We start from the raw sequence: 44119 nt of genomic DNA on the forward strand, positions 1-44119 counted from the left end.
TTCGCTCTGCAGGGTGACCTCGACGCCTTGCGGGATGTAGTTGGCCACCAGGGTCGGAATGCCGATGCCCAGGTTCACATAGAAGCCGTCCTGCAGCTCGCGGGCCGCGCGGGCGGCCATCTGGTCTCGGGTCCAGGCCATCAGACTTCCTCTCCGGCGCCGGCGCCCTCGACGGCCTTCGGCCGTGTCGTCACCCGCTCGATGCGCTTTTCGAAGGCCGCCCCCTCGAAGATGGCGTCCACATAGATGCCCGGCGTGTGGATATGGTCCTTGTCGAGGTCGCCAGGGGGCACGATACGCTCGACCTCGACCACCGTCTTGGCGCCGGCCGTGGCCATCATCGGGTTGAAGTTGCGAGCGGTCTTGCGGAAGACAAGATTGCCGGCGGTGTCGCCCACATCGGCCTTGATGATCGAGAGGTCGGCGGTAAGGCCGCGCTCCATCACATAGAGCTCGCCGTCGAACTCGCGGACTTCCTTGCCCTCGGCCACCAGGGTGCCGACGCCGGTCTTGGTGAAGAAGGCGGGAATGCCCGCCCCGCCGGCGCGGATGCGCTCGGCGAGCGTGCCCTGGGGATTGAATTCCAGTTCCAGTTCGCCAGAGAGATAGAGCTGCTCGAACAGCTTGTTCTCCCCCACATAGGAACTGATCATCTTCTTGATCTGCCGGTTCTCCAGCAGGACGCCGAGGCCGAAGCCATCGATCCCGCAGTTGTTGGAGATCACCGTCAGCTCCTTCACCCCATGGGCGCGGATCGCTGCGATCAGATTCTCAGGAATGCCGCAGAGGCCAAAACCTCCGGCCATGATGGTCATGCCGTCGAACAGCAGCCCGTCCAGGGCTTCGGCGGCGTCTTTGCGAACCTTGTTTGCCATGGCTCATACTACGCCGCAGCGCAGCAAATGGGAAAGTCCAGAAAACCGACGGCCCGCATGGGGCCGCCGGTCTCAGGTCAGGTCCTGATGCGTCGTTCGATCAGTTGGTCAGGGGACGCAGGATAATCTCCACCCGGCGGTTCTGAGCGCGGCCCTCAGGGGTCGCATTGGTCGCGCGGGGCTCGTTGATCCCACGGCCAGCCACAAAGAGGCGGTCGGGCATCACCCGGCCACGGCTGACCAGATAGTTGGCCACCGAGCCCGCACGGCGCTCCGACAGGGCCTGATTGTAGGCCGCGGCGCCGGTGGAGTCGGCGTGACCGATCACATCCACCAGGGTCTGGGGATAGGCGTTGATGGTGCGGGCGACGTCGTCCAGCACGGTGTAGAACCGCGGCTGAATATCGGACTGGTCAACGGCGAAGGTCACATCGCCGGGCATGTTGAGGATGATGTTGTCGCCCTGGCGGGTGACGTCCACGCCCGTGCCGGCCAGCTGCTGGCGAAGCTCGGCCTGCTGGCGGTCCATGTAGTTGCCCGCCGCGCCGCCGGCCAGGGCGCCGACGCCCGCGCCGATGAGGGCGTTCTTTCGGCCCTCAGAGCTCTTGTTGGTGTTGGTGAGATAGCCCAGGGCGGCGCCGCCGAGGGCCCCGGCCAGAACGCCGGTGCCGGTGTTGTTTCGGACCTGCTGGCCCGTATAGGGATCGGTGGTGGTGCAGGCGGTCAGGGCGAAGGCGCCGAGGAGCCCCACTGAGGCTGCGGTCAGGTGACGCATCTTGTGTCTCCGAGTGTTGTTATGGCTACAGCAACGCTAGGCCCTCTTACGAAGTTCCGATATGGCGGTTTTAAGTCCGTCGCGGCGATCTTAATCCACCCCAAAGGCCCAGAAGTGACATCTGACACCATCATTCCCGTCTCGTTTGGCGCCTATGAGGCTGACTTCGAGGCCTTCGCCCAAGCCCTGGGGGACTCTTTTACCCGCTATGGCTTCGCGGTGATCGCCGACCACCCGCTGCAACAGGCCCGGATCGACGGCGCCCTGTCGGCGACCAAGGCCTTTTTCGCCCTGCCCGAGGCGGCCAAGCGCGCCTATGTGGTCGGCCAGGGCGGCCAGCGCGGCTACACGCCCTTTGGGGTGGAGACCGCCAAGGGCGAGGCCCACCATGACCTAAAGGAATTCTGGCACATGGGCCGGGACCTGCCCTCGGGCCATCCCTATGCGTCCGTGATGCCGCCCAATGTCTGGCCTACGGAGATCCCGGCCTTCGCTGATGAGGTGCGCTGGCTCTACGGCGCGCTGGACGCCATGGGCCGCAAGATGCTGGAGGCCTTGGCGGTCTATCTGGGACTTGAGCGCCAGTTCTTCGCCCCCACCGTCGATCACGGCAATTCAGTGCTGCGGCTGCTGCACTATCCGCCGACCTCCGGCGACGGGCCGCACATCCGGGCGGCGGCGCACGAGGACATTAATGTCATCACCCTGCTGCTGGGCGCCGAAGAGGCGGGGCTTGAGGTGCTGCGACGTGACGGCAGCTGGCTGGCCATCAATCCGCCGGCCGGGTCGCTGGTCTGCAACATCGGCGACATGCTGCAGAGGCTGACCAATCACCGCCTGCCCTCCACCACCCATCGGGTGGTCAACCCGTCCCAGGCGCGCAGCGGCGTGGCGCGCTATTCAACGCCCTTCTTCCTGCACTTCAATCCAGACTATGAGATCGCGACCCTGCCCGGCTGCGTGGATGGCGCCCATCCTGATCGCTACCCCGAGCCGATCACCGCCGATGGCTATCTCCAGCAGCGCCTGCGGGAGATCAAACTGCTCTAGGTCGATCGACGGTTTTTTGCCGCGGCCACCAAAATTTAACCGCCCATGCGCGACTCTAGCCTGTCATCGGAGGGCAGACGCGTCAGCGCCATGGTCGATTTTCCCGCCGCCATTGAGGCCAGGGCCCATCAGATGGCGGTCCTCGGCGCTCTGGACCTGTCAGCTCTGAAGGCGCCCTTCGAGCGGATTGGCCGCCTGGCCCGCGCCCTGCTGGGCGGCGGGCTGGGCGATGTCATCCTGATCGACGGAGACCGGACCTGGCACGCCAGCGCCGATGAGGGCTTCACCCGGCAGATCGCCGCCCACCGGTCCTTCGCGGGGTTGGCGGCCCAGGCCGAGGGCGGGCTCTGGGTCCCTGACGCCCGGGCCGATCCACGCTTCGCCGACCATCCCTATGTGACGGGCGACCCCTTCGTCAGGTTCTTCGCCGGCGCGCCCATCCTGCTCCCGGACGGCTCAGCACTGGGCGCCGTCGTGGTGGCGGGCCCGGAGGTCTGTGAGTTCGACGAAAGCCTGGGGACCTGTCTGCGGGACCTGGCCGCCATGGCGGCTGGCGAATGTAGCCGGCACCAGGCGGTGAGCGACCTGGCCCAGGCTCACCTCCAGGCCCAGGCCGCCCAGACGATGATGGCCGCCTTTGTCGAGACCGCGCCTGTCGCCCTGTGCCTGACAGACGTCGATATGCGGATCATCCAGGCCAGCCCCCTGTGGCGCGCCGAGCGGGGACTGGATGAGCCTATTGGCCATATTCTTTACGATATAAACCCCCGCACAAAGCGCTGGCGCTCGGCCTATGAGCGTTGCCTGCAAGGCCATCCGGCGCAGTATGAACGGCTGTCGGTTCAGAACGAGGACGGCGAGGATCGCTGGTTGCGGGTGGAGATCACACCATGGCGCAACAGCGATGGCGCCGTGGCCGGCCTGTTGATCATGTCCGTCGACATCACAGATTCCGTGGCCGCGCTGGAAGAGGCTCAACGCTCCGAGGAACGCCTGAAGTTCGCCCTGGAGATCGGCGACCTGCAGATGTGGGAGATGGACTATCGCCGCGGCATCCTGACCGCGGCCGGGGCCAGGGGCCTCCACAAGGGCGCGACCTTCAAGGACGTCGAAGTGGGCATCTGGGACGCCGTGCATCACACGGACCGACCCCGGCTGATGGCGGCCTGGGACCGCCACGTTCGGCTCGACGAGCCCTTTCATGAAACCTACCGGCTTGTGCCGCCTGACGGTGGCCAGGCCCGCTGGACCAGTTCGGCGGCTCGAGCCTTCAAGGACGCCAAGGGCCGGGTCGAGCGCGTGGTCGGGGTCATGCGTGACATCGACCGCCAGAAGCACGATGAAATTGAGCTGGTGAAGGCCAAGGAGGCCGCTGAGGCCGCCAACCGGGCCAAGAGCGAGTTCCTGGCCAATATGAGCCACGAGATCCGCACGCCCCTGAATGGGGTCATGGGGGTGGCCGGCGCCCTGTCGCGGACCTCCCTTGCGCCCCGGCAGGCCGAGATGGTCGGGCTTATCGAGACCTCCGCCCAGACCCTCGAAGCCTTGCTGTCTGACATTCTGGACCTGGCGCGCATTGAGGCCGGTCGGCTTGAGCTTCGCCCTGAGCCCTTTGATCTCGCGGCCTCCGTGGCCGCCTGCGCGGCCCTCTTTCAGCCCAGCGCCGAGGCCAAGGGCCTGAGCTTCCAGGTGCGGGTCCACCCCGAGGCCGAGGGGACCTATCTGGGAGACGCTGCGCGGTTGCGTCAGGTTCTGTCCAACCTGCTGGGCAATGCGGTCAAGTTCACCACCCAGGGCGGGGTTCGCCTGGAGGTTATGGCCGAGCGGGGCCAATTGGGATCGCGCTTGGTGTTTCAGGTCGCCGACACCGGTATCGGCTTCGACGATGTGACCCGCCAGCGCCTGTTTGGCCGCTTCGAGCAGGCTGACGGCTCAATCACACGTCGCTTCGGCGGCACGGGCCTTGGCCTGGCCATCTCCCGCTCTCTGGCCGAAGCCATGGGCGGCCTGCTGTCGGCCGAATCCCGGAGCGGGGAAGGCTCGGTCTTCACCCTGGCGCTGGAGTTGCCCCGCGGCACGGGCGCGGTGGAGGTCTGGCATGACAAATCTGACCTGGCCGAAGGGCCCGCCCCGCTGGATGGGATGCGCGTGCTCCTGGCCGAGGATCACCCGACCAATCGCCGGGTGGTGGAACTGATCCTTGGGGCGGCCGGCGTCGCCTTGACCTGTGTCGAGGACGGGGCCCAGGCGGTGGAGGCCTGGGAAGCCGGCGCCTATGACCTGGTGCTCATGGACATGCAGATGCCGGTGATGGACGGCCTGACCGCCATCGGGGAGATCCGCCGGCGCGAGCAGACCGCCGGCCGGGGCCGCACGCCCATCTATACGCTGACGGCCAACGCCATGCCTGAGCATGGCCTGGCTTCGGAAAGCGCCGGCGCCGACGGCCACGTCACCAAGCCCGTCACAGCCCAACGCCTGCTTTCGACGGTCGAAGAGGTCTGGTCGGCGGCCGGCAAGGCAGAGGGCGTCGAGCCACAGACCCGGGCGATCTGATCGCCCCTGGCGGTCTGACCGGCCCTTGGCGCGCTTAAGCCGCCGTCACACTCACTTGGTCAGGCGGAGATTGTCGATCGAACCGGCGATGGCGTCGAAGGCCGCCCCTAGCTGGGCGACATTCTGGACGTCGAAGAACTTGTCCGGATCGGTGGCGCAGTTGCGCAACAGGTCGCTGGAGCCGGTAGTGACCTCCACCCGCACGGTGTAGAGGACGATTTCCTTGTCCTTGATGTTCTTGCAGAGCAGGGCGAGCCGCGCGTCCATGGTCTGATTGCGCAGGTTGTTCGAGCCCGACGTGATCCCGAGCAACCCCTGCCAGAGATAGCCCAGGCCGCTATAGGCCGAGCTGTTGTGGTTGCTGGCGCTGCTGAAGACGTTATCGCCGTCGGTCATCAGGATGATGATCTTGCGATGGTTCTTGGTCCCATAGGCCACCCCGTCGGCGAGGGGGGCGTGGGGCGACAGGGTGTGCCAGCCCCAGACCAGCCCCATGGGAATGTTGGTGTTTCCCACCGCCCTCATCGCGTCGATGGCGCTCTTGAGGCCGTTCATGTCCGTGGTGAGCGGCAGGATCGGTTCCAGGTCGCAGCCCTTGTTTGGGCCCTCGGCGCGGGGGGTGGCGTTGGAATACTTGGCCACGTTGCCCTGGCGGGCCCAGGCGTCGCCACTGGACTTGTCATCCAGGTAGTCGTTCGGATTCGACGCCTGCCACCAGGAGGTTCGATCCGGCTCGTCCGGGGCGAAATAGGGGACGAAATAACTATCGATATTGGCCGAATAGGGCGCGGTGTCCTGCACGTCGAAGGGCTGACGCCGGCTTTCCACGCACCCGCCCCAGACCTGATTGTCCTTCATCGACTTCAGCACGGCGAACCGATCGGTATTGGTGGTGCTGAAGATGTCTACCCCGGCGGCGTTGTGACCCCGCGCGCGACTGTCGAGCCAGTTGGGGATGTTCGGGCCGGTCCGGGTGCTCGTATTGTAATTCTTGACGCTGACATTCTCCGCCACCCGCACCGTGCTAGAGAACGGCACCAGGGAAATCTGGATCGGATCGGTGGCCGTGCTGCGCTGGCCCGCCGCATGCAGCTTGTCCACCAGGTCCTTGGCGGCGGTCTTCAGGGTTGTCATCTTGGTCCCGGACATGGAGCCGGTATTGTCCAGCACCAGGGCGACTTCCAGCCGGTCCATGGCGCGCAGCACCTCGGCGCCGGCCTTGACATTGCCATGCTGGAAGAAGCCCGTGGCCACAGCCATGGGCGTCATCTCGGCGGTCGCCACCACCTTGGGGCCATCAAGCACGAAGCTGGAGGTGATCAGGGCCGAGCCTGGAAAGGCGGTCAGATTGGCCTTTAGCGCCCGTTGGCCGACCTCATTGATTTCCTTCTGGGTCTGGGCCGAAGAGCGGGCGGCGAACAGGGCGGCCGCGTCGACGGCGTCCTGCAACTTCTGCTTCTGGTTGGCGCCGATATAGAGGTCGAACACGCCCAGCGTCAGGGGGGCGAGCAGCACCAGGGCCACGGCGAAAATGATCGCCGCCGCCCCGCTCTCATCGCGGGCGCCAGATTTCAGCCGGGCGATCATGCCCTTGAGGATAGAGGTTCGCACGTCTGCGCCCCGCTTCTGCAACAATGTTCAGGGGCTGATGATGCGGCCTCAGGGTAAACGAACCCCCCGCACAACAGGGTAAACAGGCCTCAACCCTTGGAGCCGGACCGATCGGGCGCCTCACCGTCGGCTTGCGCGTTCGAGGAAGGCCCGAAAATGTCAGGAGACCGCCATGGCGCAGCCCCCCGCACCCGAGACCCTGGCCCCTAAGGCCCTGGCCAAGATGGGCGCCGATCTGATTGTCGAGCAGGCGCTGGTCGACGGGCGTTGGATCTCCGGAACCGGCAAGCCCATCACCGTGGAGAACCCCGCAGAAGAGACCGTCCTTGGCCAGGCGCCGCGACTTTCGGGTGCGGAGGTGGACACAGCGATCACCGCGGCCGCCCGGGCCTTCCCGGACTGGGCCGCCCGCAAAGGCCAGGCCCGAGGCGACATCCTGTTCAGATGGGCCGCCCTGGTTGAAGCCCATGAAGAGAGCCTGGCCGCCCTGATTTCGTTGGAGAACGGCAAGCCCTGGAAGGAGGCCCTGGGCGAGGTGCGTTACGCCAACGCCTTCATCACCTGGTTCGCCGGACTGGCGGGGCGTCTGGACGGACGAACCATCGAAAGCCCGAGCAACGAGCATCTGATCCTCAGTTTTCGGGAGCCGGTGGGGCCGGTGGCGGCCATCACGCCCTGGAATTTCCCGGCCGCCATGGTCACCCGGAAAGCCGCCGCGGCCTTCTGCGCCGGCTGCACGGTCGTCTTGAAACCCGCTTCAGCCACCCCCTTCACGGCCCTGGCCCTGGCGAAACTCGCCCTGGAGGCCGGCGTGCCGGACGGGGTCTTTTCGGTGGTCACGGGCGCCAACAACGAGGTGGGCGCGCGGCTGACCGGCTCGCCGCTGATCCGCAAGCTGTCCTTTACCGGCTCAACAGAGGTCGGGCGGAAACTGGCGGCCGACTGCGCCCCGACGCTCAAACGGCTGTCGATGGAGCTGGGCGGCGCGGCCCCGCTGATCGTATTCGAGGACGCCGATCTGGACACCGCCGTCGACGGGGTGATGGCCGGAAAGTTCCGCGCCGCCGGCCAGACCTGCATCTGTCCCAACCGGCTCTATGTGCAGGCCCCCATTCTCGACGCCTTTCTGGAGCGGCTGACCGCCCGGGTCGCCGCCTTGAAGGTCGGCCATCCGCTGGAGGCCGGTGTCGAGATTGGCCCGCTGATTGACCCCAAGGCTTTGGATAAGGTCGAGGACCACATCGCGCGCACCCTGGATAGCGGCGGGCAGGTGCTGACCGGCGGCGGGCGACATGACCTGGGCGGGCGGTTCTTCCAGCCCACGGTTCTGGCGGGCGGGGATGATCGCCTGTTCGCCGCCGAGGAGACCTTTGGTCCCGTGGCGCCCGTCTTCAGCTTCAAGACCGAGGACGAGGCCCTGTCGCGGGCCAACGCCTCTGACTTCGGTCTGGCGGCCTACCTGTTCACCACCGACCAGGGCCGCGCCCTGCGGGTGGGCCGAGGCCTTGAGGCCGGCATCATCGGCGTCAATACGGGCCTTGTCTCCAACGCGGCCAACCCCTTTGGCGGGGTCAAGCAATCCGGCTATGGGCGCGAGGGCTCCGTCTATGGGGTGGACGACTACCTGCAGATCAAGTCCATGACCCTGGCCCTGGGCCAGGCTGCCCGGGATGATTGACGGCGACGCCAAGCTTGGGCTCCTCTAAACCGGGCCGGAAGGCTGGGGGAAGAGCTGATGACGCCGAGCGACGAGACGCCCAACGGAACCGCCCCCGAGCCCGCGGCGCCAGAGCCCGCTCCGTCTGGTCCGCAGGCGACGGAACATGAGCAGGCCAGGACGCCTTGGTGGCGGAGCCTGGGCGCGCGCCTGACCCATGGCCGGGCGCCGGTCTTTGTCACGGGGGCTCTGATCGTGGCGGCCTTTGGCGGCGGCTTCCTGACCGCCAAGGGCGTCGACATTCTGCGTATTCCCCGCGCGGCGATTTCCGGCGCCGAGATTATTCCGGGGGCGGGGACGCTGTTTGGGCGTCCAAGGGCGGCCGACGCGCCGCGCCGTGGCGCCCCCATGCCCGAGGGCTTCGCGGTCTGGCGCACCCGGGTCGACACCTCCACCGCCCAACCGCGGGCCTGCGTGGAGATGAGCCGCCCCCTTGACCCTCAGGCCGCCTATGCCGATTTCGTCCTGGTCTCGCCAGACCTGGGCGAGACCCCGGCCATCGCCGTAGAAGGGTCTGAGCTCTGCCTGGCGGGCCTCGGGTTCAATGACCGCCGCGTGACCCTGCTCAAGGGGCTCCCGGCCCGTGGGGGCGAGACCCTGGCGGCCAACGCCGACGTCGATTTCACCTTTGGCGAAAAGCCCCCCTTCGTCGGCTTCGCCGGCGACGGGGTGATCCTGCCCCGAGAAGATTCCGACGGCGTCGGCATCGAGACCGTCAATGTCACCCGCCTGGCGATCGAGGTCTGGCGCGTGGCGGACCGGAACCTGGTCCGCACCTCCGTCAGCGCGCCGGAACCCACCGCCGAGGGTGAATGGGCCTCCGACTGGGGTTCCGACAGTCCTGACCAGGAAGGCCAGAGAGTCTGGAGCGGCGAGGTCGCGGTGACCGGAGAGGCCGGCCGGCGCGCCACCACCGTCTTCCCCCTGGGCGCGGTGCTGCGGGAAATGAAGCCCGGCGGCTATGTGATCAAGGCCAGGGATGCGTCTGGCGGTCGCGGTCTGACAGCGGGGGAGGACTCAAATCCCCCGGCCCAGGCCCGGCGCTGGATCATCTTCACCGACATGGCGCTCAGCGCCTATGCCGGCGCCGAGGGCGCCGATGTGGTGGTGCGCTCGCTGAAGAGCGCCCGTCCGCAGTCGGGTATCCGGGTGGCCCTGGTGGCCGCCAATGGCGAGGATCTGGCTGAGGCCCGCACCGACGGCCAGGGCCGCGCCAGCTTCGCCGCCGCCCTGACCAACGGCGAAGGCGCGCTCAGGCCCAAGATGATCATGGCCTATGGGCCCCAGGGGGACCTGGCGCTCCTGGACCTCGATCGACCGCCGGCAGATCTGTCGCGCCTTGGCGTCGGCGGCCGGATTCAGGAGACCAGCGCCGTCAGCACCAGTGGGCGCGCCGCAGGGTCAGTCATCGACGGCTATCTCTACGCCGACCGGGGAGTCTATCGGCCGGGCGAGACCGTCCATCTGAACGCCTTGCTTCGCAATCGTGAAGCCCGCGCCGTCAAGGACCGTAAGGGCGCCATCGTGGTGCGCAGGCCCTCAGGCGTCGAGTTCCGCCGTTACGCCTTCGACGGCGCGCCCCTGGGTTCGGCCGCGGCCGACATTCCCCTGCCGCGCAGCGCGCCCCGCGGCCGCTGGCGCGCGACCCTGGAGATTGAAGGTCTGGAACGCCCGGCCGGCGAGGTCACCTTCGCCGTCGAGGACTTCGCGCCTCAGCGGCTGGCGGTTTCGGTTACGGGCCAGGAGGCCAGCCCCGTCGCCACCGGCCAAAGCCGCAACCTCGATATCAGCGCCCGCTTCCTCTATGGCGCGCCCGGCTCGGGCCTGCAGGCCGAGGGCGAGGCCCGCCTGCGCGTCGATCCCAATCCCTTCCCCACCTTTGAGAACTTCCAGTGGGGCGACCAGCGCGAGCCCTTCCAGGAGGAATTCGTCGATCTGGGCCGCACCGTGACGGACGGTGAAGGCCGCGCCGTCATCACCCTGCCGCCGCAGGCGGCCGACAGCGCCCAGCCCCTGGTTGCGGCCACCACGGTCAGCGTCTTTGAACCCGGCGGCCGGCCCGTGCGGGAATCCGTCGACCTGAAGATCCGGCCCCGCTCGGCCTATCTCGGGGTCAAGGTCAATCAGGCCGAGGGCGCCCGCGGCGCTGATCCGACAGTCAGCCTTGACCTGATCGCCGTCGATCCCACCGGACGTCGGATCGCAGCGCCGGGCGTCACCTGGCGGCTGGTGTCGGAGAACTGGGACTATGACTGGTTCCAGCAGGATGGCCGCTGGCAATGGCGCCGCACCAGCCGCGACGCCCTGGTGGACCAGGGGACGGTCAACCTGGCCGCCGGCGAACCCGCCCGCCTGAACCGGCGACTGGGCTGGGGGGACTACCGGATCGAGCTGAGCGGGCCCGATGGCGCGGCCAGCGTGATCCGCTTCACCTCGGGCTGGGGCGCGCCGGCGCAGGACGCCGAAGCGCCTGACATCGTTCGGGTCAGCGCCGGAGACCGGACCTACGCCCAGGGCGACACGGTCGAGATCACGCTCAAGCCGCCCTATGCGGGCGAGGTCCAGGTGGCGGTCGCCACCGACCGGGTGCTCGACTTCCGCACCCTGACCGTGGGCGAAAACGGCGCCACGGTGCGATTCCAGAGCGACGCCAGCTGGGGCGGCGGAGCCTATGTGATGGTCACCGTGGTCCAGCCCCGCGACCCCGTCCAATCCCCCAAGCCCAGGCGGGCGCTGGGTCTGGTCTATGTCCCCCTCGATCCCAAGGGACGACGGCTTGAGGTCGATCTTGGCGTGGCGGAGAAGGCCGGCGCCCGGGAGGCCCTGTCTGTGCCGATTACGGTGCGGGGCGCTGGCCTTGGCCAGCGCGTCCGCGTCACCCTGGCGGCCGTCGACGAAGGCATTTTGCGCCTGACGAAGTTCGAGAGCCCCGATCCGGCCAAATGGTACTTTGGCAAGCGCGCCCTCGGCGTCGACTATCGCGACGACTATGGCCGTCTGCTGGACCCCAACCTCGGGGCGCCGGCCAATGTCAGCTTTGGCGGTGACGAGATCGGCGGCGAGGGTCTGACCGTCACGCCGATCAAGACCGTGGCGCTTTGGTCAGGGGTCGTTGAGACCGGGCGAGACGGCAAGGCGACCATCCAGTTGCCGGCCCCGGACTTCAACGGCGAGCTGCGGCTGATGGCCGTGGCCTGGACCGATGACGCCGTGGGCTCCGCATCCAGACCCCTGGTGGTCCGCGAGCCTGTGGTGGCCGAACTGGCCCTGCCTCGCTTCCTGGCGCCCGGCGACAAGGCCTTCGCCACCCTGGAGCTTCACAACATCGAGGGGCGAGCCGGAGAGTATATCGCCCAGCTGACCGGCGAGGGCGGTCTTCTCGCCCCCTTCCGCAAGGCCTATGACCTGGCCATTGGCCGACGCCTGGCGGAGCGTGTTCCCCTGGACGCCCCGCGCACGGCGGGGATTGGCAAGGTGAGCCTGACGCTCACCGGTCCAGGCTTCTCCAGCACCAGGGACTACCCGCTGCAGACCCGCCTGGGATGGGGACGGGTGACGCGGACCACCGTGGCCCTGCAACAGCCCGGCGCCGCGTTCACGCCCACGCCTGAACTCCTGGCCGGTCTGGCGGCGGGGGATGCGACCCTGCAGGTCAGCTACTCGCCGTTCCGGGGCTTCGACCCCGGGCCGATCGCGGTGTCCCTGTTGCGCTATCCGTACGGCTGCACCGAGCAGCTGGTCTCGGCCGCCTATCCTCTGCTTTACGCCGCCAATGTCTCCCAGGACCCCAAGGCGCGACGCTCCAGCGCTGGCCTCAATCAGGCCGTCAGCCGATTGCTGGACCGCCAGACCCTTGATGGCGCGTTCGGCATGTGGCGGGTCGGCGACGGGGAGGCTGACGCCTGGCTCGGCGCCTACGCCACCGACTTCCTGATCGAGGCGCAGAAGGCCGGGGCCCCCGTGCCGGCCTCGGCTCTGGAGCGGGCGCTCAGCGCCATGCGGCACATTTCCCGGCCTGAGGGTTGGGCCAATATCTCCTACAGGCTGGAATATCCCACCTGGTGGGCGGGTTCGCCCCAGGCGTCAGAGACCGCCACGGCGACCATGCGTCGGCGGGCCTCGGCCTACGCCCTCTATGTCCTGGCCAAGGGCGGCCGTGGCGACCTCGGCCGGCTGCGGTGGTGGCACGATGTGCAGATGAAGACCGAAGCCTCCCCCCTGGCCAAGGCCCATGTCGGGGCAGGCCTCGCCCTGATGGGCGACAAGGCCCGGGCCCGCTCGGCCTTCCGTCAGGCGGCGCGGTCCCTGAACTATCGCGAGGAGAGCGACTGGTACCAGAGCCCGCTGCGCGACCTCGCTGCGGTGATCGCCCTGGCCTATGAGGCCGGCGAAACCGACATCGCCCGGGAGCTTCAGGGCCGACTGGAAAACGCGGTCGAGGACCCTGAGGCGCTCAACACCCAGGAGCAGGCCCGGCTGTTGCAGGCGGCCAACGCCATGATGGCGGCGGCTGGTCCCCTGAAGATCGAGGGCACGGGCGCCATACCCCTGACCGCGGTCGCAGGCGGGCCCCGCTGGGCGGTGGGCAAGCTGGCGGAGTCCCGCTTCGTCAACGCGGGCGAAGGCGCGGTCTGGCGTACGGTGACCGTGACGGGCGCGCCCGTCTCGGCCCCCTCGGCGACCAGCAACGGCCTGACGCTGCAGAAGCGCCTGCTGAGCTTCACCGGTGGGCCTGTGGACCCCGCAAGCCTGACCCAGGGCGACCGGGTGATCGTGATCGTCTCAGGTCGCGCCCAGCAGGCCCGGTCCATGGCCCTGGTGGTCGATGATCCCCTGCCGGCCGGTTTCGAGATCGAGACGGTGCTCGGGCCGGATGACGCCCAGAGCGGCCCCTTCCGCTTCCTCGGCGAGCTTTCCGCCGCCGACGTGCAGGAAGCCCGCGATGACCGCTATGTGGCGGCCATGGATCTGCCGGGTCGCCAGGACTTCGCCTTCGCCTATGTGGCCCGTGCGGTGACACCTGGAGACTTCCTGCTTCCGGGCGCCGAGGCCCGGGACATGTACCGTCCGGCGGTCAACGCCCGCACGAGCGTCGGCCGCACGGTGATCGCGCCTGGCCAGTGAGGGTGTGGACGTCTCTCAGGGCCCGGGCCCTGCGTGCGGCGGCCTCGCCACAAGTTGTGCGGCGCCTGACCCTCGGCCTGATCGGCGCCCTGGCCCTGCAGGCCGCCGCTGTGGCCCTGGACGCGGTTTTGCCGCCCGACCTGTCCCGGGGCGTGGAGGCCTCGCCCGTGGCGCTGGATCGCCGCGGCGCCTGGCTGCGCGCCCTGCCGGTGGAGGATGGCCGGTGGCGTATCCGGGCCGATCTGGCGCGCACCGATGAGAGCTTCGTCGACCGTCTGATCGCCGTCGAGGACGCGCGGTTCTGGCGTCACCCCGGTGTTGACCCGCTGGCGGTCGTCCGCGCCGCCGGGTCGGCCGCAGTCACCGGTGAAGTGAGCTCCGGCGCCTCGACGCTCACCATGCAGACCGCGCGCCTGCTCACCCCAAGGCCCCGGACCTTGCCGGCCAAGCTGGTGGAGATGATCCGCGCCGTGCAGATTGAGGCGCGGCTGTCGAAGCGTGAGATCCTCGCCCTCTATCTGACCCTCGCCCCCTATGGCGGCAATCTGGAGGGGGTGCGGGCGGCCAGCCTCTCCTATTACGGGCACGAACCCTCGACCCTGACCCCAGGCGAGCAGGCCCTGCTGATCGCCTTGCCGCAATCGCCCGAGGCGCGGCGCCCCGACCGACGGCCCGAGGCCTCCCGCCGGGCCCGAAACCTGGTGCTCGACAAGATGGTCCGCGCGGGCGTCCTGAGCCTGACGGAGGCCGCCGAAGCCGCCGAGGAGCCCATGCCTGGGCGCGCACCCTTTCCAGCCTTGGCGTGGCACGCCGCCGGCGAGCTGGCGCGCGGCGCGCGCGCCGACGAAGCCTCGGTGATCTCCACCCTTGATGCGGGGCTTCAGTCCCGGCTTGAGCCCCTGGTCGCCCGCGCCGCCCGGGCGCAGGGAGCGGAGGCGACTGCGGCGGTGATGGTGGTCGAGCTGGACGGGCGGGCGGTGCGCGCCTCGGTAGGATCTGCGGGCCTGGAACGCGCGGGCGGGTGGATCGACATGACCCGGGCCCTGCGGTCCCCTGGCTCGGCCCTGAAGCCGTTCATCTACGCCATGGCGTTCGAGCAGGGTCTGGCGGCGCCGGACACCCGGATGGCGGATGCGCCGCGGCGCTACGCCGACTACCAGCCGGAGAATTTCGACCGGGTCTTCCACGATCAGGTCACCGCCCGGGAGGCCCTGATCCACTCGCTGAACGTCCCCGCCGTCGACACCCTGGCCCGCCTGGGGCCGGCGGCGTTCGAGGGCCGGCTGGAGGCCGCGGGCGTGCGGCTGTGGCGGCCGAGGGCGGAGACCCGTGACGCGGGCCTGGCGATCGCCCTGGGCGGCGTGGGCATCTCCCTGCGGGACCTGGCGGTGCTCTATGGCGCCTTGGGTGAGGCCGGTCTGGCCCGTCCCCTGGCCTGGACAGAGGCTGAGGCCCAGGCGCGCCGAGATGATCGGGGGGTGCGGCTGGTGAGCGAGACCGCCGCCGCCGAGGTGCTGGCCATCCTGCGCGAGACGCCGCCGCCGGCCGGTGTGACGCCCGCCGCGCTCAGCCGAGGCCGGCCGCTGATGGCCTACAAGACCGGAACCTCCTACGGCTTCCGGGACGCCGTGGCGGCCGGCATTGTCGGCGGCCATGTGATCGTGGTGTGGAGTGGGCGCGCCGACGGGGGGGCGCGGGCGGGTCTCACCGGTCGGGACTCCGCCCTCCCCCTGCTGTTCGAGGTCGCCGACCTGTTGCACGCGCCCCCGGCCGCCCCTGCGCCCCTGGCCCCCCGCAACGCGCCCGCGGCTCTCGACGACCAGACACGGACGACAGCCGGACCGCGACTGATCTTTCCCCCGGACGGGGCGGTGGTGCAGGTGGACGCCTATGGGCCCAGGTCCCGCGGCCTGGTCCTGGCCGCCAGCGGGGAAGACCTGGCCTGGTATGTGGCCGGCCGGCCGCTCAGCCCCGACCCCTTGAGCGGTCAGGTGCTCTGGCGACCAGAAGGGCCGGGCTTCTACGATCTCAACGTGGTGGATGGCCAGGGTCGCGCCGCCCGGGCCCAGGTCCGCATCAGGGGCGGCTAGTAGAGCCGGGCCACATCGTCGGGCCCGCTGCAGGTGACATTCATGTCGTTCACCAGGCCGTTGGACAGGGAATAGACCCAGCCATGCACGCTGATCGGCTGGCCCCGCAGCCAGGCCTCGCGGATGAAGACATCGGAGGCGACATTGCGCACCTGACGGATGACGTTCAGCTCACAAAGCCGGTCATGACGGGCGTGTTCGTCATCCATGGCTTCAAGCTCGGCGCGATTGGCGGCGTAGACCTCTCGGATCGGGTGCAGCCAATGATCCACCAGGCCCCGCCGCTGGCCATCAATGGCCGCCACCACGCCGCCACAGCCATAGTGACCAACGACCATGATGTGCTTCACCCGCAGGACGTCGACGGCGAACTGCAGCACCGACAGATAGTTGGCGTCCTGGGGCGGGGCGAGGTTGGCCACGTTGCGGTGGACGAACAGCTCGCCGGGATCCAGCCCGACGATTTCGTTGGCTGGGACACGGCTGTCAGCGCAGCCGATCCAAAGATATTCAGGGCTCTGCTGCCCCACCAGACGCTGGAAAAAGCCGGGATCGACGGCGAGCTTGCCTTCGGCCCAGGCGCGGTTGTTGTCCTTCAGCTGGTCCAGCATGGTCGTCCCCTCGCCCCTACGCTACACAGGCCCGACCTCAGGCCGGCGCGGGCGCGTCGGGCTGGCGGTCAGGATGGGCCGCGGCGAAGGCCGGGTGCGCCCGGGCCCGCTCGGCCGCCGCCCTTATGGCGCGATAGGGCGAAAGGTCCACCCCGTAGCGCTCCGCCGAATAGACCTGTGGAACCAGGCAGCAGTCAGCGAGACCCGGTGCTGCTCCATAGGCGAAACCCTGGCCATGACCCGCGATCAGGGACTCCAGAGCCTCGAAGCCTTCCGTCATCCAGCGGGCCACCCAGGTCTGGCGATCGGCCTCGCTGACGCCGAATGCGGCCAGCTGCTGCTGAATCCGCAGGTTGTTGAGCGGGTGGATGTCGCAGGCGATGATCCCGGCCATCGCCCGGACCACCTGGCGACCCGAGGGGTCGGCCGGCAGCAAAGGCGGCTGCGGATGGGTTTCCTCCAACCATTCCATCAGCGCCAGGCTCTGGGTCATGGCGGTGTCGCCATCGACCAGCATCGGGGTCAGACCCTGGGGATTGCGCTCCAGATAGTCGGGCGCCCGCTGCTCGCCCCCCGGCAGGCTGACGGGGGCGTAGTCATAGGCCAGGCCCTTGAGCGCCAGGGCGATCCGGACCCGGTAGGGGGCGGTGGCCCGCCAGTAGCTGTACAACGTGAGCGCCATGGTCAGATCACCTTGAAGCTGAGCTCGCCGACTCCTTCGACAGCGCCGGCCACATGGTCGCCGCGGGCGATCGGGCCAACGCCTTCCGGCGTGCCGGTAAAAATCAGGTCGCCGGGGGCGAGGGTCCACAGCCGTGAGGCCTGGGCGATGATCTCGGCCACGTTCCAGATCATGTCGGAGACCACCGCATCCTGGCGTGGTTGGCTATTCACGGTGGCTGAGATCCGTCCCTGAGGGGCAGGACCGGTCCAGCGGCGAATGGCCGAGATCGGCGCAGACTGGTCGAAGCCTTTCGAGGCGTCCCAGGGATGACCCTTGTCCTTGGCCGCAGCCTGCAGGTCGCGACGGGTCAGGTCAAAGCCCACAGCATAGCCCAGGACAAGGCTCAGGGCCTGGTCGATCGGGACATCGGCGCCGCCTTGGCCCAAGGCCACGACCAGCTCGATCTCATGGTGCAGGTCGGCGGTCATGGAGGGAAAGGCCACGTCGCGCCCCGGCGTGACGATAGCGTCGGCGGGCTTGGCGAAAAAGAACGGCGGATCACGGTCGTCCCCGCCCATCTCGGCGCGATGGGCGGCGTAGTTGCGACCGACGCAGAGGATCCGTCGAACCGGATAGACGACGTCCTCCCCGAGCACGGGGACGATCGGAACAGGGGGGGGAGCCAGAACGTATTGCGTCATGCTCAAGGCCCTACTCCCGCAGCCGGCCAAAGAAAAGGCTCCCGCCTGGGAGGCGGAAGCCTGATCTTCGAGAGCCGCAGGTGGCTCGCGCTTAGTTCGCGTTGGCCAGACGGTCCTGGATGGCCTTGGCCTGGTCCAGGTGCTGCTGGATGGCCGGGGCCGTCGCCGCAGCGAAGGCCTGCAGGCCCGGCATGTCGCCATCGGCCGCATAGCGCTGCATCAGGTTCAGGGCCTTCTGGTGGGTATCAACCTGCAGGTCGATATACTCCTTGTCGAAATCGGCCGCCGCCTCTTCGCGAAGGTCGTTGAGTTCGTCGGTCACGTCTTCATCAGGCGTGGTCGGGACGGTGATCTGCTGGCCGGTGGCCTGAATGGCCGTATTCAGATCCCGGGTGGTCTGGGTGTGCGCCTCGACCATCATCTGGGCGAAGGCCTTGACCTCAGCGTCCTGGGCCCGCTCCACGGCGAGCTGCGAGGACTGGATTTCCAGCATGTCGCTCTGCGCCGCCAGACGGGCGAAGTCCGGCGCGGCGGTCTCATCGGCAGGGGTCGGAATGGTGGCGGCGGGGTTGGCGTCGGGCACGACGCTTTCAGCCGGGGCGGTGGCGGACTGGTCGGCCGGCTGACCGCAAGCGGCGAGCGAAAGCGCGGCGATCGCGGCGCCCGCGATAAGCAGGTGGCGAGTCATGTGAACTCCTGGGACGTTGACAACTTCAGACGACGCATCCGAACGATGCGGCTGCCGTCAAAAACTCACGCCACCGTGATCTGTTCCCAGAAAGTCGGAAGTCGCCCATGACCGAGACCACCGCGCCCGGGCCCCTGAGCGGCCTTCGGGTCATAGAGATGGGCACTTTGATCGCTGGGCCATTCTGCGGGCAAATCCTCGGGGATTTCGGCGCTGAGGTGATCAAGATCGAGGACCCGCGCAAGGGCGATCCCATGCGGCAATGGGGACGCAGCCTACCCCAGGGCCTGTCTCCCTGGTGGCCGGTGATCGGCCGCAACAAGAAGTCCGTTGGGCTGGATCTGCGCCAGCCAGAAGGACAGGAGATTGCGCGGACCCTCATCGCCAAGGCCGACGTGGTGATCGAGAACTTCCGTCCCGGCGCCATGGAGAAATGGGGCCTGGGATACGAGGCCCTATCGGCGAGCCATCCCGGCCTGGTGATGGCCCGCATCTCCGGCTACGGCCAGACGGGGCCCCTGTCGCAACGGGCCGGGTATGGCCTGATCGGCGAGGCCATGGGGGGACTGCGCCACATCACCGGCGAGCCGGACCGCCCGCCGGCCCGGGCGGGCATCTCGATTGGCGACAGTCTGGCCGCCATGCACGCGGTGATGGGGATCATGATGGCCCTCCATGCCCGCGACCGCACAGGCAAGGGCCAGGTGGTCGACGCCGCCCTCTACGAGAGCGTGCTGGGCGTGATGGAGAACCTGATCACCGAATATGACCTGACGGGCTATGTGCGCGAGCGGTCGGGCTCAATCCTCCCCGGCATCGCCCCGTCCAACGCCTATCCTTGCTCAGGGGGCGACATGGCGGTGATCGGCGGCAACGGAGACACCGTCTTCGCCCGGCTTTGCGAGGCCATGGGGCAGCCAGAACTGTCGATAGACCCCCGGTACGCCACCCACGCCGCCCGGGGGGAGCGCCAGGAGGAGCTGGACGCGGTCATCAGCGCCTGGACCTCGACCCTTTCCCTGGAGGATCTGCTGGAGCTACTCGAACGCCACGGCGTGCCGGCAGGCCGCATCTACCGCGCCCCGGACATGCTGACCGATCCCCACTTCATCGCCCGCGAGGCGATCATCAGCGTTCCCCATCCGGTGTTTGGCGAGGTGCAGATGCAAAACGCCTTTCCGAAGCTGTCAGCCACCCCAGGCAAGGTGCGGTGGCCCGGGCCCGATCTCGGCGCCCACACCGAAGAGGTGCTCAGGGAGGTCGCCGGCCTGTCTGCCGATGCGGTCGCCGATCTGCGAGCCCGCGGCGTGATCTGAATCACACTCTAGATTCAGTCGTTTGAGCGCGTTGGCGCCGTTCAGCTCTAACGCCGGGAGGACAACAGTTCCTCAACCGCCGCCGTCACCTGGGTGACGTCGTAGGGCTTGCGGATCACAGGGGCGTCAAAACCACTAGGGGCGCCGCCAGCGTCGCCATAGCCGGTGGCGAAGACGAAGGGCACGCCCCGCTCCGCCAGGATGTCGGCCACAGGGCTGACCGAGAGGCCATTGAGATTGGCGTCCAGCACTGCGGCGTCGAGGGGTTGATCCAGAAGGGCCAGCGCCTCCTCCAGTTCGTAGGCTGGGCCCACCACCACCGCTCCCGCCTCCGACAGGCCGGTTTCCAGCTCCATGGCCAGCAGGGCGGCGTCCTCGACGATCAACACTCGGACGCCGTGCAGGTTTACGGGTCCGGCGGGCCCGGCGATCGCTTCAACCGTCCGACGGACAGGGGTTTCGGGGACCGTTTCTGGGCGCTCCACCACCGCAGCGGGGCCAGCCTCCAGCCGGGCCCGGGCGCCGGTGGGCGGAAATTCCAGGGCCGTGAGGCCATTGAGTTCGCGACCTGTCACCTGACTGAGCAGGGTGGTCCCGAAACCCGTCCTCGCCGGAGGCGACACCACGGGCCCGCCAGACTCGGTCCAGTCGAGGGAAAAGCCCCCCGACGGGGCGGCGCGCCAGACCACAGTCACCTGACCGGTCTCCACCGACAGGGCGCCGTACTTCAGGGCGTTGGTCGCCAGCTCGTGCAGGGCCAGGGACACCGCATTGGCCGCCCGGGGCGTCAGGAAAAGCTCTGGCCCCTCCCATCGGGTCTGCCCAGGCGCCAGCCCGCCGAGTTCGGCGGCCACCAGATGATCAATGGCCGCCCCGCGCCAACGGGCGGCGGTGAGCAGCTCATTGGCCGATCCCATGGACTTCAGTCGCCCAAGGAAGGTCTGGAGAAAGCCGTCCATGGACGATGTCCGCTTGGCCGTCTGAACCGCCAGGGCCTGGACGGTCGCCAGGACGTTCTTCACCCGATGATCGATCTCCGCCATCAGGGCGTGGCGCCGCTGCTCCTCCAGCCTGCGCGCCGTGATGTCCTCGACGATCCCAATGACGCCCTGAATTTCGCCCTCGGCGTCACGTATCCGCTGACCGACCACTCGCAGCCACACCACGGGGCGGTCGGGCTGGGGCGCCGCGCGGCACTCGACCTCGTAGCGGTCCTCGGCGTCAAAACCGGACAGCATCTGCGAGCGCGTCGCATCAAGATCGTCGGGGTGAATAAGCGGCAGCAGGGCCCGCCCGCCCTCGGCCGGAAGATAGCCCGACGGACCACCTGTGATCGCCGCCATGCGCTCGCTGACAATGCAGAAGTCGCCCGGCACATCATACTGAAACTCTCCCAGACCTGCGGTCTGCAGAGCCAGTTCCAGATGCTCCATAGTGAGGCGCGCGCGCCGCGGGTCAGCGACCATGATCGGAACCTAGCGTCAGGTAGGTCAGGATACGACAAGAACCGTGCAAAGGATGCGAAGATTTGTCGCACCCTCACCTGGAACCTGGAACCTCCCTAGCCTATGTGACGTTCTGGCGGAGCCCTGTGCGAGGCGTGCGGGGACCTCGAACCTCTGGAGATACTGCATGTCGAACGCTTCTGACCGCGCCACCAGCGAAGCCAAGGCCGCCGCCAGCTCTGCCGCGGCTTCCGCCCAGGTCCTCGCCGAGGACGCCCAGCGCACCTTCCGCGACGCCGCCAAGCACTTCGAACGCGCGGTGCAAGAAGGCGTGGACCAGATTCGCGCCCAGTCCCGAGTCTATGCCGACACGGCCGGCGAACAGATCGAAGAAGCTCAGCGCTACGTGGTTGAGCATGTCCGCGAACGTCCGTTGGCCGCCACCGGCGTCGCCGTCGGCGTCGGCGTTGTGATCGGCCTGCTGCTCGCCGGCGGCCGCCGTTGATTGAGAAGGCGCTCCTCGCGATCATAGCACTCGCTGCGCTGACGGCCCTGACGATCCTATGCGTCGGGGCGGCTGGCTTCGCCTTGTTCGCTGTTCTTGCGCCGCTCCTCGGCTCTGCGGGGGCGGCGGGAGTTCTCGCCCTCGTCTGCGCTCTGCTTTTGGCTGGCGCGGTTCTCGCCGTGCGCGGCAAGGGACCCACCCTGCCTACACTGCAGGAAGATGACAGCCTTGCCGCCCGGGCCTTCGATCTGGCCCGCCAGCACCCTGTCGCTGCAGGCGGCGCAGCCCTCTTGGCGACACTGGCCGCCGGCATCCTGGCGGTGAAGAACCCTAAGGTGATCGCCACCGCCCTTAGCGCCTATCTCGCCGGGCGCTCTTCCGGTCGCCACTAGAGCATGATGCGATCAGACGAAGCCGTCTGAACGTTCAATTGTGCTCCAGGCTTCGGCTTCGGCGCGGCCCGGTCCCAAATTGTCGGGCTCAAGGTCGCGCCGTAGAGACCGTCCCAATCACCATGCGGCGCACCCCCCGGCCGGGGCGCGCTCGTTCTTGTTTACGCCGCCGCCAGAGGACTTCTGATGTTCAAGCTTCCGGACCTGCCCTACGCCTATGACGCTCTGTCACCGGTCATCTCCGCCGAGACCATGCGGTTTCACCACGACAAGCATCACGCCAAGTATGTGGACACCTTGAACGACCTGCTGAAGGCGGCCGGCGAAACGCCAGCCACCCTCGAGGAGGTGGTCAAGGCCGCCGCCGGCGATCCCGCCAAGAAGAAGCTCTTCAACAATGCGGCCCAGACCTACAACCACACCTTCTTCTGGACCTGTATGATCGGCGACAAGCAGCAGCCCCAGGGCGATCTGGCCGCGGCCATCGACCGGGACTTCGGCGGCCTGGACAAGCTGAAAGAGGCCTTCGTCACCGAGTCGGTGAACCACTTCGCCTCGGGCTGGGGCTGGCTGGCCGCCGAGGGCGACAAGCTCAAGGTGCTGTCCACCCACGACGCCGACGATCTGCTGACGCACCAGGGTCTGACGCCGCTGCTCACCTGCGACGTGTGGGAGCATGCCTACTATCTCGACCATCAGAACGACCGGAAGGCCTTCGTCGAAGCCTGGTTCGACAACCTGCCCCATTGGACCTTCGCGGCGGCTCAATACGACGCCGCCCGGGACAAGGGTCAGGCCTGGCGGCACCCGGTGCCCACCGCCTGAGACTGAGCTTGAGCCTGGCCGGTGACAGCCTATGGTCAGGCACGTTGAAATCCCGCGCCCCAGACAGGGCCGCGGGATTTTTTCATGTCTCGGCCGTCAGGCACGAGGTCCGGGGGCGCAGACTCTAGGCCCGACGGTCCAGGGACCAGGTCCGGTGGGCCTCAAACTGGCTGCCGGACCAGGTCAGGGCTTTCACCCTGATCGCCTCGGCGTCGGCCTCGATCATGTTGAAGCTGGCGGCCACGCCACGCTCGCGCACTGACAGGGTCCCACATCCCACCGCATAGGTCCGCTCGTCGGCGAACGGATAGGGCAGGGCGAACGGTGCATGGACGTGCCCTGACAGCACCAGGTCCACCCGAGCCTCGCTGAAGGCGCGGGCGGCGTCAGAGCCGCCCCAGACCTTGGCGGTCATGGGGCCTGCGATCATCTCGGTCAGCGGATGGTGGAGCGCCACCAGCCGCAGGCGATCGGCCGGGGCGGAGTTCAGGACGCTGACGGCGGTGCGCACCTGGTCGCGGGAGATCTGCCCCTTCGACCAGTTCAGGCGCCACTGCGCCCCGCGGGCCGTATTGACCCCGGCCACCACGACCTGATCATCGAGATGAGACTGGCTCCAGGCCGGACCGATGATCCGCTCGAAGCGGGAAAAAGGCGCAAATAGGCGCTCGATCCAGGCCAGATAGGGGGCGTCGTGATTGCCGGGGGTGACCAGCCAGGGCCGCGGCAGGCGCTCAAGCCAGGCCCTGGCGGCCTCCAGTTCGGCCACCTCGGCGAAACGGGTGATGTCACCGGTGATCAGGGTGAGATCGGGCGGGTCCCCCTGCAGGAGGGCGGTGGCGGCCTCGACAGCCGGCAGGTTCTCATCGCCGAAATGGATATCTGACAGCTGGGCTATCCGGATCATGGCGCCGCCGGATTGAGCATGGCGCCCGCCACATCGGCCTCCGCGCCGGCCGGCTCGTCAGGCGGGGCGAGGACGCGGGCCACACGGGGCACGAAGGCGACCTTGGCCATGGGGCCGAGCTGGACGCTCTCACCGTCCAGCAGGGCCGGTATCCCGCGGGGGGCCCAGACGCGCGCCTCCTGGCAGAGGCTAAGATCTACAGCAGGGTCGTCCCGCCAGTCGCCCACCGCCGCATGCAGCCCCAGGCGGAAGGCCTCCAGGGCGCCGTTGAGATCAAGGCCGGCGGCCTCCAGGGCCTGCTCGTCATCAGCCAATCGCCGGCTGGCCGTCGGACACATGAAGATGACCGCCTCGCCCTTCTGACGCGGCCCTGTTCCAATGACGTAGCGGAGACGGGTGGAAAAGGCGCGGGACCAGGCCGTGCGCGCCCGATCAAAGGCCAGTCGCGCCTTGCCCTCCCGCATCGCCTCCCGGGCCGGCGCCCAGAGGGCCGGCGTCCCCAGGATCGCGGCCACGAGAAACAGCTTCCCATCCACCGAACCCCCCGCCAAGGGACGCTCCACACCCTGATCCAGGATGTCCACCAAGGCCTCCTGCCACGGCCGAGCGCCATAGATCGCATGTGGCAGCATATTCATTGTGCCTCCCGCCAGGGGGGCGAACAGAGGCCCATCAGGGCCACACATTTCCGCCGCGCTCCGCGCTGTGCCGTCGCCGGCGACCACCGCGAGCAGATCTGGACCAGCGTCGAGGGCCGCTTTCAGGCATTGCTCCAGATCCCCAGACGATGAGGCGCAGACCCGGGAGCTGACCCCGTATTCAGCCAATATGGCCTCGGCCTCCTGTGGAGCGTCAGGGGAGACGCCGCCCGACGCCAGGTTCAGAACGACTTCAATCTTGCGCACGCCCCCGATCACAGCGGTAGCCTAAAGATCTTGGCCGGGGACGCCCGACGCGTCCTGGGCCGGGCCGGGTTCGGGGTCGGTCGCAGTCTGGAGATCCCTGCCAGCCCCGCCCAGCACGGCGCCAGCCTCATCGGCCGCCGCCCGCAGCGTCGGCTCAGCGCGATCGGCGGCTACGGCGAGCTTCTGGTCGACCACCTCGCCGCCCTTGCCGAACGAGCCGTGCCAGGCCGCGACGCCGAGCATGACCCCGCCCGCCAGGGCCACCAAGCCAATCATCAGGTTGCGAACGGGGTGGCTGCGCCGGCGGCGCTCGATCCGGCGGCCTTCGCCAAGGCCTTGTTCATAGGCGCGCTCGACCTCGCGCGGATCAACGCCGACAGGGGACGCCGCAGGCGGTGCGACGTTCAGCGGCGTAGCATCTTGGCGGTGTCTTCCAAATCGCGGCCACATTTCGAGCGCTCCATGTCATGTCTGCGGCCAAGCTAACGGCGGGGACCGCCCGCGGTTCCCTTTCGTCAGCGAAGCCAGCCCAGCTTGTCCGCCGCGTCGGGAACCTGACCCAGCAGATGGGCGTTTGTTGTTTGGCACAAGCTCAAGGAGAGCCTGGAATGATGAAGTCTCTTATCGCTGTCGCAGGCGCTGGCCTCCTGGCCGCGGCCTGCACCTCCACCGGCACGGTGGAACGTAACGCCGCTGGCGGCGCCGCGCTTGGCGCGCTGGCGGGCGCGGTGATCGGCAACAATGTCGGTTCGGGTAGCGCCGCCACCGGGGCGGCCATTGGGGCCGTCGCGGGCGGGGCCGCGGGCGCCTACAAAGGTTGCCGCGAAGATGGCGGCTGCGGCGCCGATGCGCCCAATCGCCGCCAGTACTATGATGAGCGCGCCGGGCGCTATTATTTCTACGACTCGGCGAGCCAGCGCTATTACTGGGAAGACGGTCAGCCCCGCTACTGATCGAGGGTCGACTAGAGTTTTGATTAGGGGCGGTCAGCGTGCTGGCCGCCCCTTTTTGCGTGCGTGGCCGCCGTGGGGTGGTGAACGCCATTGGAGGGGTGAGCGATGAGATTTCCCACAAGGCATGTGGCGATCAGTGGGCTGTGTCTGGCCGGCGTCGTGGCGCTAGGCGGCTGTCAGGCTTGGCGCGGCGGGTGGGCGCAGGACAGCCGTTGCGAGCCAGTCACGGCTGAGATCTATTTCGAGCCCAACTCCGCAGAACTGGGTCCCGAGGCGCGCGGACTGATCTCGGCCACGGCTGAACGGTCCGATGGGTGTAGGGTGGAATCCGTGGAGGTTCTTGGCCTGGCCGATGCGACCGGTGCGGCCGATATGAATCAAGCGCTGTCCGAGGCCAGGGCCACGGCGGTGACCGCTGCCCTCGCTCAGGCAGGGCTCCCTGCGGCGGCCTTCAATACCCAGGCCGCAGGTCAACTGAACGCCGTCACCGCCGATGGCGTGGATCGCCCGATGCGTCGCCGTGTGGAGATTGTGCTTCGCCTGGCCCGCACAGACTGACTGGCGGATACAGAAAAGAGAATGGCGGACCCGGGAGGGTCCGCCAAAGTGGGTATCATCGAGAAAAGGGGGGGTGCGGAGGCAGCAGGCTGGCGGAGTATCGCCAGCCTCAAGTCGGGGGGGGCGTCGCCGCCTCCGCAGGTTGAATAACTCGCCCACGCCTCGCCCGTTCCCGACCGCCGAAAGTTTTTTTCAACGCGGGCCAGAGCGCGATGGCGCACAGCGCGCCGCGTGGAACGGAGAAGCTTTGCCGACGTTCTAACCCACAACAGCCAAGCCTGAGGCTGCGCCAATTGCGGGTTCGACGATGATCAGAGGCTATATGGCCGCCCACGGCGGGCTCGCCTATCTGGAGACGCCCTCCGGGCGGGCGCGCCGTACGCAACGGCGGCTGGCCGCCGTTGCAGCCATTCTCAGCATGGCCAGCGCCACCGCCCTTCTCGGCGCGATGGCCGACAGTGATCGCGCCGTCGCAGGCGCGCCGCCCGCGGCGGGCCCGCTCAACTTCATCCGCTTCTAGCCAAGGAAATCCGATGGCCAACATGCAAGACGAGACCCCGCCGAAAGTGCCCGCCACGCCCGCGCGCCAAGGCGCCCTGGGCAAGCCTGTGATGGTCGTCCTACTGGTGTCGGTCACCCTGGCCTTCGTGGGCCTGATGGCCGCGTGGCTATTCCGCGCCGACGATCTCGCAGAGGGGGACGCCCATGCCGGCCGTCAGGCCAGCGATGCGGCCCTGTTCGAGCAGGATGCGCCGGCCCCGCGCATACCCGAGGCGGATGGCCCGGCGGGGCCCACCACCCAGCCACCCCCAACCTAGATTTGAATCGAAACAGGGCCCGAACGGATGGTTCGGGCCCTGTCATCTATGGCGTGTTTCCCGTCTTAACTGGGTCTACCGGGCGCCGTCAGACGACAGACTGTCCCCGCAGGGCCCTGACAACAAAGCTGGCCACCAGCAGGACCAGAAAAACGACGAAGAGCACCTTGGCGACGGTCGCCGCCAAGCCAGCCAGGCCCATGAAGCCCAGATAACCCGCCGCCAGCGCCAGTACCGCAAAAACTATAGCCCAACCAAGCATGCCGTCATTCCTCAGCTTGTTGACTCAGGGACGGCCTCAAGCGCCGCCATGGGCCTCAAACGTGTAGGCATGACGTGCCGTTCCCGACATCGCCCGGCCGAGGTCGTGCAGCGAGAGGCGGGGCGCTCCCCGATCCGAAGATGTCGGATCGAAAAGCACCCACACTCTAATGACGCCCGAGCCCTCCGGCCTGACTCTCAATCAGGCCGGAGATCGCCTAGGCGGCGGCCTTCGCCTTGCGGCGGGGATGGAAGAAGAGCGCCTGACCGATAGCCGCCTTTACCGTTTCCGGCTGGAACGGCTTGGTGATCAGGAAGGTCGGCTCTGGGCGTTCACCGGTGAGCAAACGCTCGGGGAAGGCGGTGATGAAGATCACCGGCACATCCAGTTCGGCGAGGATGTCCTTGACCGCGTCGATACCTGACGAGCCGTCCGCCAATTGGATGTCGGCCAGGACGAGCCCAGGACGGTTGCGGCCGACGGCGTCGACCGCCTCGGTGCGCGTGGCGGCGATGTCCACCACCGTGTGACCCAGTTCCTTCACCAAGGCTTCAATGTCAGCGGCGATCACCGGCTCATCCTCAATGATGAGGACATCGGTGGCCAGCTCCGCATCGATCTCAGACTGGGCTTCGGAGATGAGCGCACCAACTTCGTCGAAGGTCGCGCCCAGGATTTGAGCCGTCTCGCTGGGCGTAAAGCCTTCGAGCGCCGTCAGCAGGAAAGCCTGCCGCGAACGCGGCGCAATGCGCATCAGACGCGTATTGGCGTCGTCATCCCCACCATCGCCGACAGAAGGCGACTCCAGCTGGGCGCCAGTGGAGCACCAGATGGTGTGGAACACGTGATAGAGCGCAACCCGCGGGGTCAACCCCGCCTCAAGGACCTTCTCACCCGCGGCGAGGGCCTCAAGGGCCACGCGGACGTAGTGATCGCCTGTGGTTTGATCGCCGGTAAGCGCACGCGCATAGCGCCGGACATAAGGCAGATGCGGCGCCAGTCGGGCTAGAAGACTCAATGACCCCTCCCGTAGAGACAAGGATGAACACGCGATCGCCCCAACTGCGAACGCGCTTGCACCCATCAACGGCACAAAACGCCTCGGGAGGGAACCGGTTCCCCTGGTTTGGCGTTTTCGACATTCAAAGATCGGGCGGCTTGCGCTAGCCCGATGGAACTCCACGGGGGGCCGGGCGTTTGAGCGATCAGAATGACAACATGAAGGGGCGTCCACTGCCACCGCGGGACGCCGGGGATATGATCGAACACCAATCCGAACACCCATCGGTCGGGCCGGAGTTGAGCGCCGCAGCGCTCGACGAGGCGCGCCTGCGCCAGCAGGCCATCGGCGTTCGCCTTCGACAGATGTTCGACGAGGTGGTCAACGAGCCGGTCCCTGACGAATTTCTCGATATCCTGCGTCGCGCTGACAAGTCGTCGGAGCAGAGCTAATGGTGGACCGCAGCCCCCGGGACCCGGCCCTCGACAACGCATTCAAGGCTGAAATCGTCACCCTGATCCCTCATTTGCGCGCCTTTGCTCGCACCCTGTGTGGTGACGCGACGGCGGCTGATGACCTGGCGCAGGACGCCATGATGAAGGCGTGGGACGCCCGCGCCAGCTTCCAGATGGGGACCAATATGAAGGCCTGGACCTTCATGATCCTCCGCAACCAGTTTTATTCTGAGAAGCGCCGGTCCTGGCGCCAGAGCCAGCTCGACCAGGAAGCTGCTGAACGGACCCTGGTGGCGGTCGATGACCCCGAAGCGCCCGTGGCCCTCGATGAGCTTCGCCTCAGCCTTGGCATGTTACCGCCAGAACAGCGCGAGGCCCTGATTCTGGTGGGGGCCGGCGGTTTCGCCTACGAGGAAGCAGCCGAGATCTGCGGCGTAGCGGTCGGCACCGTCAAGAGCCGGGTCAGCCGGGCGCGGCGCGCCCTTCAGGTCATTCTCGAAGCTGGCGCCTATGACCGTGACGGCGGGGCGGCGGGCGACGCCATGCGGTCTATTCTGGCCGATGCCGAGCGACTCAGCACCGCACGCTGACGGCCCGGGGGGGCCTGGTCATGAACGGCGATCCCTGGGCCTCATTGGGCACCATACGCGTACGTCTCATCGCCGCCATGGCGGCGGCGCTGCTTCCGGTCCTGATCCTGGGCGCCATCCAGACGGCGCTGGCTTTCAACCACGAGGCTGAGCGGGTGCGCGAGACCTTGGGATCGGCGGCGCAGCGCAGCGCGGCTGACGCCCGGGCTCGGATGGAATCCGCCGACATTCTATTGGAGACGCTGGCCCCAGGATCGGTCGGTTTCGCCTGCGCCCAGAGGCTGTCCGAGGTCACCGCCCGCATTCCTGGCTATGACAATCTCATTCGCTTTGACCGTTCGGGCCGCGTGGCCTGCGCCGCCAGCACGGTGCCCGCTGACGCCGGCCGGGCCGAGCGGCCGTGGTTCCGCCAGGTTCAAGGCACGGGCGATATGGTGATCACCCGCGACCCGGGGGTCTCCTACTCAGATCAACCTGCCCTGATGGCTGTGGTGCCGGCCTATAATGCGGCCGGCGAGTTTGACGGCGCCCTGGCGGCCATCGTCGCCCTGACCAGCCTGCAGCCCAACACCGCCGCGGCGGCCTTGCCCGAAGGCTCAGAGGTCGCGCTGCTGGATGCGGCGGGAGAGTATCTGAGCCTGACTGACGCCAGCGCATTCGCCGCCCCGCCGGAGGGTTGGCAGGCCCGCACCCGTTCGGCGGGCTCCTATGTCTGGTACGCCCAGATTGGCGGGGAGCGCCGGGTGCACATCGCCGCGCCCCTGGTCGGCGAGAGCCTGTTCGTCATTCTGTCGGCAGAGTCCCCCAGCCTGTTCTCCTGGGCGCGCCTCAATCCCCTGACCGGGCTTGTCCTTCCGCTGCTGACCTTCGCAGTCGTTCTCGGCTCGGTGTTCATCGCCGTGGACCGGGTGGTGGTGCGCTGGTTGATCTACCTCCAGCGGATCGCAGCCCTCTACGCCCGGGGGCGACTTACCGTCCGCCCGGCCCAGGCCGAGGACATGCCCCTGGAGATCCGCGACCTGGCCGAGGCGATGGAAAACATGGCCGACGCCATTGTCGGCCGTGACGCCTCCCTGCGGGACTCCCTGGCCCAGAAGGACGCCCTGATGCGGGAGATCCATCATCGGGTGAAGAACAACCTGCAGGTCATTTCCAGCCTGCTCAGCATGCAGCAACGGGCCCTGACCGATCCCGGCGCCCGGGCGGCGATGTCCGACACCCGCCAGCGAATTTCGGCCCTCGCCCTGGTCTATCGCGCCCTCTATCAGGGACCAGACCTGAAGCGGGTGGACCTGCGCCCCTTCCTGGAAGAGCTGACCGCCCAGCTGGTGGCCGGGGAGTCGATGCACGGTCCGGCGGTGCGGACCGAGTTGCACGCCGACACATTGATGATTGATCCAGATCGGCTGGCCCCCCTGGCTCTGTTCGCCGTGGAAGCGATCACCAACGCCCAGAAGCATGCCTTTGCCGGGCGCGGGGGCACGCTGAGCGTGGATTTCCGAGTCGGCGGGGATGAGGCCGTGCTGGAGATCGCCGATGACGGTGAGGCCAGCGACCAGGCCCTGGCGGGAACAGGCGTCGGCCGCACCCTGATGACCGCCTTCGCCCGCCAGCTTCGCGGTCAGTCGGAGCTCGTGCGCAATGCTGCGGGCGGCGTGACCGTGCGGCTGGTGTTTCCGACGCCACATCCGGCCATCGCCATGGCCGAAGGGAACTCGCACGGCGTCTGACCGTTAAGCTTGGCGACGCCGCCTTCCAATCAACAATGGAGACCACCATGCGCAAGCTCTTCCTCCTGGCCGCCCTCACCGCCAGCCTCGGCATGACCGCCTGCAACACCATTTCCGGCGCCGGCCAGGACGTGGGCGCGGCGGGCGATGCGGTCACCCGCACCGCTGAAGACGCCAAGAACTAAGATTGGGAGGCGGCCTGAGGGCCGACTATCCGTCGAAAGAGCCCTTCCGCGGGATCGCCGCGGAAGGGCTTTTTTGTTTGACGGGTGTGGTTCGACTACGCGCGCGGTCAGAACCGTCCGACTTGATGCTCAGGCCGCCGCGCGGTCTGCGTTTCTCAGCGCATAGAGGCCTGCGACGCCCTCCGCGGGGCTCAGGGGTTCCGCGCCGGCCACCGGATCCTCGTCGGCGCCAAACAGCACCATTCCGCCAGGATTGAGCGCCGCAGCGAGATTTTCTACGACCTGCCGCTGAGCCGGTTCGATCATGGCGCCGATCACATTGCGGCAGAAAATCAGGTCGAAGCCCCGGACACGGGACATGTCGCCAATCAGGTTGAGGCGACGCCAGCGGATCGCCTGTCGAAGCTGGGGCGATATCACCCACATGTCGTCGATCTTCTCGAAGTGCCGGACGAGACTGCGGATCGGAAGGCCTCTCTGGACCTCAAACTGGGTGTAGAGGCCGCTCTGGGCCTTCTCGAGCGCGCGCTCCGAGAGGTCTGAGCCGAACAACTCGAACCGGGCGTCTGGCCATTGGCCGGCCATATCGTCGACGAGCATGGCGAGGGAGTGGATTTCCTGGCCTGTCCCACAGGCCGCGCTCCAGATGCGGATGGGCTGATCCCTGCGGCGATCAGCCAGCTCTGGCGCCAGGACGTTGCGGAAATGATCAAAGGCCGACTGGTCGCGGAAGAAGCTGGTGTCGCCGGCGGCCATGGCTTCGACGATCGCCCAGATGAGCCGGTCCTCACGTCGGGTGCGCAAACCCGTCATCAGGTCGCTGATGCTGTCGAATCCTTCGCGCCGCGCCACGGGGCCCAGGCGGGTTTCCAGAAGATAGTCCTTGGCGGGATCCACCTTCTGCCCTGAGCGAGCGGCGCAGAGTTGGGCGACCAGGTCGCGGTCCTCCGGCTTCATGCCAAGCCTGCCAGGGCGAATTTGGCCGCCACGATCTCGCTGTCGAAAGGCTTCATGATGTACTCGTCAGCGCCGCTTTCCAGCGCTTCGCGAATGGCGCTCACCTCGTTCTCGACCGTGCAGAAGATCACCTTGGGGGCCTTGCCGCCCGGCTCCATCCGCAGCCCGCGAAGAAATTCGAGGCCATTCATCACCGGCATGTTCCAGTCGAGCAGAACCACGTCGGGCATGGTGGTGCGACACCAGGCCAGGGCTTCAGCCCCGTCGGCGGCCTCGGCCACATCGAAGCCGAGATCCTCCAGGATCCTGCGGGCGACCTTTCGGATCACCCGGCTGTCATCGACGATGAGGCAAGTCCTCAACCCAATACTCCCAAGCTGACCGCCTCTGTTTTCGGGCCTGCTGGTTAAGGAGCCGTATGGTTTTGCCGCTTATGGGGCATAACGCGCCTGATATGGGTTCAGGCGTCCGGAATCGTGGCGGCGAAGGTCACCTTCTCTTCGCCCGCCTCGGCGAAAATCTTGCCGCCGGCCTCGGTGACGAACAGGTGGACATAGTAGGCCTGGACCCAATGGCCATGCAGGGCGCCGTCCGGCAGCCTCTCGCCTCTCAGGCCAGCGGCCACCTCTGGACGCAGGCGCGCCTTGGGCCCCACGGATTCCGCAACGATCACGGTGGAAGACCCGTCCTTGGCCGCCTTGAGTCTGGCCACCCCGCCGAGCGGCAGGGCGCCGCCGGCCATCTGGGCGACGTTCAGCACCGTTCGGGCTGAGGCCTTATCAAGGCTTTGGGCCTCCACGGACCAGTTCAACTCGGCCCGCTGGTGGCCAAACACCCCCTGGGCGAGGTTTTCCAGTTCCCGGGGGTCGAAAACCTCGGCCGAGGACGACGCCCCAAAGGCGACCCGGGTGAAGGACAGCATTTCAGCCAGCTTTCGGCCCGAGGCGGCGATCAGGCCCATGGCGTCTTCGCGCATGTCCTGAGCATCCGGGTCCTCAAGCAGGTCGAGGCCGGAGACGATGGCGCTCACCGGGCTGATGAAGTCGTGGCACATGCGCGCCGCCAGAAAGGCGGCGATCTGGGCCGCGCCGACAGTCTGGGCGCTAAGATCGATGGGCGACTCAGGGGTGGGGGCGGCGTCTGTCATCCGCCGCAGATTGCCGTGATTGGCCCAGGCTGAACAGGGCCCCTAGATGGCCTTTTCGAAGACCCAGGGCTGCTGTGGCGGGGACAGTTGCACAGGCGCATAGACCGCCGCCGGGGGTCCGGCGGCGAAGGTCCGCGGGGTCGGCTGGGCCAGGCTGAGCACCAGATAGCCGCTGAATCCCGCGAAAAAGGCGAACACGCCGATCCACATCAGAAGTCTGGCGGGATCAATCGGGCGCGGGACGCTCTGTTCCATGGCTGATCAACCCCCAGCAGGGGCGGATGGTTGCAGTCCTATCCAATATGTCAGATTTTGCGAACGACTCGCACTGATGGGCGACGGCGCCATTATGAGGAGAGGGTCGCAACTGGGCGCCGAGCGTGCGCCAGCAGGCCAACCCCGATCTTGGCGTTCCCTCCCCGCCAAGCCCTGGCCCCGCCCTGCTCCTCGCCTGGGCGGGGCGCTTTTTTCAGGATTAATGGGCGCCAGCCCGGTCGTCGGCAGGCTGTATGCCGCAGCGTTTTGGGTCCATAAGCGCAGCAGACATACCAATGCCGCAGATCAAAGGAGGCGCGTCATGGCTCTGGATTCCGGAGAGGCTCAGAAGACCTTTCGCTGGGAAGATCCCCTCGATCTTGCCGCGCGGCTCTCAGAAGATGAACGTATGGTCTGGGCCTCAGCCAGGGCCTATTGCCGGGACAAGCTCCTGCCCCGGGTCGTCTCAGCCTATGCCGAGGAGCGCTTCGACCGCGAGATCATGACGGAGATGGGGGCGCTGGGCTTTCTTGGCCCCACCATCCCGGAGGAATATGGCGGCGCAGGCGTCAATCACGTGGCTTACGGTCTGATCGCCCGGGAGGTGGAGGCGATCGATTCCGGCTACCGCTCAGCGATGAGCGTGCAGTCCTCCCTCGTCATGTACCCGATCTACGCCTTCGGTTCTGAGGCGCAGAAGCAGAAGTACCTGCCGGGCATGGCCCGGGGCGACATCATCGGCTGCTTTGGCCTCACCGAGGCGGACGGTGGCTCTGACCCGGCCTCCATGCGCACCGTGGCCAAGAAGGTGGATGGCGGCTTCGTGCTGAACGGCGCCAAGATGTGGATCACCAACAGCCCGATCAGCGATGTCGCCCTGGTTTGGGCCAAGCTGGACGGGGTGATCCGTGGCTTCCTGGTGGATCGCGAGTCCGAAGGGCTCACCACACCCAAGATCAACAACAAGCTCTCCTTGCGGGCTTCGGTGACTGGCGAGATCGCGCTGGCCGACGTGTTCGTGCCGGAAGACCAGATGCTGCCCGGCGTGTCGGGCCTGCGCGGGCCCTTCTCGTGCCTCAACAAGGCCCGCTATGGCATCGCCTGGGGCGCCATGGGGGCCGCCGAGTTCTGCCTGCACGCCAGCCGGGACTATGTCTCCAGCCGCCAGGTCTTTGGAAAGCCGCTCGCCGCCCGGCAGCTGGTCCAGAAGAAGCTCGCCGACATGCAGACCGAGATCGCGCTGGGCTTCGAAGGCGCCCTGGCGCTTGGCCGGCTGATCGATGAGGGGGCCTGGGTTCCCGAAGCCATCAGCCTGATGAAGCGCAACAACTGCGGCAAGGCCCTGACCATCGCGCGGGAGGCCCGCGACATCCACGGCGGCAATGGCATCAGCGGCGAGTATCACGTGATGCGGCACGCGGCGAACCTCGAGACCGTCAACACCTATGAAGGGGCGCACGACGTCCACGCCCTGATCCTGGGCCGCGCCATCACTGGCGAGAACGCCTTCTAGGGCCTTGCGGCGCCAAGGACGGCCTGGGGCGTTGTAACGGCGCAACGCCCCGGGAGCCCTTTGATGACTGACGCACCGCGAAGCCTGGATGACGTCGTGCTTTGCGTCTGTGACGTCGCCAGCGCCGCCGAGGGCAAGGTCACCCTCGAAGAGGTCCGCGACGCCATCGGCGGCCGGGCCTACGGGCCCCTGCTTTTCACGGCGGGGCTAATCACCATGACACCGGTCAGCGCCGTACCTGGCGTTCCGTCGGTCCTTGCCCTGACGGTCGTTCTGATCGCCGGCCAAATGCTGGTCGGCAGCGATCAGGTCTGGCTGCCACGATGGTTACTCAGACTGAAGGTTGAGGGGTCCAGTCTCGAGAAAGGCGCACGCCGGGCGCGCAAGCCGGCGCAGTTCCTGGACCGCTGGGTCCGGCCGCGCCTGCTGCTCATGACGCAGGGTCCAGGACGCAAGGGCGTGGCGGTGATCTGTATCCTCATCGGGCTGATAACACCGCCCCTTGAGCTGATACCCTTCTCTACGGCCATCCCCGCGGCCACGATCACGGTCTTCGGCCTGGGGCTGACGGCCCGGGACGGGGCCGTGGTGCTCCTGGCGCTAAGCGCGGGCGTCGCAGCGATCAGCCTGGTGGGCTGGGCGATACTTCGCTGATGGGCAGGAGCGACAAACACCGTCCCCAGCCACCCCGGGACGCATAGCCGCCCCTTCGCCATCAGCAGGTCTTGACGGCCTCGCACGCCCCGGAAAATTCAAAGCCGTGGGCTCCAATTTTCCGAGGCGGGTCAGCTAGTCGCAAAGACGCGCGCCTATCTGCTCGCTGAGGCGAGGCAGAGAGAGTTCTGTCTTGATCGCGCGCTACCAGTTCAGATCAATCCGGGCATAGAGATAGCGACCACTCCGGCCCCAGGGGGCGGTAATGACGTGCGGAGATCGGCCTGCCGTATCCAGCGCCGGAGGGATCTGGTTGGGATAGGTGTCGAGGAGATTGCTGGCCCCGACTGCGAACTTCGTGTGGCTGTTGACCGCCCAACGCCCCTCGGCATCAATCACTGACTTCTCGCCCGCATTGCGATCGCCGGCGGGGGCGTTGCTCGCCGCCACCACGCTCGCATAGTGGTTGACTCTCACGCCGGCGCTGAAGGGCCCGTCGTTCTTCCAGTCTGCGCCAAGCACGATCTTGTATCGGGGCTCTCCTCTCTCGAAGTTGAGCGTATTGGCGCGGCCAAATAGCACCGGCGGCGCCGGGAGACTGGACAGCACCGCCGTGGCGGGAACGCGGTCGATCGTGGTTTCGTTGTAGTTCCCCGCGCCAGTTAGATCAAAGCGACCAATTCCGGTGTCAAACCGGTAGCGCGCCACCAGGTCTACTCCCCGGGTCGTTGACTCCACGCCGTTCATGAAGAACCGGCCACCTGCGTAGGTGATTGACGATCCAACGGTGTTGACCAGTCGATAGATGGCCAACTGGGTCGCCGTCGCGCCTGGTGTGCCCGGTGCGGAGCCGTTTAGGGTCTCCGACAGGACGATACGGTCTTCGATCTTGATGCGGTAGGCATCCAAGGTCAGCTCAAAGGCGTCTCGACGGAAGACGAGTCCGCCCGAGATGTTCACCGACTTCTCCGGTTCGAGCGGCTTCGCCCCCAGCGCAATCGCTGATGGGTCGCTCACCTGGAAGGTTCGCACTTCGGTCTGCGTGCTCACCCCATTGATCAACTGGAATAGCGAGGCTGTGGTCTGGAAGTTCTGCTGCTGGAGGCTTGGCGCGCGGAAGCCAGTCGAAGCGGTCGCGCGCAGGGCCAATTGCGGGGTGATCTCATAGCGGGTCGAAATCTTGCCGTTCGTAGTCGAGCCGAAATCCGAATAGTTCTCATGGCGACCAGCCACCTGGATGAGAAGTGCGTCGGTGAGGTCCGCATTGAGTTCGGCGTAAACGGCGAAGCTGTCACGCGAAGCGTCCACCGCGTCATTCGGCCTGTATCCGGTATACCCCTGCGAGCCCGCGCTCCGGCCGCCGCCGAGATCGGGGCCGACAATGTAGGATGCAGGCTCGCCCGCGCCGATCTCAAAGCCTTCCTTTCGGTACTCCGCGCCCATCGCAATATCCACGGGGCGAGGCAAACCCAGCTCGAAGGGGCGCGCGAAATTCGCGCCAATGGTGAGCTGATCGTAGAAGTTCCGGCCGGCATAGAAGTCGCGCGGGGATGCACGCCCCAGGGTCCCATTCAAGGAATTGAGGACGTTGACCTTGATCAGGTTGCTGCCGTAGGTGATGTTGGCGTCAAATACTCCGCCGAAAACGTCTCCCTTAACGCCGCCGCCGACGGTAAAGTCGCGAACATACGTGTCATTCAGGGGAAGAAATCCACCAGGCACGATCACCTGACCGGTACGAATGTCGATATTGTTGATGTTGTTTTCAAGTCGAACCAGGTTCGAGCTCGTTGAATGCCGCTCTTGAATGAGGGTCAAACCATTAACTGACCATCCGTTACCTATCGGAACTCCGGCATTGAGGACAATCGTCTTGTTCTCAAGCGGAGCCTCGCCGACCCTCGACGTCACCCGCGCAGGCGTGACGCGGGGATCCAGACCGGCCCGGTTGGCCAAACTGCGCTTTACATACTCGCCCGTCACGGTGAGGAAGCCCTCGCCAAGCGCGAACCCCTGCCACGCGGCGGCGCTGTAGGTGGCGCCATCACGAATGTGGCGGCCGTCAGGCTCGCGCGCGCTCTTCATCTCCGTGTCGTAGTATCCACCGCTGAACGAGGCGCCGCCTCCAGAGCTTGCCTCCCGCAGTCGCAGGTTGATCACCCCGGCGATGGCGTCGGAGCCATACTGCGCGGCCGCCCCATCACGCAGGACCTCGATGCTTTGTAGGGAAAGCGCTGGAATTGTATTGAGATCAACGACCGCCGAGCCGCGGGCGCCGCCAATTGTATTCAGGTAGGAGGCGCTGTGCTGGCGCACGCCATTGAGCAGCACCAAGGTCTGGTCAGGACTTAGGCCACGGAGCTTGGCGGGCCGGACGCTGTCCGTAACGTCCGCGACCGTTGATCGCTGATAGGTGAAGGACGGCGCCAGATTGGCGAGGGCCTGGGCGATCTCGGGCATGGCCTGGGCGGTCAGCGCCTCGGCGGTGACGACATCAACCGGGGCTGACGTCTCAAGGCGGCTTCTCGCGACCCGGGAGCCAGTGACCACCAGTTCCTCGACCTGCGCTTGACTGGCCGACGATCCGGACGGATCAGCCTGTGCCGATTGTGCGTTCGCGACGCTAGCAAGACTGGTAAGCGCGACGACCGCCGAAGCAGCAAACAACTGTCTCCTAAGGGCCATTGTCCCCTCCTGTTTATTCTGACCCGCTACAGATGGCTCATGATGCGCAGTCCCGCAACATTTGTTTTAGGTGGTCAAATTATGAAACAGATAAATCCGTCTAGTGGTCAGAACAGGAGCACCCGTTCACCGTCCAGAACGCAAGAACGGTATCTTGGCTTGGTCGTCCCCATCCGCGGCGAGCGCGCGCAAGCCCAAGCCCAAGGCTCATTGGGGGCTACCCAAGTGGCAAGCCAACAAGTTGCGATCAGTCTGAAACGGACGCGTCACCGGAGCGATGCGGCGAAACACCTGCATGAGCCACTTCGCCCCCGCAAATGGCTTACAGACGTCGGATAGCAGGAGCGCCGGCCGCCAGCCGACGCCTAGATTCCGCGCCGACGCGGCCCAATCGGGCGCCGAGGCGACCCAACATGGAGAGCCCGGGGGGTCAGCCTCACGCAATGCGCCTAGAGCGCGCCGCCACTGCTCGAAGGATCAGCCCCACTGCGATAGACGCCCTCGCTCACCCGCTCGACGAGGTTGACGATGCCGAGGTGCTTGCGGCTGTCATAGTCCGTCGCCTCGAGTACAAATCCACGCGCGGCGAGGTGGCGCTGCACGCCCTGCGGCATGTCGCGATGAATTCGCACCTTGCCATCCTTGGGGAACAGCCGCGGCGTCATCATGAGATCGGCCATGTCACCGGATAGACCCAGCGAGAGCTTCAGGAAGAGCATATAGGTGAGAGCGCCATAGATTCTCTCGCTGCCAGCCGCGCCGATCGCCAGCCAGGGCGACCCATCGCGCTCAATGATCAGCGGCGACATCTCAGTTACATCATGCGTCTGGCCCTCAAAGAGCCGCCGCGATTTCATTGCATAGCTGTAGGCCAGTCCGGCGCCAAACCAAGCGCGTTTCGATCCAAACCACGGCCCTAGCGAGGTGGTGAAGGAGAGAAGGTCGCCGTCTGAGGCGATCGCAAAGGCGTTGGTGTTGCGATCATCGGTCTTGCTTCCCTCCCCCGGAAAATAGGTTCCGGCCAGCTCCGCCCACAGTTCGGCTGGTGTTGCTCGGAGCAGCTGTCCTACCCGCGCAGCGATTGCCCGGCCCTCTGCCTCGACATCGATATCCACCGAGGGCGAGGCGCTCTTCGGCAACAGCAACCCCACGCTGAAGGGGATCCGGTCGAGCACGAGGATCGTGGCCAGCAGATAGGCCTCCATGGCGGTCTCTAGATCAGTGATGGCGCCCGCGACCTGCAGGTGCGAGATCACCGCCGCACCCAGCAGCGTCCAGGGGCCCCAGGTCTCAAGGTTGGCCGTTGTGCGCAATCGATAACGGCGGCCATCGCGCCCAAGCACCTCAAGGTCGCGCGGCGGGCCTGACCGCGGCGAGTTATCCAACAAGGTCTCAAGCGCCCACGGACCAGGACGGTGCTGATAGAGCTCCGTCCAGAAGGCGCGCTCATCGGACGCGCGCCCGAGGACCTCGAGCAGTTGGCTCAATTGGGGGTTCCGGACGCGAGCTCTTACGCCGCCGCGGTCATCCAGGTAGATGCGCCGAAAGTCGGGCTGCAGGTCGGCGGCCGAAGCTTGTGCGGCCGCACTCAAGCCGCTGGATGGACGAAATCCACCGACTGCAATTGATCGGGCCGGCGCGAGGATCGTGCTGAGCGGAAGCTGCAGACGACCTGATTGTCGCAGGGCGAAATAGGCGGCGATGTTGCCTGGAACGGGCACTGTGGAACCAGGCTCATCGCGTATCCCAGTTGGGGCGTACAGGCAGTCATATCCTCCGCCGGTGCTATAGACGCCCTGCATTCGTCCAAACGGGCTGCAATTGGCCGGATCGACCACCCAAGCTGTCGCGAGCGCGGCGAGATACATATCCAACACCCCGCCCCCCTGGAGGCGGACCCGGCGCGCCGCCTCTGTGGCGGCAGGATGGTTGCTGGATGCGCTGAAGTCCCGGTTTGAGCGCGCATGCCCGTACGGCGGCCGCTTTGCTGGCAAGAAGGCCAGATTCGGGCGGGTCTCCGCCGCCGCAGCTCCCACAGCGCAGGACCACGCCCCCGCGGCCATAAGGGCGCGCCTTCGGGAGAACATCATCGACGACTCGCCCTCGCTGCCCGGCGCTTGCTTGAACATCGATCAGCCTCCCACAACGAGACATATGCTGGACCTTCCGTCGGGCCGACGGGGCGAGGGCCAGTCATGCGCTTCCCTGATCGCGATGCCTGGCCGCCCGCGCGTGAGCATCAGACGCGCGCCGAGGTGAGCGCCGCATCGAGCGCCTCGGACAACCGATCGGTGATGGTGTCGATAACCTCTGATGTGACGATGAATGGCGGCGCGAGCAGGACATGGTCTCCCTGCTCGCCATCTATGGTGCCGCCTGTCGGGTAGATCATCAGGCCGCGCGCCATGGCCTCGCGCTTCAGGCGAGCATGTAGCTTGAGTTTCGGATCGAAGGGGGCCTTGCTCTCCCGGTCTGCGACCAGTTCGACCCCGCGGAACAGACCCCGCCCGCGAATGTCGCCCACATGCGGGTGTTGCCCCAGCCGCTCGCGCAATGCGGCGTCCAGACGGTCGCCCATGCGCAGAACGTTCTCTAGTAGGCCATCTCTGGCGACAACCTCTTGAACGGCGAGCGCCGCCGCGGCGGCCATTGGGTGGCCGAGATAGGTATGACCGTGTTGGAAAACGCCGGAGCCGTCTCTAAAGGCCTCGAAGATATGGGCTCCGATCACCACCGCGCCGATGGGCTGATAGCCACCGCCCAGGCCCTTGGCGATGGTGACGAGATCGGGGACGATATCTTCCTGCTCAAAAGCGTAAAGCGTGCCGGTGCGCCCCATGCCGCACATCACCTCATCCAGGACGAGCAGTACGCCGTAGCGGTCGCAGATCTCACGGACGCGGCGCAGGTAGTCGCCGACGGGAGGAACAGCGCCCGCTGTGGCGCCGACCACGGTCTCGGCTACGAAGGCCATGACCGTATCCCCGCCCAGTTCGAGTATCTCATCTTCAAGGGCCTGCGCCGCGCGGGCCGCGTAATCGGCGTCAGACTCCCCGGCCCTCTGGAAGCGATAGGCGTAGCAGGGCTCAATGTGACGGGTCTCGATAAGCAGCGGACTGAACTGCTTACGCCGCTGAAAATTGCCGCCTGCAGCCAGCGCGCCCAGGGTATTGCCATGGTAGCTCTGCCGACGGGCGATGATGTGGCGGCGCTGGGGCTGCCCAATTTCTAGAAAGTACTGCCGGGCCATCTTGAGCGCCGCTTCAACAGCCTCAGAGCCGCTGCTCACGAGGTAGACATGATCGAGATTGCCCGGCGCCGACGCCGCCAGCCGGTCGGCGAGGGCCTCAGCCGCTTCGCTAGTGAAGAAGCCGGTGTGGGCGTAGGCCAGCTTATCCACCTGGGCGTGCAGCGCCGCCAGGACCTCAGGGTGGCCATGCCCGAGACAGGAAACAGCCGCCCCGCCGCATGCGTCGATATAGGTCCGGCCTGCGGCGTCGAAAAGCTCGACGCCCCGTCCGCCCACTGCGACGGGAAGCTCGCTATGGATCTGACGGTGAAGCAGATGGGTCATGCAGGTCTCTCGCGGTGCTTGGGATCGTAATGGATGTGGAAGGCGGAGAGCTGCGCCTCGGTCTCCTCAAGCGCCTTCAGCGCATTTGCGCCCCCGCGGCCGGCGACAAGCGCCGCCAGGATTTCCACCGCGGTGAAGGCCGGTGTCATGGCGTGGAAGAAAGAAGGGCTATCGACGGAGACAAGGATCACGTGCTGGGCGCAATCGGCTATGGGCGAAACGGCGCTGTCGGTGATCGCCACCACCGGAACGTTGCGAGTCTGCGCATAGTCGACCGCCTCCACCACGGCGCGCGTATAGGGGCGCACCGTATGGACCAGAAGCACGTCATCGGACGCCGCGTTGCGCAGGCCGTCCGCGCCTACGCCGCCCAGTCCATCGAACAGGACCACCCCGTCTCTAACGAGCGAGGACACATAGTGAAAGTAGGCGATCGCCGGGAAGCAGGAGCGCATGCCAAGGCAGTAGATCCGCCGAGCGCGGGCCAGGGTCTCCGCTGCGGCGACCAGTCCGGACAGGGTCTCAGGCTCCGCCAGGCCGGCGACCTGCGCGGCGAAGGACGAGGCGATTTCGGCGGCGAGCGCCTGATCGCCACGCAGCTTCTGGCGCGTCACCTGTTCGTCGGCGCGGCGCGCAAAATCGAGGCCGCCATCACGAAAGGCTTGGCCGTACAACTCCCGCACGCCATCGTAACCCTCCAGCCCCAGGTGCTTGGCAAGTCGCGTCATGGTCGCAGGCTGGACGCCGGCGATACGTGCTTGCTGGCGCATGGTCAGAAGCGCCACGTCATGGGGCCGATCCAGGACATAGCGGGCCGCCTGCTGCAGCTGAGGCGACATCTGATCAAACTCGCTTACGATCTGACGGGTCAGGGGCGCTTGTTTCATTTCCATCTCGGCTCGAGGACTCGGGCTGCCAATTGAATCGGTCGACCCGCCAGAGTGGCGGCTTGATTCGACCGGATCAAACGCTGACCGCGCGACCAAGGCTAATGGCATTGTTGTCCCGTGTCTTTGCGAAGGGCCGAGGCTCGGACGTGATCGCTCAGAGCGTCGCCAATCTACACGGCGCCCCTGCGAATGCAACATTCGTTGCAGCGCGCCACATAATGCTCCATATGTTTCTCCCTTAGCCGCACGCAAATTGGAGGGGGGGAGCGTTGGGCCAGACTGCGACCAACAAGGTAAGGCGCGATGCCGAGGCGGCGCTATCGGGTGTGCTGTTCGACGGGATGACCATCATGGCCGGGGGTTTCGGCCTCTGCGGCATTCCTGAGAATCTGATCGCAGCGATCCGGGACACGGGCGTGAAGGACCTGACGGTCATCTCCAACAACTGCGGCGTCGATGACTTTGGCCTCGGGATCCTGTTGGCCAGCGGACAGATCCGCAGGATGATTTCCAGCTACGTTGGGGAGAACAAGCTGTTCGCTGAACTCTATCTCTCCGGGCGGCTGGAACTGGAATTCAATCCCCAGGGCACACTGGCCGAGCGCATCCGCGCCGGCGGGGCCGGCATCCCAGCCTTCTTCACCCGCACCGGGGTCGGGACCCTCGTCGCCGAGGGAAAAGAGATTCGCACTTTTGACGGCGAGGATTATGTGATGGAACGCGGCCTTACCGCTGACCTCTCCATCATCAAGGCCTGGAAGGGCGACGGCGAGGGCAACCTCGTCTACCGGATGACGGCGCGGAACTTCAATCCGATGATGGCCACAGCCGGCAGGGTCACCCTTGCCGAGGTCGAAGACCTGGTCGAGGCGGGTTGCCTTGATGCCGACCACATCCACACTCCGGGGATTTTCGTCGATCGGCTGTTGGTTGGCGCGGCCTTCGAGAAGCGTATCGAGCAACGAACCATCCGCCAGCGCGAGGGCGCTTAGGCCATGGCCTGGACCCGAGACCAGATGGCCGCCCGCGCGGCCCGCGAGCTGCAGGACGGCTTCTATGTGAACCTGGGCATCGGCATTCCGACCCTGGTGGCCAACTACATCCCGCAAGGCGTCGAGGTCACCCTGCAGAGCGAA

At 66.9% G+C, this 44119-nt stretch carries 43 protein-coding genes; 21 read left to right on the top strand and 22 right to left on the bottom strand.

Annotated features, from left to right (window positions below; all coding sequences use genetic code 11):
* From Q8K84_RS15200 to Q8K84_RS15210, 3 genes are all read right to left on the bottom strand, one after another.
* Positions 1-141 (bottom strand): CoA-transferase (locus Q8K84_RS15200; protein ID WP_305283607.1); only part of this gene is annotated, 141 nt, incomplete at its 3' end.
* Entirely contained in the window at positions 141-875 is a 735-nt protein-coding gene (locus tag Q8K84_RS15205; RefSeq protein WP_305283566.1) for a CoA transferase subunit A, read from the bottom strand. The genes Q8K84_RS15205 and Q8K84_RS15200, both read right to left, overlap by 1 nt.
* 100 nt (positions 876-975) lie before the next feature.
* Complete coding sequence (locus Q8K84_RS15210; RefSeq protein ID WP_305283568.1) at positions 976-1650, bottom strand: OmpA family protein; 675 nt, start codon at positions 1648-1650, stop codon at positions 976-978.
* Positions 1651-1764: 114 nt separating this feature from the next.
* Between Q8K84_RS15210 and Q8K84_RS15215 the strand changes: the two genes are divergently transcribed.
* Together Q8K84_RS15215 and Q8K84_RS15220 are read left to right on the top strand one after the other, a co-directional pair.
* Positions 1765-2700 carry an isopenicillin N synthase family oxygenase gene (locus Q8K84_RS15215; protein ID WP_305283569.1) on the top strand — a complete coding sequence of 312 codons (936 nt, stop codon included), beginning with the start codon at positions 1765-1767 and terminating at the stop codon, positions 2698-2700.
* A 90-nt stretch (positions 2701-2790) separates the two neighbouring features.
* Entirely contained in the window at positions 2791-5256 is a 2466-nt protein-coding gene (locus Q8K84_RS15220) for an ATP-binding protein (protein WP_305283570.1), read from the top strand.
* Between the two features lie 51 nt (positions 5257-5307).
* On the opposite strand, the gene Q8K84_RS15225 is transcribed toward Q8K84_RS15220, so the two are convergent.
* Entirely contained in the window at positions 5308-6867 is a 1560-nt protein-coding gene (locus Q8K84_RS15225) for a pilus assembly protein (protein ID WP_305283571.1), read from the bottom strand.
* Positions 6868-7039: 172 nt separating this feature from the next.
* On the opposite strand from Q8K84_RS15225, the gene Q8K84_RS15230 reads away from it, so the two are divergent.
* From Q8K84_RS15230 to pbpC, 3 genes are read left to right on the top strand one after another with little or no spacing between them, the layout of a single operon-like run.
* Positions 7040-8545, top strand: a complete 1506-nt coding sequence (locus Q8K84_RS15230; RefSeq protein WP_305283572.1) for an NAD-dependent succinate-semialdehyde dehydrogenase — start codon at positions 7040-7042, stop codon at positions 8543-8545.
* A gap of 57 nt (positions 8546-8602) precedes the next feature.
* A complete protein-coding gene (locus Q8K84_RS15235) occupies positions 8603-13708 on the top strand; it encodes an alpha-2-macroglobulin (protein WP_305283573.1) in 5106 nt (1701 codons plus the stop codon).
* A gap of 2 nt (positions 13709-13710) precedes the next feature.
* Positions 13711-15798: a penicillin-binding protein 1C gene (gene pbpC, locus Q8K84_RS15240; RefSeq protein WP_305283574.1), complete on the top strand. Its 2088-nt coding sequence runs from the start codon at positions 13711-13713 to the stop codon at positions 15796-15798.
* Here the strand turns inward: pbpC and Q8K84_RS15245 are convergent.
* The 4 genes from Q8K84_RS15245 to Q8K84_RS15260 form a co-directional block, all read right to left on the bottom strand.
* On the bottom strand, positions 15795-16409 hold the full coding sequence (locus Q8K84_RS15245; protein WP_305283575.1) for a carbonic anhydrase: 615 nt from the start codon (positions 16407-16409) through the stop codon (positions 15795-15797). The two genes, pbpC and Q8K84_RS15245, sit on opposite strands and share 4 nt — an antisense overlap.
* Positions 16410-16446: 37 nt before the next feature.
* A complete protein-coding gene (gene maiA, locus Q8K84_RS15250; RefSeq protein ID WP_305283576.1) occupies positions 16447-17091 on the bottom strand; it encodes a maleylacetoacetate isomerase in 645 nt (214 codons plus the stop codon).
* Positions 17092-17093: 2 nt separating this feature from the next.
* Positions 17094-17774, bottom strand: coding sequence for a fumarylacetoacetate hydrolase family protein (locus tag Q8K84_RS15255; protein WP_305283577.1), 681 nt, complete (start codon positions 17772-17774; stop codon positions 17094-17096).
* 91 nt (positions 17775-17865) lie between these two features.
* On the bottom strand, positions 17866-18462 hold the full coding sequence (locus tag Q8K84_RS15260) for a DUF4142 domain-containing protein (protein ID WP_305283578.1): 597 nt from the start codon (positions 18460-18462) through the stop codon (positions 17866-17868).
* 107 nt (positions 18463-18569) lie between these two features.
* On the opposite strand from Q8K84_RS15260, the gene Q8K84_RS15265 reads away from it, so the two are divergent.
* Entirely contained in the window at positions 18570-19778 is a 1209-nt protein-coding gene (locus Q8K84_RS15265) for a CaiB/BaiF CoA-transferase family protein (RefSeq protein ID WP_305283579.1), read from the top strand.
* Positions 19779-19825: 47 nt separating this feature from the next.
* On the opposite strand, the gene Q8K84_RS15270 is transcribed toward Q8K84_RS15265, so the two are convergent.
* On the bottom strand, positions 19826-21244 hold the full coding sequence (locus Q8K84_RS15270; protein WP_305283580.1) for an HWE histidine kinase domain-containing protein: 1419 nt from the start codon (positions 21242-21244) through the stop codon (positions 19826-19828).
* 166 nt (positions 21245-21410) lie between these two features.
* On the opposite strand from Q8K84_RS15270, the gene Q8K84_RS15275 reads away from it, so the two are divergent.
* The 3 genes from Q8K84_RS15275 (at position 21411) to Q8K84_RS15285 (ending at position 22945) form a co-directional block, all read left to right on the top strand.
* Entirely contained in the window at positions 21411-21728 is a 318-nt protein-coding gene (locus Q8K84_RS15275) for a hypothetical protein (protein ID WP_305283581.1), read from the top strand.
* 83 nt (positions 21729-21811) lie between these two features.
* Positions 21812-22120, top strand: coding sequence for a hypothetical protein (locus tag Q8K84_RS15280; RefSeq protein WP_305283582.1), 309 nt, complete (start codon positions 21812-21814; stop codon positions 22118-22120).
* Between the two features lie 183 nt (positions 22121-22303).
* Positions 22304-22945 (top strand): superoxide dismutase, encoded by a 642-nt coding sequence (locus Q8K84_RS15285; RefSeq protein ID WP_370867878.1) that lies wholly within the window; start codon positions 22304-22306, stop codon positions 22943-22945.
* A 124-nt stretch (positions 22946-23069) separates the two neighbouring features.
* Here Q8K84_RS15285 and Q8K84_RS15290 read toward each other — a convergent pair whose 3' ends face one another.
* The 3 genes from Q8K84_RS15290 to Q8K84_RS15300 are packed head-to-tail and all read right to left on the bottom strand — an operon-like array spanning position 23070 to position 25207.
* Positions 23070-23852 carry a metallophosphoesterase gene (locus Q8K84_RS15290; protein WP_305283584.1) on the bottom strand — a complete coding sequence of 261 codons (783 nt, stop codon included), beginning with the start codon at positions 23850-23852 and terminating at the stop codon, positions 23070-23072.
* A complete protein-coding gene (locus Q8K84_RS15295; protein ID WP_305283585.1) occupies positions 23849-24757 on the bottom strand; it encodes a diacylglycerol kinase family protein in 909 nt (302 codons plus the stop codon). The genes Q8K84_RS15290 and Q8K84_RS15295 overlap by 4 nt, the downstream gene beginning before the upstream one ends.
* Positions 24758-24778: 21 nt before the next feature.
* Positions 24779-25207, bottom strand: a complete 429-nt coding sequence (locus Q8K84_RS15300) for a hypothetical protein (RefSeq protein ID WP_305283586.1) — start codon at positions 25205-25207, stop codon at positions 24779-24781.
* A gap of 158 nt (positions 25208-25365) precedes the next feature.
* Here Q8K84_RS15300 and Q8K84_RS15305 point away from each other — a divergent pair, with 158 nt between their 5' ends.
* From Q8K84_RS15305 to Q8K84_RS15320, 4 genes are all read left to right on the top strand, one after another.
* Positions 25366-25710 (top strand): YMGG-like glycine zipper-containing protein, encoded by a 345-nt coding sequence (locus Q8K84_RS15305; RefSeq protein ID WP_305283587.1) that lies wholly within the window; start codon positions 25366-25368, stop codon positions 25708-25710.
* A gap of 105 nt (positions 25711-25815) precedes the next feature.
* Positions 25816-26268, top strand: a complete 453-nt coding sequence (locus Q8K84_RS15310; protein ID WP_305283588.1) for an OmpA family protein — start codon at positions 25816-25818, stop codon at positions 26266-26268.
* Positions 26269-26575: 307 nt separating this feature from the next.
* Entirely contained in the window at positions 26576-26788 is a 213-nt protein-coding gene (locus tag Q8K84_RS15315; RefSeq protein ID WP_305283590.1) for a hypothetical protein, read from the top strand.
* Positions 26789-26801: 13 nt separating this feature from the next.
* Positions 26802-27086 (top strand): hypothetical protein, encoded by a 285-nt coding sequence (locus tag Q8K84_RS15320; RefSeq protein ID WP_305283591.1) that lies wholly within the window; start codon positions 26802-26804, stop codon positions 27084-27086.
* Positions 27087-27174: 88 nt separating this feature from the next.
* Here Q8K84_RS15320 and Q8K84_RS15325 read toward each other — a convergent pair whose 3' ends face one another.
* A complete protein-coding gene (locus tag Q8K84_RS15325) occupies positions 27175-27348 on the bottom strand; it encodes a DUF1328 domain-containing protein (RefSeq protein WP_305283592.1) in 174 nt (57 codons plus the stop codon).
* Positions 27349-27565: 217 nt separating this feature from the next.
* On the bottom strand, positions 27566-28366 hold the full coding sequence (locus Q8K84_RS15330) for a response regulator (RefSeq protein WP_305283593.1): 801 nt from the start codon (positions 28364-28366) through the stop codon (positions 27566-27568).
* A gap of 239 nt (positions 28367-28605) precedes the next feature.
* Here Q8K84_RS15330 and Q8K84_RS15335 point away from each other — a divergent pair, with 239 nt between their 5' ends.
* From Q8K84_RS15335 to Q8K84_RS15350, 4 genes are read left to right on the top strand one after another with little or no spacing between them, the layout of a single operon-like run.
* Entirely contained in the window at positions 28606-28800 is a 195-nt protein-coding gene (locus Q8K84_RS15335; protein WP_305283594.1) for a NepR family anti-sigma factor, read from the top strand.
* Positions 28800-29393, top strand: coding sequence for a sigma-70 family RNA polymerase sigma factor (locus tag Q8K84_RS15340; protein WP_305283595.1), 594 nt, complete (start codon positions 28800-28802; stop codon positions 29391-29393). Before Q8K84_RS15335 ends, Q8K84_RS15340 begins: the two co-directional genes overlap by 1 nt.
* Before the next feature lie 20 nt (positions 29394-29413).
* The gene (locus Q8K84_RS15345) at positions 29414-31123 is read left to right on the top strand and encodes a sensor histidine kinase (RefSeq protein WP_305283596.1); all 1710 of its coding nucleotides are present in this window, start codon (positions 29414-29416) and stop codon (positions 31121-31123) included.
* Positions 31124-31170: 47 nt separating this feature from the next.
* Complete coding sequence (locus Q8K84_RS15350) at positions 31171-31308, top strand: entericidin A/B family lipoprotein (RefSeq protein ID WP_293318862.1); 138 nt, start codon at positions 31171-31173, stop codon at positions 31306-31308.
* A 129-nt stretch (positions 31309-31437) separates the two neighbouring features.
* Here Q8K84_RS15350 and Q8K84_RS15355 read toward each other — a convergent pair whose 3' ends face one another.
* From Q8K84_RS15355 to Q8K84_RS15370, 4 genes are all read right to left on the bottom strand, one after another.
* Positions 31438-32265, bottom strand: a complete 828-nt coding sequence (locus tag Q8K84_RS15355; protein WP_305283597.1) for a protein-glutamate O-methyltransferase CheR — start codon at positions 32263-32265, stop codon at positions 31438-31440.
* Positions 32262-32627: a PleD family two-component system response regulator gene (locus tag Q8K84_RS15360; protein ID WP_305283598.1), complete on the bottom strand. Its 366-nt coding sequence runs from the start codon at positions 32625-32627 to the stop codon at positions 32262-32264. Before Q8K84_RS15360 ends, Q8K84_RS15355 begins: the two co-directional genes overlap by 4 nt.
* Positions 32628-32725: 98 nt before the next feature.
* A complete protein-coding gene (gene chpT, locus Q8K84_RS15365) occupies positions 32726-33412 on the bottom strand; it encodes a histidine phosphotransferase ChpT (RefSeq protein ID WP_305283599.1) in 687 nt (228 codons plus the stop codon).
* A 42-nt stretch (positions 33413-33454) separates the two neighbouring features.
* Positions 33455-33667, bottom strand: a complete 213-nt coding sequence (locus Q8K84_RS15370) for a hypothetical protein (protein ID WP_305283600.1) — start codon at positions 33665-33667, stop codon at positions 33455-33457.
* Between the two features lie 322 nt (positions 33668-33989).
* Here Q8K84_RS15370 and Q8K84_RS15375 point away from each other — a divergent pair, with 322 nt between their 5' ends.
* On the top strand, positions 33990-35180 hold the full coding sequence (locus Q8K84_RS15375; RefSeq protein WP_305283601.1) for an acyl-CoA dehydrogenase: 1191 nt from the start codon (positions 33990-33992) through the stop codon (positions 35178-35180).
* Positions 35181-35243: 63 nt separating this feature from the next.
* Entirely contained in the window at positions 35244-35834 is a 591-nt protein-coding gene (locus Q8K84_RS15380) for an exopolysaccharide biosynthesis protein (protein ID WP_305283602.1), read from the top strand.
* 204 nt (positions 35835-36038) lie between these two features.
* On the opposite strand, the gene Q8K84_RS15385 is transcribed toward Q8K84_RS15380, so the two are convergent.
* The 4 genes from Q8K84_RS15385 to Q8K84_RS15400 all read right to left on the bottom strand — a co-directional run bounded on the left by Q8K84_RS15385 (position 36039) and on the right by Q8K84_RS15400 (position 42980).
* Complete coding sequence (locus Q8K84_RS15385; RefSeq protein WP_305283603.1) at positions 36039-38519, bottom strand: TonB-dependent siderophore receptor; 2481 nt, start codon at positions 38517-38519, stop codon at positions 36039-36041.
* Between the two features lie 449 nt (positions 38520-38968).
* Positions 38969-40648, bottom strand: coding sequence for a gamma-glutamyltransferase (locus Q8K84_RS15390; protein WP_305283604.1), 1680 nt, complete (start codon positions 40646-40648; stop codon positions 38969-38971).
* 110 nt (positions 40649-40758) lie between these two features.
* Positions 40759-42093 (bottom strand): aspartate aminotransferase family protein, encoded by a 1335-nt coding sequence (locus Q8K84_RS15395; RefSeq protein ID WP_305283605.1) that lies wholly within the window; start codon positions 42091-42093, stop codon positions 40759-40761.
* Positions 42090-42980, bottom strand: coding sequence for a MurR/RpiR family transcriptional regulator (locus tag Q8K84_RS15400; protein ID WP_305283606.1), 891 nt, complete (start codon positions 42978-42980; stop codon positions 42090-42092). The genes Q8K84_RS15395 and Q8K84_RS15400 overlap by 4 nt, the downstream gene beginning before the upstream one ends.
* 344 nt (positions 42981-43324) lie before the next feature.
* Here Q8K84_RS15400 and Q8K84_RS15405 point away from each other — a divergent pair, with 344 nt between their 5' ends.
* Positions 43325-43975: a CoA transferase subunit A gene (locus Q8K84_RS15405; RefSeq protein WP_305283608.1), complete on the top strand. Its 651-nt coding sequence runs from the start codon at positions 43325-43327 to the stop codon at positions 43973-43975.
* Positions 43976-43978: 3 nt separating this feature from the next.
* Positions 43979-44119, top strand: a 141-nt coding sequence (locus Q8K84_RS15410; protein ID WP_305283607.1) for a CoA-transferase, incomplete at its 3' end; no start/stop codon positions are given.

This window comes from Phenylobacterium sp. (assembly GCF_030679875.1).
GTDB lineage: Bacteria > Pseudomonadota > Alphaproteobacteria > Caulobacterales > Caulobacteraceae > Phenylobacterium.

Excerpts from the sequence above, each read along its gene's own strand:
- Q8K84_RS15305 (WP_305283587.1), top strand. The coding sequence starts at position 25,366 with ATGATGAAGTCTCTTATCGCTGTCGCAGGCGCTGGCCTCCTGGCCGCG.
- Q8K84_RS15310 (WP_305283588.1), top strand. The coding sequence starts at position 25,816 with ATGAGATTTCCCACAAGGCATGTGGCGATCAGTGGGCTGTGTCTGGCC.
- Q8K84_RS15255 (WP_305283577.1), bottom strand. The coding sequence starts at position 17,774 with ATGACGCAATACGTTCTGGCTCCCCCCCCTGTTCCGATCGTCCCCGTG.
- Q8K84_RS15375 (WP_305283601.1), top strand. The coding sequence starts at position 33,990 with ATGGCTCTGGATTCCGGAGAGGCTCAGAAGACCTTTCGCTGGGAAGAT.
- Q8K84_RS15335 (WP_305283594.1), top strand. The coding sequence starts at position 28,606 with ATGATCGAACACCAATCCGAACACCCATCGGTCGGGCCGGAGTTGAGC.
- Q8K84_RS15355 (WP_305283597.1), bottom strand. The coding sequence starts at position 32,265 with ATGAAGCCGGAGGACCGCGACCTGGTCGCCCAACTCTGCGCCGCTCGC.
- Q8K84_RS15370 (WP_305283600.1), bottom strand. The coding sequence starts at position 33,667 with ATGGAACAGAGCGTCCCGCGCCCGATTGATCCCGCCAGACTTCTGATG.
- Q8K84_RS15400 (WP_305283606.1), bottom strand. The coding sequence starts at position 42,980 with ATGAAACAAGCGCCCCTGACCCGTCAGATCGTAAGCGAGTTTGATCAG.
- Q8K84_RS15325 (WP_305283592.1), bottom strand. The coding sequence starts at position 27,348 with ATGCTTGGTTGGGCTATAGTTTTTGCGGTACTGGCGCTGGCGGCGGGT.
- Q8K84_RS15395 (WP_305283605.1), bottom strand. The coding sequence starts at position 42,093 with ATGACCCATCTGCTTCACCGTCAGATCCATAGCGAGCTTCCCGTCGCA.
- Q8K84_RS15275 (WP_305283581.1), top strand. The coding sequence starts at position 21,411 with ATGTCGAACGCTTCTGACCGCGCCACCAGCGAAGCCAAGGCCGCCGCC.
- Q8K84_RS15265 (WP_305283579.1), top strand. The coding sequence starts at position 18,570 with ATGACCGAGACCACCGCGCCCGGGCCCCTGAGCGGCCTTCGGGTCATA.
- Q8K84_RS15385 (WP_305283603.1), bottom strand. The coding sequence starts at position 38,519 with ATGGCCCTTAGGAGACAGTTGTTTGCTGCTTCGGCGGTCGTCGCGCTT.
- chpT (WP_305283599.1), bottom strand. The coding sequence starts at position 33,412 with ATGACAGACGCCGCCCCCACCCCTGAGTCGCCCATCGATCTTAGCGCC.
- Q8K84_RS15405 (WP_305283608.1), top strand. The coding sequence starts at position 43,325 with ATGACCATCATGGCCGGGGGTTTCGGCCTCTGCGGCATTCCTGAGAAT.
- Q8K84_RS15390 (WP_305283604.1), bottom strand. The coding sequence starts at position 40,648 with ATGTTCAAGCAAGCGCCGGGCAGCGAGGGCGAGTCGTCGATGATGTTC.
- Q8K84_RS15340 (WP_305283595.1), top strand. The coding sequence starts at position 28,800 with ATGGTGGACCGCAGCCCCCGGGACCCGGCCCTCGACAACGCATTCAAG.
- Q8K84_RS15235 (WP_305283573.1), top strand. The coding sequence starts at position 8,603 with ATGACGCCGAGCGACGAGACGCCCAACGGAACCGCCCCCGAGCCCGCG.
- Q8K84_RS15245 (WP_305283575.1), bottom strand. The coding sequence starts at position 16,409 with ATGCTGGACCAGCTGAAGGACAACAACCGCGCCTGGGCCGAAGGCAAG.
- Q8K84_RS15230 (WP_305283572.1), top strand. The coding sequence starts at position 7,040 with ATGGCGCAGCCCCCCGCACCCGAGACCCTGGCCCCTAAGGCCCTGGCC.
- Q8K84_RS15350 (WP_293318862.1), top strand. The coding sequence starts at position 31,171 with ATGCGCAAGCTCTTCCTCCTGGCCGCCCTCACCGCCAGCCTCGGCATG.
- Q8K84_RS15380 (WP_305283602.1), top strand. The coding sequence starts at position 35,244 with ATGACTGACGCACCGCGAAGCCTGGATGACGTCGTGCTTTGCGTCTGT.
- Q8K84_RS15300 (WP_305283586.1), bottom strand. The coding sequence starts at position 25,207 with ATGTGGCCGCGATTTGGAAGACACCGCCAAGATGCTACGCCGCTGAAC.
- Q8K84_RS15270 (WP_305283580.1), bottom strand. The coding sequence starts at position 21,244 with ATGGTCGCTGACCCGCGGCGCGCGCGCCTCACTATGGAGCATCTGGAA.
- Q8K84_RS15315 (WP_305283590.1), top strand. The coding sequence starts at position 26,576 with ATGATCAGAGGCTATATGGCCGCCCACGGCGGGCTCGCCTATCTGGAG.
- Q8K84_RS15290 (WP_305283584.1), bottom strand. The coding sequence starts at position 23,852 with ATGATCCGGATAGCCCAGCTGTCAGATATCCATTTCGGCGATGAGAAC.
- Q8K84_RS15210 (WP_305283568.1), bottom strand. The coding sequence starts at position 1,650 with ATGCGTCACCTGACCGCAGCCTCAGTGGGGCTCCTCGGCGCCTTCGCC.
- Q8K84_RS15220 (WP_305283570.1), top strand. The coding sequence starts at position 2,791 with ATGGTCGATTTTCCCGCCGCCATTGAGGCCAGGGCCCATCAGATGGCG.
- maiA (WP_305283576.1), bottom strand. The coding sequence starts at position 17,091 with ATGGCGCTCACGTTGTACAGCTACTGGCGGGCCACCGCCCCCTACCGG.
- Q8K84_RS15345 (WP_305283596.1), top strand. The coding sequence starts at position 29,414 with ATGAACGGCGATCCCTGGGCCTCATTGGGCACCATACGCGTACGTCTC.
- Q8K84_RS15320 (WP_305283591.1), top strand. The coding sequence starts at position 26,802 with ATGGCCAACATGCAAGACGAGACCCCGCCGAAAGTGCCCGCCACGCCC.
- Q8K84_RS15260 (WP_305283578.1), bottom strand. The coding sequence starts at position 18,462 with ATGACTCGCCACCTGCTTATCGCGGGCGCCGCGATCGCCGCGCTTTCG.
- Q8K84_RS15205 (WP_305283566.1), bottom strand. The coding sequence starts at position 875 with ATGGCAAACAAGGTTCGCAAAGACGCCGCCGAAGCCCTGGACGGGCTG.